This is a genomic window from Pseudomonas reactans, assembly GCF_013387025.1.
Taxonomy (GTDB): Bacteria; Pseudomonadota; Gammaproteobacteria; order Pseudomonadales; family Pseudomonadaceae; genus Aquipseudomonas; species Aquipseudomonas reactans.
In genome coordinates, this window is record NZ_JACAQP010000036.1 from 55002 (window position 1) to 110511 (window position 55510).

General features: G+C 57.8%; 56 protein-coding genes and 2 pseudogenes (2 of these 58 only partly in view). 35 read left to right on the forward strand and 23 right to left on the reverse strand.

All coding sequences use genetic code 11. The features are described 5' to 3' along the window. On the forward strand, positions 1–662 hold the 3' portion of the coding sequence (locus HX793_RS25645; protein WP_177095874.1) for a winged helix-turn-helix domain-containing protein. The gene continues 559 nt to the left of window position 1, outside the view; only the last 662 of its 1221 coding nucleotides appear in the window; its start codon lies beyond the left edge, outside the window; its stop codon occupies positions 660–662. Here HX793_RS25645 and HX793_RS25650 read toward each other — a convergent pair. Further along, positions 652–1998, reverse strand: coding sequence for a class II 3-deoxy-7-phosphoheptulonate synthase (locus HX793_RS25650; protein ID WP_016975387.1), 1347 nt, complete (start codon positions 1996–1998; stop codon positions 652–654). The genes HX793_RS25645 and HX793_RS25650 overlap by 11 nt on opposite strands. 124 nt (positions 1999–2122) lie before the next feature. Between HX793_RS25650 and HX793_RS25655 the strand changes: the two genes are divergently transcribed. Next, positions 2123–2878 (forward strand): spermidine synthase, encoded by a 756-nt coding sequence (locus HX793_RS25655; RefSeq protein WP_016975388.1) that lies wholly within the window; start codon positions 2123–2125, stop codon positions 2876–2878. Between the two features lies 1 nt (position 2879). On the opposite strand, the gene HX793_RS25660 is transcribed toward HX793_RS25655, so the two are convergent. Beyond that, positions 2880–3671 carry a crotonase/enoyl-CoA hydratase family protein gene (locus HX793_RS25660; RefSeq protein WP_177051316.1) on the reverse strand — a complete coding sequence of 264 codons (792 nt, stop codon included), beginning with the start codon at positions 3669–3671 and terminating at the stop codon, positions 2880–2882. 423 nt (positions 3672–4094) lie between these two features. Here HX793_RS25660 and HX793_RS25665 point away from each other — a divergent pair, with 423 nt between their 5' ends. Continuing rightward, positions 4095–5768: a DEAD/DEAH box helicase gene (locus HX793_RS25665; RefSeq protein ID WP_095015277.1), complete on the forward strand. Its 1674-nt coding sequence runs from the start codon at positions 4095–4097 to the stop codon at positions 5766–5768. Between the two features lie 84 nt (positions 5769–5852). On the opposite strand, the gene HX793_RS25670 is transcribed toward HX793_RS25665, so the two are convergent. Next, the gene (locus HX793_RS25670) at positions 5853–6620 is read right to left on the reverse strand and encodes a DODA-type extradiol aromatic ring-opening family dioxygenase (protein ID WP_177051318.1); all 768 of its coding nucleotides are present in this window, start codon (positions 6618–6620) and stop codon (positions 5853–5855) included. A gap of 103 nt (positions 6621–6723) precedes the next feature. Between HX793_RS25670 and HX793_RS25675 the strand changes: the two genes are divergently transcribed. After that, a complete protein-coding gene (locus HX793_RS25675; protein WP_177051320.1) occupies positions 6724–7380 on the forward strand; it encodes a thiopurine S-methyltransferase in 657 nt (218 codons plus the stop codon). A gap of 56 nt (positions 7381–7436) precedes the next feature. Here the strand turns inward: HX793_RS25675 and htpX are convergent, their stop codons facing one another. Beyond that, positions 7437–8324, reverse strand: a complete 888-nt coding sequence (htpX, locus tag HX793_RS25680) for a protease HtpX (RefSeq protein ID WP_016978461.1) — start codon at positions 8322–8324, stop codon at positions 7437–7439. Between the two features lie 303 nt (positions 8325–8627). After that, complete coding sequence (locus HX793_RS25685) at positions 8628–9839, reverse strand: pyridoxal phosphate-dependent aminotransferase (protein WP_016978462.1); 1212 nt, start codon at positions 9837–9839, stop codon at positions 8628–8630. A 203-nt stretch (positions 9840–10042) separates the two neighbouring features. On the opposite strand from HX793_RS25685, the gene msrB reads away from it, so the two are divergent. The 3 genes from msrB (at position 10043) to HX793_RS25700 (ending at position 11618) form a co-directional block, all read left to right on the forward strand. Further along, on the forward strand, positions 10043–10435 hold the full coding sequence (msrB, locus tag HX793_RS25690) for a peptide-methionine (R)-S-oxide reductase MsrB (protein WP_033901384.1): 393 nt from the start codon (positions 10043–10045) through the stop codon (positions 10433–10435). Positions 10436–10656: 221 nt separating this feature from the next. Continuing rightward, positions 10657–11142 carry a glutathione peroxidase gene (locus tag HX793_RS25695; protein ID WP_016978464.1) on the forward strand — a complete coding sequence of 162 codons (486 nt, stop codon included), beginning with the start codon at positions 10657–10659 and terminating at the stop codon, positions 11140–11142. After that, positions 11139–11618 (forward strand): MarR family winged helix-turn-helix transcriptional regulator, encoded by a 480-nt coding sequence (locus HX793_RS25700; protein ID WP_177051322.1) that lies wholly within the window; start codon positions 11139–11141, stop codon positions 11616–11618. The genes HX793_RS25695 and HX793_RS25700 overlap by 4 nt, the downstream gene beginning before the upstream one ends. Here HX793_RS25700 and HX793_RS25705 read toward each other — a convergent pair. Then, a complete protein-coding gene (locus HX793_RS25705; protein ID WP_177051324.1) occupies positions 11572–13881 on the reverse strand; it encodes a hybrid sensor histidine kinase/response regulator in 2310 nt (769 codons plus the stop codon). The two genes, HX793_RS25700 and HX793_RS25705, sit on opposite strands and share 47 nt — an antisense overlap. Positions 13882–14044: 163 nt before the next feature. Between HX793_RS25705 and HX793_RS25710 the strand changes: the two genes are divergently transcribed. Then, positions 14045–14935: an ATP-binding protein gene (locus HX793_RS25710; RefSeq protein WP_177051326.1), complete on the forward strand. Its 891-nt coding sequence runs from the start codon at positions 14045–14047 to the stop codon at positions 14933–14935. Continuing rightward, on the forward strand, positions 14932–15414 hold the full coding sequence (locus HX793_RS25715) for a free L-methionine (R)-S-oxide reductase MsrC (RefSeq protein ID WP_177095872.1): 483 nt from the start codon (positions 14932–14934) through the stop codon (positions 15412–15414). Before HX793_RS25710 ends, HX793_RS25715 begins: the two co-directional genes overlap by 4 nt. A gap of 38 nt (positions 15415–15452) precedes the next feature. On the opposite strand, the pseudogene HX793_RS25720 reads toward HX793_RS25715, so the two are convergent. Beyond that, positions 15453–16904, reverse strand: a pseudogene (locus HX793_RS25720) (Hpt domain-containing protein); the annotation flags it as partial. Between the two features lie 17 nt (positions 16905–16921). Between HX793_RS25720 and HX793_RS25725 the strand changes: the two are divergent. After that, positions 16922–18550 (forward strand): recombinase family protein, encoded by a 1629-nt coding sequence (locus HX793_RS25725; protein WP_256733932.1) that lies wholly within the window; start codon positions 16922–16924, stop codon positions 18548–18550. Between the two features lie 360 nt (positions 18551–18910). Beyond that, on the forward strand, positions 18911–20695 hold the full coding sequence (locus HX793_RS25730; protein ID WP_178905551.1) for a hypothetical protein: 1785 nt from the start codon (positions 18911–18913) through the stop codon (positions 20693–20695). Here the strand turns inward: HX793_RS25730 and HX793_RS25735 are convergent. The 11 genes and pseudogenes from HX793_RS25735 to HX793_RS25785 all read right to left on the reverse strand — a co-directional run bounded on the left by HX793_RS25735 (position 20692) and on the right by HX793_RS25785 (position 31303). Then, the gene (locus HX793_RS25735) at positions 20692–22422 is read right to left on the reverse strand and encodes a replication endonuclease (RefSeq protein WP_178905552.1); all 1731 of its coding nucleotides are present in this window, start codon (positions 22420–22422) and stop codon (positions 20692–20694) included. The genes HX793_RS25730 and HX793_RS25735 overlap by 4 nt on opposite strands. 314 nt (positions 22423–22736) lie before the next feature. Continuing rightward, complete coding sequence (locus HX793_RS25740; RefSeq protein ID WP_178905553.1) at positions 22737–23093, reverse strand: hypothetical protein; 357 nt, start codon at positions 23091–23093, stop codon at positions 22737–22739. A 94-nt stretch (positions 23094–23187) separates the two neighbouring features. Next, positions 23188–23808 (reverse strand): hypothetical protein, encoded by a 621-nt coding sequence (locus HX793_RS25745; RefSeq protein WP_178905554.1) that lies wholly within the window; start codon positions 23806–23808, stop codon positions 23188–23190. Between the two features lie 175 nt (positions 23809–23983). Continuing rightward, positions 23984–26194 (reverse strand): annotated as a pseudogene (locus HX793_RS25750) (transporter substrate-binding domain-containing protein); the annotation flags it as partial. A gap of 8 nt (positions 26195–26202) precedes the next feature. After that, positions 26203–26826 (reverse strand): response regulator transcription factor, encoded by a 624-nt coding sequence (locus tag HX793_RS25755; RefSeq protein WP_016978470.1) that lies wholly within the window; start codon positions 26824–26826, stop codon positions 26203–26205. 241 nt (positions 26827–27067) lie between these two features. Next, complete coding sequence (locus tag HX793_RS25760; RefSeq protein WP_016978471.1) at positions 27068–27457, reverse strand: response regulator; 390 nt, start codon at positions 27455–27457, stop codon at positions 27068–27070. 148 nt (positions 27458–27605) lie between these two features. Next, a complete protein-coding gene (locus HX793_RS25765; protein ID WP_016978472.1) occupies positions 27606–28937 on the reverse strand; it encodes a deoxyguanosinetriphosphate triphosphohydrolase in 1332 nt (443 codons plus the stop codon). Between the two features lie 71 nt (positions 28938–29008). Next, positions 29009–30172: an EAL domain-containing protein gene (locus HX793_RS25770; protein ID WP_016978473.1), complete on the reverse strand. Its 1164-nt coding sequence runs from the start codon at positions 30170–30172 to the stop codon at positions 29009–29011. Between the two features lie 92 nt (positions 30173–30264). After that, positions 30265–30606 carry a hypothetical protein gene (locus tag HX793_RS25775; RefSeq protein ID WP_016978474.1) on the reverse strand — a complete coding sequence of 114 codons (342 nt, stop codon included), beginning with the start codon at positions 30604–30606 and terminating at the stop codon, positions 30265–30267. Beyond that, positions 30603–30986: a phage holin family protein gene (locus HX793_RS25780; protein WP_012723020.1), complete on the reverse strand. Its 384-nt coding sequence runs from the start codon at positions 30984–30986 to the stop codon at positions 30603–30605. The genes HX793_RS25775 and HX793_RS25780 overlap by 4 nt, the downstream gene beginning before the upstream one ends. 2 nt (positions 30987–30988) lie before the next feature. Further along, the gene (locus tag HX793_RS25785) at positions 30989–31303 is read right to left on the reverse strand and encodes an ElaB/YgaM/YqjD family protein (protein WP_177095869.1); all 315 of its coding nucleotides are present in this window, start codon (positions 31301–31303) and stop codon (positions 30989–30991) included. A gap of 341 nt (positions 31304–31644) precedes the next feature. On the opposite strand from HX793_RS25785, the gene HX793_RS25790 reads away from it, so the two are divergent. Next, positions 31645–32853, forward strand: a complete 1209-nt coding sequence (locus HX793_RS25790) for an ammonium transporter (RefSeq protein ID WP_177051332.1) — start codon at positions 31645–31647, stop codon at positions 32851–32853. On the opposite strand, the gene HX793_RS25795 is transcribed toward HX793_RS25790, so the two are convergent. Further along, on the reverse strand, positions 32840–34564 hold the full coding sequence (locus HX793_RS25795) for a cation:proton antiporter (protein ID WP_177095922.1): 1725 nt from the start codon (positions 34562–34564) through the stop codon (positions 32840–32842). The genes HX793_RS25790 and HX793_RS25795 overlap by 14 nt on opposite strands. Positions 34565–34820: 256 nt before the next feature. Here HX793_RS25795 and HX793_RS25800 point away from each other — a divergent pair, with 256 nt between their 5' ends. The 3 genes from HX793_RS25800 (at position 34821) to HX793_RS25810 (ending at position 36430) form a co-directional block, all read left to right on the forward strand. Beyond that, positions 34821–35057, forward strand: coding sequence for a glutaredoxin family protein (locus HX793_RS25800; protein WP_016978477.1), 237 nt, complete (start codon positions 34821–34823; stop codon positions 35055–35057). A gap of 73 nt (positions 35058–35130) precedes the next feature. Then, positions 35131–35466: a transcriptional regulator gene (locus HX793_RS25805; protein WP_177095867.1), complete on the forward strand. Its 336-nt coding sequence runs from the start codon at positions 35131–35133 to the stop codon at positions 35464–35466. Between the two features lie 73 nt (positions 35467–35539). Then, the gene (locus tag HX793_RS25810) at positions 35540–36430 is read left to right on the forward strand and encodes a pseudouridine synthase (protein WP_025999897.1); all 891 of its coding nucleotides are present in this window, start codon (positions 35540–35542) and stop codon (positions 36428–36430) included. A gap of 55 nt (positions 36431–36485) precedes the next feature. On the opposite strand, the gene HX793_RS25815 is transcribed toward HX793_RS25810, so the two are convergent. Next, positions 36486–36707, reverse strand: a complete 222-nt coding sequence (locus HX793_RS25815) for a YgdI/YgdR family lipoprotein (protein ID WP_016978480.1) — start codon at positions 36705–36707, stop codon at positions 36486–36488. 79 nt (positions 36708–36786) lie between these two features. After that, positions 36787–37389, reverse strand: a complete 603-nt coding sequence (mobA, locus tag HX793_RS25820; protein WP_177060073.1) for a molybdenum cofactor guanylyltransferase MobA — start codon at positions 37387–37389, stop codon at positions 36787–36789. A gap of 76 nt (positions 37390–37465) precedes the next feature. On the opposite strand from mobA, the gene moaB reads away from it, so the two are divergent. Together moaB and HX793_RS25830 are read left to right on the forward strand one after the other, a co-directional pair. Next, a complete protein-coding gene (moaB, locus tag HX793_RS25825; protein ID WP_016978482.1) occupies positions 37466–38005 on the forward strand; it encodes a molybdenum cofactor biosynthesis protein B in 540 nt (179 codons plus the stop codon). After that, the gene (locus HX793_RS25830; protein ID WP_177095865.1) at positions 37989–39215 is read left to right on the forward strand and encodes a molybdopterin molybdotransferase MoeA; all 1227 of its coding nucleotides are present in this window, start codon (positions 37989–37991) and stop codon (positions 39213–39215) included. Before moaB ends, HX793_RS25830 begins: the two co-directional genes overlap by 17 nt. Before the next feature lie 127 nt (positions 39216–39342). On the opposite strand, the gene HX793_RS25835 is transcribed toward HX793_RS25830, so the two are convergent. Both HX793_RS25835 and fliK read right to left on the reverse strand, forming a co-directional pair. After that, entirely contained in the window at positions 39343–39672 is a 330-nt protein-coding gene (locus tag HX793_RS25835) for an EscU/YscU/HrcU family type III secretion system export apparatus switch protein (RefSeq protein ID WP_010211799.1), read from the reverse strand. Beyond that, positions 39669–41246, reverse strand: coding sequence for a flagellar hook-length control protein FliK (gene fliK, locus HX793_RS25840; protein WP_177051342.1), 1578 nt, complete (start codon positions 41244–41246; stop codon positions 39669–39671). The genes HX793_RS25835 and fliK overlap by 4 nt, the downstream gene beginning before the upstream one ends. Before the next feature lie 200 nt (positions 41247–41446). Here fliK and ccmA point away from each other — a divergent pair, with 200 nt between their 5' ends. From ccmA to HX793_RS25930, 18 genes are all read left to right on the forward strand, one after another. Beyond that, positions 41447–42082, forward strand: a complete 636-nt coding sequence (ccmA, locus tag HX793_RS25845; protein WP_016978485.1) for a cytochrome c biogenesis heme-transporting ATPase CcmA — start codon at positions 41447–41449, stop codon at positions 42080–42082. Next, the gene (ccmB, locus tag HX793_RS25850; protein WP_003189951.1) at positions 42079–42747 is read left to right on the forward strand and encodes a heme exporter protein CcmB; all 669 of its coding nucleotides are present in this window, start codon (positions 42079–42081) and stop codon (positions 42745–42747) included. Before ccmA ends, ccmB begins: the two co-directional genes overlap by 4 nt. 83 nt (positions 42748–42830) lie before the next feature. Next, positions 42831–43586 (forward strand): heme ABC transporter permease, encoded by a 756-nt coding sequence (locus tag HX793_RS25855; RefSeq protein ID WP_177051344.1) that lies wholly within the window; start codon positions 42831–42833, stop codon positions 43584–43586. Further along, complete coding sequence (gene ccmD, locus HX793_RS25860) at positions 43583–43759, forward strand: heme exporter protein CcmD (RefSeq protein ID WP_061435869.1); 177 nt, start codon at positions 43583–43585, stop codon at positions 43757–43759. The genes HX793_RS25855 and ccmD overlap by 4 nt, the downstream gene beginning before the upstream one ends. Continuing rightward, positions 43756–44211, forward strand: coding sequence for a cytochrome c maturation protein CcmE (gene ccmE, locus HX793_RS25865; RefSeq protein ID WP_028615684.1), 456 nt, complete (start codon positions 43756–43758; stop codon positions 44209–44211). The genes ccmD and ccmE overlap by 4 nt, the downstream gene beginning before the upstream one ends. Before the next feature lie 3 nt (positions 44212–44214). Then, the gene (locus tag HX793_RS25870; protein WP_016978489.1) at positions 44215–46203 is read left to right on the forward strand and encodes a heme lyase CcmF/NrfE family subunit; all 1989 of its coding nucleotides are present in this window, start codon (positions 44215–44217) and stop codon (positions 46201–46203) included. Further along, positions 46200–46736 carry a DsbE family thiol:disulfide interchange protein gene (locus HX793_RS25875; protein WP_178905555.1) on the forward strand — a complete coding sequence of 179 codons (537 nt, stop codon included), beginning with the start codon at positions 46200–46202 and terminating at the stop codon, positions 46734–46736. Before HX793_RS25870 ends, HX793_RS25875 begins: the two co-directional genes overlap by 4 nt. Beyond that, the gene (locus tag HX793_RS25880; RefSeq protein ID WP_017136200.1) at positions 46733–47206 is read left to right on the forward strand and encodes a cytochrome c-type biogenesis protein; all 474 of its coding nucleotides are present in this window, start codon (positions 46733–46735) and stop codon (positions 47204–47206) included. Before HX793_RS25875 ends, HX793_RS25880 begins: the two co-directional genes overlap by 4 nt. Beyond that, entirely contained in the window at positions 47199–48386 is a 1188-nt protein-coding gene (gene ccmI, locus HX793_RS25885; protein WP_177051348.1) for a c-type cytochrome biogenesis protein CcmI, read from the forward strand. The genes HX793_RS25880 and ccmI overlap by 8 nt, the downstream gene beginning before the upstream one ends. 14 nt (positions 48387–48400) lie before the next feature. Further along, positions 48401–48796, forward strand: coding sequence for a hypothetical protein (locus HX793_RS25890; protein ID WP_177051350.1), 396 nt, complete (start codon positions 48401–48403; stop codon positions 48794–48796). Between the two features lie 371 nt (positions 48797–49167). Further along, complete coding sequence (gene phnC / locus HX793_RS25895) at positions 49168–50001, forward strand: phosphonate ABC transporter ATP-binding protein (protein WP_016978494.1); 834 nt, start codon at positions 49168–49170, stop codon at positions 49999–50001. A 32-nt stretch (positions 50002–50033) separates the two neighbouring features. After that, positions 50034–51035 carry a phosphonate ABC transporter substrate-binding protein gene (gene phnD / locus HX793_RS25900; RefSeq protein WP_177051352.1) on the forward strand — a complete coding sequence of 334 codons (1002 nt, stop codon included), beginning with the start codon at positions 50034–50036 and terminating at the stop codon, positions 51033–51035. A 139-nt stretch (positions 51036–51174) separates the two neighbouring features. Further along, positions 51175–51957: a phosphonate ABC transporter, permease protein PhnE gene (gene phnE / locus HX793_RS25905; RefSeq protein ID WP_016978496.1), complete on the forward strand. Its 783-nt coding sequence runs from the start codon at positions 51175–51177 to the stop codon at positions 51955–51957. Positions 51958–51993: 36 nt separating this feature from the next. After that, the gene (gene phnF / locus HX793_RS25910; RefSeq protein ID WP_177051354.1) at positions 51994–52698 is read left to right on the forward strand and encodes a phosphonate metabolism transcriptional regulator PhnF; all 705 of its coding nucleotides are present in this window, start codon (positions 51994–51996) and stop codon (positions 52696–52698) included. Between the two features lie 11 nt (positions 52699–52709). Further along, positions 52710–53147, forward strand: coding sequence for a phosphonate C-P lyase system protein PhnG (gene phnG, locus HX793_RS25915; RefSeq protein ID WP_177060067.1), 438 nt, complete (start codon positions 52710–52712; stop codon positions 53145–53147). Then, a complete protein-coding gene (gene phnH / locus HX793_RS25920; RefSeq protein ID WP_177095862.1) occupies positions 53147–53737 on the forward strand; it encodes a phosphonate C-P lyase system protein PhnH in 591 nt (196 codons plus the stop codon). Before phnG ends, phnH begins: the two co-directional genes overlap by 1 nt. Continuing rightward, positions 53737–54813: a carbon-phosphorus lyase complex subunit gene (locus HX793_RS25925; RefSeq protein WP_016978500.1), complete on the forward strand. Its 1077-nt coding sequence runs from the start codon at positions 53737–53739 to the stop codon at positions 54811–54813. Before phnH ends, HX793_RS25925 begins: the two co-directional genes overlap by 1 nt. Further along, positions 54806–55510, forward strand: the 5' portion of a protein-coding gene (locus HX793_RS25930; RefSeq protein WP_177060062.1) for an alpha-D-ribose 1-methylphosphonate 5-phosphate C-P-lyase PhnJ. 138 nt of this gene lie beyond the right edge of the window; the window shows 705 of its 843 coding nt (coding positions 1–705); it begins with the start codon at positions 54806–54808; its stop codon lies beyond the right edge, outside the window. Before HX793_RS25925 ends, HX793_RS25930 begins: the two co-directional genes overlap by 8 nt.

The following is a 55510-nucleotide window of genomic DNA, read 5'->3' on the forward strand; positions in this document are numbered from 1 at the left end:
GCGGTTTTGAGCGGCTCTATGATTTGCCGGAGCGGGTCATCCCCGGCGATATCCTTCAAACCGCTGTGACTGAAGCCCAAGCCCAGCGTGGTTTGTTGCTGCACAGCGCCACCGCGTTGGGCGTGGGGACTGAAAAAGACTTGCGCGACTACTTCCGCCTCGATCCGGCCGACAGCCGCAACCGTCTCGCCGAACTGGTGGAAGACGGCCAACTGTGGGTTTGCCAAGTGCAAGGCTGGAAACAACCGGCGTACTGCCTGCCCGATCCGAAAGTGCCACGCAAAGTGCCGGCCAGCGCCTTGCTGTCGCCGTTCGATTCGCTGGTGTGGGAGCGCAGCCGTACCGAGCGCCTGTTCGATTTCCGTTACCGCCTGGAGATCTACACCCCGCAAGACAAACGGGTGTATGGCTATTACGTGCTGCCGTTTTTGCACAACGAACGAATTGCTGCGCGTGTGGACCTGCGCGCCGAACGCGCCAATGGGCGCCTCGCGGTGCACGCGGTGCATGAGGAGGAACCGGGCTTGGATGATGAGGGGATGGCGGCGCTGGCGTCGAACCTGTTGCAAATGGCCGGCTGGCTTGGACTGGAACAGGTCCAGCTCAATTGCCAGCGGCCAAGTGCCGACCGGTTGAGGGCGGCTATGTTGTTCAGCGCTTGACCTGTTTCAGGGTCTCGGCAATCAGAAACGCCAATTCCAGCGACTGATCGGCATTCATCCGTGGGTCGCAGTGGGTGTGATACCGATCCGACAAGCCATCCTCGGTGATCGGCCGCGCGCCGCCGATGCATTCGGTGACGTTCTGCCCAGTCATCTCGATATGGATCCCGCCGGCATAAGTGCCCTCGGCCTGATGCACCTGGAAGAAATCCTTCACTTCACCCAGGATCTGCGCAAAGTCGCGAGTCTTGTAGCCGCTGCTGGCCTTGATGGTGTTGCCGTGCATCGGGTCGGAACTCCACAGCACCTGCTTGCCTTCGCGCTGCACGGCGCGAATCAGGCCTGGCAGGTGATCGCCGACCTTGCCCGCACCCATGCGCGCGATCAGGTTGAGGCGGCCGGGGTCGTTGTCCGGGTTGAGGATGTCGATCAGGCGGATCAGGTCGTCCGGGTTCATGCTCGGGCCGACCTTGACCCCGATCGGGTTGTTCACGCCACGCAGGAACTCGACGTGGGCGCCGTCCAACTGGCGGGTGCGGTCGCCTATCCACAGCATGTGCGCGGAGCAGTCGTAGTAATCGTTGGTCAGGCTGTCGCGACGCACGAAGGCTTGTTCGTAGTTGAGCAGCAACGCTTCGTGGGCGGTGAAGAAACTGGTTTCGCGCAGTTGCGGCGAGCTGTCCATGCCGCAGGCGCGCATGAAGGCCAGGGTTTCGTCGATACGGTCGGCCAGTTGGCTGTACTTCTCGGCCAGCGCGGAGTTGGCGATGAAATCCAGGTTCCATTTGTGCACCTGGTGCAGGTCGGCAAAACCGCCTTGGGCAAAGGCGCGCAGCAGGTTCAAGGTGGCGGTGGACTGGTGGTAGGACTGCAATAGGCGGTCCGGGTCCGGCACGCGGCTTTTTTCGTCGAAACCGATGCCGTTGACGATATCGCCACGGTAGGCGGGCAGGGTGATGCCGTCGATGGTTTCATCGTTGGCCGAACGCGGTTTGGCGAACTGACCCGCCATGCGCCCGACTTTCACCACCGGGCAGCCGGCGGCAAAGGTCATCACGATGGCCATCTGCAGCAGCACCTTGAAGGTGTCGCGGATCTTCGCCGCAGAGAACTCGGCAAAGCTCTCGGCGCAATCGCCGCCTTGCAGCAGGAACGCGCGGCCCTGGGTCACTTCGGCAAACTGACGACGCAACTCGCGGGCTTCCCCGGCAAACACCAGCGGCGGGTAGCTGGCCAGGTTCTGCTCCACTTGCAACAAGTGCGCAGCGTCCGGGTACTGGGGTTGTTGCTGGATCGGCAGGGCGCGCCAGCTGTCGGGGCTCCAGGGTTGGCTCATCATGAACTCGATTGGCTGATTGACGGTGGGGCGCCAATGTTATCAGCAATTAGTGCGTGACCTGTTGCCGCCGGTTGGCCGACAATCGCGCCTTTGCCGTGCGGTAAACCCTTTAGGAGTAGTGATGACCGAGGAGCGTGTCGAGCGCCTGCTGGCTGAAGTCCATGATGACTTCGGCATGATCCGTGTGCTCGAAGTGGCCGATTACCGTTTTCTCGAGTTCGGCGATGCCATCGAGCAAAGCTGTGTGTTCACCGCTGACCCGAGCTGGCTGGAGTACGACTACACCCGCGCGATGCTGATCGGCGCGTTGTGCCATGAACAGCCGGAAAGCGCGCTGTTCCTGGGCTTGGGCGCGGGCACCTTGACTCAGGCGTGTCTCAAGTTCCTGCCGCTGGAAGACGTGGAAGCCATCGAGCTGCGCCCGGACGTGCCGCGCCTGGCCATCGAATACCTAGGGTTGGACGACGACCCGCGCCTGTACATCCGCATTGGCGATGCCTTGCAATTGCTCGACAGCGCCGAATCGGCCGACCTGATTTTCGTCGACCTCTACACCGACGTCGGTCCCGGCGTCGGGCACCTGGCCTGGACCTTCCTGGAAAACTGCCAGAAAAAACTCAACCCCGGTGGCTGGCTGGTGATCAACCAGTGGGCCACCGACGATGGCAAGCCCCTGGGCGCCGCGTTGTTGCGTGGCTTGTATCACCGGCATTACTGGGAGTTGCCGGTGAAGGAGGGCAATGTGATTTTGCTGGTGCCGTCGGAGCTGGATCAGGTGCTGGACCTGGAGGCATTGTCCGCTCGCGCTGAAGCCTTGGCACCGCGCCTTGGGTATTCGTTGCAACCGCTGATCAAGGCGATTCGGCCGGCGACCTGAGCTAGATGCCTTTGAATACGCCGGGCCGCTTCTCGATCATTGCCCGTACACCTTCCTTGGCATCTTCGCTGTTGAGCAGTTTATCCACCATCGGCGGCAACGCCGCTGCCGCCACAGTTTCGCCTTCCATCCGCGCCAATCGCGCCGACATCAACGTGGCTTGAACGCCCAGCGGCGCCTGGCGGGCGATACGGTTGGCCAGTTCGACGGCACGGGGCAGCAGGTCTTCGCTGGCCATCACTTCCTGCACCAGGCCCAGGCGCAGGGCGTCATGGGCGTCGAATTCATCGCCGGTCAGCAGCCAGCGCATCGCGTTGCCCCAGCCGGCAATCTGATGAAAGCGCAGCGTCGCGCCGCCAAACGGAAAGATCCCACGCTGTACTTCCATCTGCGCAAAGCGCGTATTGCTGGCGCAGAGGTTGATATCGGCGGCCAGCATCAGCTCTATCCCGATGGTCAGGCAGTAACCCTGGGCCGCGACGATCACCGGTTTGCTCACGCGTGGGCCGGCAAATACGCCCCAGGGATCGCAACCTCCCAGCGGCGGTTGCCAGCCACCGGCCATCACACCGCTGACATTGGCCAGGTCGAGCCCAGAGGTGAAGTGGTCGCCATGGGCAAACACTACGGCGACCCGCGCGTCGGTATTTCGATCAAATTCGCCATACGCCAGGCTCAGCTCATTGAGCAGCTCCAGGTCGAACGCGTTGCGTTTGGCCACTCGGTCCAGGCCTAAAAGCAAGACATGACCCTGGAGTTCACGGCTGACGCGGCTGCTACTGGCTTGATTCATCGGGTGTGCCCTCGGGCGCGGGGAAGGGGTTCGGACCAAAGGGGCCGAAAGGTCAGGTGAACCGTTTAAGCGTTATGACCAACAGGGCCGGGCCTTTGAAAAATAGACCTTGCCGGTGTTATCTGCAAAGACTGTGATGCAGCGCGGTTTATCGGTGGTTTCCGATAAAAAAAGCTCCCTTTTTCAGCTATTTCCGGTATAGTGCGCGCCGGCCTTTAACCGGGCCGCGTTTAGGTAGCGCAATTCCCCGAAGTCAGCTTCGGCTGCACGTCCGCACAGCGGACTCTCCCTTGACGAATCTTTTTCATTCATTCGTTTTCGCAAATCCCCGCCGACAAAGCAGCCAGGGCGACTCTTGAGTCTCAACACGGCATGCGCAGCTTTGGAGCATGGGTCTTTGCGGATGCACTTAGAGGCAGACCCATGACCCAGGAAACCGGCGGCTTCGCCGCTTTTAATCTGAACCCGAATATTCTTGCAGCCGTCGCAGCGACCGGCTACGAAGAGCCTTCGGCGATTCAGCAGCAATCGATCCCGATCATCATGGCCGGCAAGGACATGATTGGCCAGGCGCAAACCGGTACGGGCAAAACTGCCGCGTTCGCTTTGCCTATCCTGCAGTGCATCGATCCTGCCAAGCGCGAACCGCAAGCCCTGATCCTGGCGCCAACCCGTGAGTTGGCGCTGCAAGTAGCAACCGCTTTTGAAACCTACGCCAAGCAAATGCCAGGCGTAACCGTTGTGGCCGTTTACGGCGGCGCGCCTATGGGCCCACAACTGAAAGCAATCCGTAATGGCGCACAGATCGTTGTCGCCACCCCGGGCCGTCTGTGCGACCACCTGCGTCGTGACGAGAAAGTCCTGTCGACCGTGAACCACCTGGTTCTGGACGAAGCTGACGAAATGTTGAAGCTGGGCTTCATGGATGACTTGGAAGTCATCTTCAAGGCACTGCCACCAACCCGTCAAACCGTACTGTTCTCGGCCACCCTGCCACAGTCGATCCGTGCCATCGCCGAGCGTCACCTGCGCGATCCTGAGCATGTGAAGATCCAGACCAAGACTCAGACCGTTACTGCGATCGAACAGGCTCACCTGTTGGTTCACGCTGACCAGAAGACCTCGGCTGTATTGAGCCTGCTGGAAGTCGAAGACTTCGACGCCCTGATCATGTTCGTGCGCACCAAACAAGCGACCCTGGACCTGGCCAGTGCCCTGGAAGCCAAAGGCTACAAAGCCGCTGCGCTGAACGGTGACATTGCCCAGAACCAACGTGAGCGCGTGATCGACTCCCTCAAGGATGGCCGTTTGGACATCGTTGTGGCGACCGACGTTGCTGCCCGTGGCCTTGACGTTCCACGTATCACCCACGTGTTCAACGTTGACATGCCTTACGATCCAGAGTCCTACGTTCACCGTATCGGCCGTACCGGCCGTGCGGGTCGCGAAGGTCGTGCACTGCTGCTGGTGACTCCACGTGAGCGCCGCATGCTGCAAGTGATCGAGCGTGTAACCGGTCAGAAAGTGGCCGAAGTCCGCCTGCCGGATGCCCAGGCCGTTCTCGATGCGCGCATCAAGAAACTGACCAACAGCCTGTCGCCGCTGGTGGCTGACGCTGAATCGACCCACGGCGACCTGTTGGACCGCCTGACTGCCGATATCGGTTGCACCCCGCGTGCCCTGGCTGCAGCTCTGCTGCGCAAAGCCACCAACGGTCAGGCCCTGACCCTGGCAGCCATCGAGAAAGAACGTCCACTGGTTCCGAACAGCGCGCCACGCGGTGATCGTCCAGAGCGTACTGGCGACCGTCCAGACCGTGGTGATCGTGAGCGTCGTGCTCCGGTGCCATTGGCTGAAGGCCGTGCTCGTTGCCGTACCGCGCTGGGCGCGCGTGATGGTATCGCTGCCAAGAACCTGCTGGGCGCTATCCTTAACGAGGGTGGCCTGGCACGTGAGGCCATCGGTCGCATCCAGGTCCGTGACAGCTTCTCCCTGGTGGAGCTGCCGGAAGACGGTCTGGAAAAACTGCTGGCCAAGCTGAAAGACACTCGCGTTGCCGGTAAGCAGCTGAAGCTGCGTCGCTACCGCGAAGATTGATCCGCCCTTGGGCTGATTGATCGCACATAAAAAATCCCCGACTGGTTCGGGGATTTTTTTTGGCTGCGTGTTGAGGTGTCTGGGTTAGCCGAAGCGGTAGATATCCATGCCCAGCGCGCCCAGGGTGAAGCCCTGGTGCGCCACACTGAAATCGCCGCCGGCGCCACGGGCAAAGTACAGTGGCAATAGATGCTCATCACTTGGATGGCTGCGCACAGCATTCGGCGCCTGGCGGCGATAGTCGTGCAGCGCGGTTTCATCGTTGGCCGCCAGCGCGTCGACGACCCAGTCGCGAAACTCCAGGGCCCATGGCGTGATGGTCTCCGGTCCGGCGCGCCAGTCAAGCTCACCGAGGTTATGGGTGATGCTGCCCGAGCCGATCAGCAGTACGCTTTGCCCGCGCAGGCTGGAGAGGGCATGCCCGACGCGGGTCTGCAAGGCTGGGCCCATGCGACTGGGCAAGGACACCTGCACCACCGGGATATCCGCCGCTGGGTACATCAATGACAGTGGCACCCATGTGCCGTGGTCGAATGGGCGGCGGTTATCTATTCGGGCATTCAGGCCGTCGGCGTGCAGCAACTCCACAATCTCGCCGGCCAGGTGTGGGTCGCCCGGCGCCGGGTACTGCACGGCAAACAGTTCGGGGGGGAAACCGCCGAAGTCGTGCCAGGTTTCAGGCGCGGCGCTGCCGCTGACCAGGAGTTCATGACTTTCCCAGTGCGCCGACACCACCACGATTGCCTTTGGGCGTGGCAACTCGGCAGCGAGACGCTGGAGGGCCGGGCCGCTGGCACCGGGTTGCAGGGCAAGCATGGGCGAGCCGTGGGAGATAAACAGGCTGGGAAACATAAGTGGGGTCCTGAGCGTTAACATGGGCCCATCTTCAATCAGATCATTGATCTAAATCTAATATAAGTTTTAGCACCATTTGATCGAATTTTATGGAGGATCCATGGAGCCTAAGTTTTGGCAGGAGCGCTGGGCGCGCAATCAGATCGGCTTTCATTTGCCTGAGGTCAACCCTTACCTGCAACGACATTGGCCGCAACTGGCGGTTGCTGAGGGCTCCAAGGTGCTGGTGCCCTTGTGTGGCAAGAGCTTGGACGTGATGTGGCTGGCCAGTCATGGGCTGCGGGTCATGGGCGTGGAGCTGTCAGAGCAGGCCGTCGAGGCGTTTTTCAACGAGCAGAACCTTGTGCCACGTATCACTCGGCGAGGTGCCTTTACGGTGTACCAGGCTGATCTGATCGAAGTGTGGTGCGGCGACTTCTTCGCCCTGGATGCCGAAGCCTTGGTGGGTTGCGCCGCGTTGTACGACCGCGCCGCCCTGATCGCCTTGCCACCGCTGATGCGGGCGCAGTACGCCGAGCATTTGAGCTGCCTGCTGCCGTCGGGTTGCCAGGGGCTGCTGATCACCCTTGATTACGACCAGACGCAAAAAGCCGGGCCACCGTTTGCAGTGACGGATGATGAGGTGAAGGTGCTGTTCGGTCCGAACTGGACCTTGGAAACGCTGCAAGAGCAGGATGTTCTGGGGGAGAGTTGGAAGTTTGTGCAGGAGGGTGTCACGCGGCTCGATGAGCGGGTTTATCGGCTGACCAAGGCCTAAATTGTGTCCGCAAAAAAGGGGCGATCCAATCGCCCCTTTTTTTACCTTGCGGGATATCAGCCCATGCGACGCAGTGCGTCGATACGCTCTTCCAGCGGCGGGTGGCTCATGAACAGGCGAGCCATGCCCTGTTTGATGCCACCGTTGATGCCGAAGGCGGTCAGGCTGTCCGGCATGTGCACCGGCAGGCCCTGCTCGGAGCGCAGGTGTTGCAGCGCTGCAATCATTGCCCCGGTACCGGCCAGGCGGGCACCGGCTTCATCTGCACGGAACTCTCTCTTGCGAGAGAACCACATAGTGATTGCACTGGCCAGGAAGCCCAGCACCAACTCGGCGAAGATAGTCGCCACGAAGTAGGCAATGCCGCGGCCGCCCTCGTTCTTGAAGATCACTTTGTCGACAAAGTTGCCGATGATCCGCGCGAAGAACATCACGAAAGTGTTCACCACGCCTTGTACCAGCGCCAGGGTGACCATGTCACCGTTGGCCACGTGGCCGATCTCGTGGGCCAGCACGGCCTTCACTTCATCGTACGAGAAGCGTTCCAGCATGCCCTGGCTCACCGCAACGAGTGCGTCGTTCTTGTTCCAGCCGGTGGCAAAGGCGTTGGCTTCATAAGCCGGGAAGATCCCGACTTCAGGCATTTTGATACCGGCCTGGCGGGATAGCTCCTCGACGGTCTGCAGCAACCATTGCTCATGCCGGGTACGGGGTTGGGTGATCACCTGGGTGCTGGTGCTCATCTTCGCCATCCACTTGGAGATGAACAGCGAGAACAGCGAGCCGGCAAAACCAAAGACCGCACAGAAAACCAGCAGCTGATTGAGGTTCAGGTCAACCCCGTTGGCCGCCATGAACCCATTGAAGCCGAAAAGGCTCAAGGTGATGCTGGCAATCAGCACGACCGCAAGGTTAGTGGCCAAGAACAGCAGGATGCGCATCATGGTTGTAGAGTTCTCCTCATGCTTAATATGTCGCGTACTGCGGGGTATATAAGGTGCGGCATGGGGTGATTCAACCGAGCGACTATTTCAAACTGTGTCCTACAGCCTGAATGTAGAGTCTTGAAAGGCATTTCCGATAGGGAAAAGACGGCTGAATCGGTTCGCCGGTGCCGCGCAGTCCCGTGAATACGGGGGTAGCTGGCTTTTTCAGCCACGGCGAAGTGCCTGTACGGCGAAAATCCAGAGAAGTGTTGCCAGATACTCGCTGTACGACCGATTGTCGGCCGTACAGCGTCGTTTGCGTTACTGGCGATAAGACTTGAGGAAGTTGCCGATGCGACCGATGGCCATGTCCAGGTCATCCACGCGTGGCAACGTCACCACACGGAAGTGATCCGGCCACGGCCAGTTGAACGCGGTGCCTTGCACCACCAGCAGTTTTTCCGACAGCAGCAGGTCGAGTACGAACTTCTCGTCGTTGAGGATCGGGCACACTTTCGGGTCGATCCGCGGGAAGGCGTACAGCGCGCCCATGGGTTTCACGCAGCTCACGCCCGGGATGGCATTGAGCAGTTCCCAGGTGCGGTTGCGCTGTTCCAGCAAGCGGCCTTGAGGCAGGACCAGGTCATTGATGCTCTGGTAGCCGCCCAGGGCGGTCTGGATCGCGTGCTGGCTCGGCACGTTGGCACACAGGCGCATGTTGGCCAGCATGTCGATGCCTTCGATATAGCTCTGGGCGTTGTGCTTGGGACCGGAGATGGCGATCCAGCCGGAGCGGAAGCCCGCCACGCGGTAGGACTTGGACAGGCCGTTGAAGGTCAGGCACAGCAGGTCCGGCGCCAGGGAGGCGGTGCACACGTGCACGGCGTCGTCGTAGAGGATCTTGTCGTAGATCTCGTCGGAGAACACCACCAGGTTGTGCTGGCGCGCCAGTTCGAGCATGCCCAGCAGGACTTCCTTGGAATACACCGCGCCGGTCGGGTTGTTCGGGTTGATGATCACCAGGGCCTTGGTGTTCGGGGTGATCTTGGCCTTGATGTCGGCCAGGTCCGGGAACCAGTCGGCGCCTTCGTCACACAGGTAGTGCACCGGATGGCCGCCGGCCAGGGTCACGGCGGCGGTCCACAGCGGGTAGTCCGGCGCCGGTACCAGCACTTCGTCGCCGTTGTTGAGCAGGGCCTGCATGGACATCACGATCAGCTCGGACACGCCATTGCCCAGGTAGATGTCTTCGATGCCGACACCTTCGACCTGCTTTTGCTGGTAGTACTGCATCACCGCCTTGCGCGCGCTGAACAGACCCTTGGAGTCGCTGTAGCCCTGGGCGGTGGGCAGGTTGCGGATGACGTCCTGGAGGATTTCATCCGGCGCTTCGAAACCAAAGGGCGCCGGGTTGCCGATATTCAGCTTGAGGATGCGATGGCCTTCCTCTTCCAGGCGTTTGGCGTGCTTGAGCACTGGGCCGCGAATGTCGTAGCAGACGTTGGCGAGCTTGTTCGATTTGCTGACCTGCATGGCGATGTGATCCTGAAAATGAACGATCCAGACGGTGGGGACATTACCGTACTGCGAATCCTGCGGGGCCCGCACCCATAAATACGTTTGAATGCCGGTAGCGCGGGTGCCAGACTGGCGTTTTTGAAGAGGCGCAATCATACGTGCCGCCTGATCCATGGAAAAGACACAGATCAGGCTTTTTCAGTTGCCGAGGTGTATCGATGGAAAAGTTGCAGAAAACCGTTGAAGAATGGAAGGCGATGCTCGATCCGGAGCAATACAACGTGTGCCGTCTAAAGGGCACCGAGCGACCTTTCAGCGGCAAGTACAACGCCACCAAGACCGACGGTGTGTACCACTGCATTTGCTGCAATGAGCCGTTGTTCGACTCCACCACCAAGTTCGACTCCGGCTGCGGCTGGCCGAGCTTCTACGCGCCGATCGCCGACAGCGCGATGATCGAGATCCGTGACGTCAGCCACGGCATGATCCGCACCGAAGTGACCTGCGCCAAATGCGATGCCCACCTGGGGCACGTGTTCCCGGACGGCCCGCCGCCGACCGGCCTGCGTTACTGCATCAACTCGGTGTGCCTGGACCTCGTCCCGCGCTGAATTGAACGGCGTGGCACCCTGTAGGAGCGAGCTTGCTCGCGAAAATCGTCAACGATTATGCGGGCATTCCGGGGGAACGCGGTGTCATTACGTTCTTCGCGAGCAATCTCGCTCCTACAGGGATAGCGTTGATATCACGGCATCAGTTCTGTCAATTCAATTGCATACAATTGAATTGCTTACTATGTTTAGTCTTCTTTTCTTCTTATCGAGGCATTGCCATGAGCAACAACCTGCTGAGCATCCCTTGCACCACCATCAAGGGTGAGCAAAAGACCTTGGCCGATTTCGCCGGCAAGGCCATTCTGGTGGTCAACACTGCCAGCAAGTGTGGCTTCACCCCGCAATACAAGGGCCTGGAACAGCTCTGGCAGCAGTACAAGGACCAAGGATTGGTGGTGTTGGGCTTCCCCTGCAACCAGTTCGGCAAGCAGGAACCCGGTAACGAAGGCGCGATTTCCGAGTTTTGCGAGCTGAACTTCGGTGTCAGCTTCCCGCTGTTCAAGAAGATCGACGTGAATGGCAGCGACGCCCATCCGTTGTTCGTGCAACTGAAAAAACAGGCACCGGGCCTGCTCGGATCCAAGGGTATCAAGTGGAACTTCACCAAGTTCCTCATCGGTCGTGACGGCTTGGTGGTCAAGCGCTTCGCGCCAACGACCAAGCCGCAGGACCTGACCCAAGAGATCGAAGCCCTGCTCAAATGACGGTCTCCCTGGCGCTCGACCATCAACTGTGTTTCAAGCTCTACGCCGCTTCCAGGGCGGTGACCCGCGCGTACAAGCCGATGCTCGATCAACTGGGCCTGACCTACCCGCAATACCTGGTGATGCTGGTGTTGTGGGAGTGGCACGCCGCAATGCCGGCGCAACCCACGGTCAAGGCATTGGGTGAGCGCTTGATGCTGGATTCGGGCACGTTGACGCCGCTGCTCAAACGCCTTGAGCAACTCAGTCTGGTCAAGCGCCAGCGCAGCGCCAAGGATGAGCGCGAAGTGCACCTGAGCCTGAGCGAAACCGGTGTGCAGTTGCGTGACCAGACCCATGCCCTCAAGACCCGGCTGCTGTGCGACAGCGGCATCGACCTGAACCAGGCTGACGCGCTCCGTGAGGGCTTGGACCAGCTGCTTGGGCAGATCAGAGATTTGTCGTCTTCGGCACCCACAGCTCCAGCAAACCACTGAGTTCCTCACGACGGAACGGCTTGGCCAGGTAGTCATTCATGCCCGCGGCCCGGCAACGCTCGCGCTCTTCGGACAGCGCGTTGGCGGTCAAGGCAACGATCGGCAAGTCCGGCCAGCGCCCACTGCGACGGATCTGTCGGCTGGCTTCGTAGCCGTCCATCACCGGCATGTTGCAGTCCATCAACACCAGGTCGAAGCGTTGTTCCTCAAGAAACTTCAGCGCCTCGCCACCATGGGCGGCCACGACCACTTCACACCCCAGTTTGCCGAGCATACCCTTGGCCACCAGTTGATTGACCGGGTTGTCCTCCACCAGCAGGATGCGCGCGCGGTGCGCCAGGGGCGCGGCTTCCATCTGGATCGGGTCGAGGATCAGTTGCGCGTCGCTGCGCAAGGTACGTTGCAGTATCTGATACAGCGCATTGCGGCTCAGCGGGCGCGCCTGTTGTTGCAGCGGCGCGAGTGCGGCGACTTCTTCGCTGGGCATGAAGTTGCCATAGGCGGTCACCAGCAGGATCGGCGCGCTGAGCGTGGGGCGCAGGCGAAACAGGCATTCCGGGCAGTCGGTGATCAGCATGTCAGGGGTGTGCCCGCTCAAGTCATCGTCTTGCGAGTAGCAGCGGGGTGTCAGCCCCCAGTGAGGCAGCAGGGTGGTAAGCAGTTCGGTGAGGCCGCTGCCGGCATGGGTAATGGCGATGACCTCACCCTTGAGCGGCAGTGGCTGGACGGCGGGCAAATGGGTTGGCAGCGGCAGGTCGGCGCAGAACTGGCTACCAAAGCCAACTTCCGAGCTGATGCTCAGCCGGCCCTTCATGGCCTCACACAGGTTGTGCGTGAGTGCCAGACCCAGGCCCGTACCGCCGAACTGGCGAGTGATGCCAGCGCCGGCCTGGGTGAAGGGCTGGAAGATCTTCACCTGGGCTTCTTGCGCAATGCCGATGCCGGTATCACAGACCTCGATGCGTACCTGGCCCTCCCGCGCGCTGAGGCGAACATCGACCCGGCCGAAGCGCGTGAACTTCAAGGCGTTGGACAGCAGATTGCTGACGATCTGCCGTACGCGGGTCGGGTCGCCCAGTACCTGGGCGGGAAACTGCGGGTCGATCAGGCAGGTCAGTTCGACGCTCGGCGCGGCGTTCTGCGACAACAGGTTGGCGGTGTCTTCCACCAGAGAACCCAGGTCGAACGGGATGCGCTCCAACTCCAACTGGCCAGCGTCGAACTTGGACAGGTCGAGGATATCGTTGAGCAACTCCACCAACACCTTGCCCGAGTCATGGGCAATGGACAGTTGCTGACGTTGTTCGGCGTTGAGTGGGCTGTCGAGTGACAGTGCGATCATCCCTAGCAGGCCGTTGAGCGGCGTGCGGATTTCGTGGCTCATGTTGGCCAGGAACGCTGCCCGCGCCTGGGCCATGCCCAGTGCATGCATCTTCGCCGCTTCCAGCTCATCGTTGGACTTGCTCAGCCGCTGGTTGCTGGTCTTGAGCTCCAGGGTGCGTGCGGACACGATGTCTTCCAGTTGTCCCAAGTATTCGGTCAACCGATCTTCAGCGTGGCGGCGTTGCTGAATCTCTGTCTCCATGTTTTCAAACTGTTGGTTGGCAACGTTCACCAGCACGCCGATTTCATCGTGCTCGTGGCCTGGCGGGCAATCCAGGCGTGCATGCCGGCGGTTGCTCAGCTCGCGGATGATGCGCACCAGCGGCTGGGTCAGCATCACGTAGAACAAGCCCAGCAAGATGCCGGTCAGCAACAGGCTGCGGACGAAGCCGTTGAGCAGGGTGATCTCGGCACGGCGCAGGAAGCGACTGCCAAAGGCGTAGGTGTCCACGTCCAGGCGCAGCACGCCGAGGGATTCATTGGGCATGTGGCTAAGGAACAATCGGTCTTCAAACTGCCGGTTGGCGCCGAACAGGAAGTCGCTGACGGGGCGGTAAGTGCTTTCTTTACGCGGGCGGTCGACATCGGCCAGCACCACGCCATTGTTGTCGATCAACTGGGCATGAATGATGGCGGGGGAGTGCAGCAGGCCCAGGGTCAGTTCCTGGGCCAGTTCGGCGTCGATGTTGTAGGCGATGCGTGACGCGGGGTTGTGGCTGATTTCGATCAGCGAGCGAATTTCACGGTTGATGGATGCGTCTTCGCTGGCATAATCAATGCCGATTTGGATCAGGCTGAGCAAGGTTCCCAAGACGAAACCGACCAGCACAGTCAATCTGGCTTGTTTATAAGACAAGCGGTGGGCGAACTTGATATCCATCGAGTGTTGAACCACTTCACGTTTCCCTTCGCCCGGCAAGCATAGCTGAACATCCACAGGCTCTGGCTTACCCGGCATGAATCGTTTTTTACGCAGCCTCGTGCGGTCTGCCGCAGGGTTGCCAATACGCCATCTTTTGCAAGAACTTGCCAGAGGAATAATTGTGGATTCTCGATTGAATGCCTTTCTGGAACGGGCCGATGCAGTGCTCGCCCGCCTGGAGCCCTTGTTACCCGCACCCCGCCAAGCCATCGATTGGAACCAATGCCTGGCTGCTCGCTGGCAGCGTGAAGGCCGCACGGGATTCCTGTTGCCGCTGGATGTGAGCTTGGACATGCGCCTGTCCGACCTGATTGGTGTGGACAAGCAACGTGAAACGCTGGCGCGCAATACCCAGCAATTCATCGACGGCCTGCCTGCCAACCATGCACTGCTGTGGGGTTCGCGCGGCACCGGCAAATCCTCTATGGTCCGCGCCTTGCTGGCCCAGCATGCCAAAGCCGGCTTGCGGCTGATTGAAATCGAGCGAGACCATTTGGCCGACCTGCCGCGAGTGGTCGAGCAACTGGTCAAGCTGCCGCAGCGGTTTATTCTGTTCTGCGACGACCTGTCGTTCGAGGCCGGCGAAGGCGATTATCGCGTGCTTAAAAGCGTGCTGGACGGCTCCCTCGAACAGGCCCCGGAAAACGTGCTGCTGTATGCAACCTCCAACCGTCGTCACCTGGTGCCGGAAAACCAGAGCGACAACGACAACTGGAAGCGCGTGGATGGCGAGTTGCACCCAAGCGAAGCGGTGGAGGACAAGATTGCCTTGTCCGACCGGTTTGGTTTGTGGCTGTCGTTCTATCCGTTTACCCAGGAGCATTTCCTCGATGTGGTGGAGCACTGGATCGGCGAACTGGCAAGCAAAGCCGGTTTGCAATGGCAGCGCGATGAAGCCCTCGACATCCTTGCCGTACGCTGGGCCACCGGTCGTGGTAACCGCAACGGTCGCTGTGCGTACCAATTCGCCCGTTACTGGGTGGGCCTCAAATTGCTGGAGCGTCAAGCATGATCAACCTACAAAGCGCCGGTACGGGCCTGGATGGCTATGCCATGCTCTGCGCGCAGCTGGAGTCGCTGCTCGCCGATGAGCGGGACTTCATTGCCAACAGTGCGCAATTCTCTGCGTTCCTGTTCAACCAGTTGGATGACTTGAACTGGGCCGGCTTCTACCTCAACCGTAACGAAGAGCTGGTGCTGGGCCCGTTCCAGGGCCAGATCGCCTGTGTGCGCATTCCGTTTGGCCGTGGAGTGTGCGGTGCGGCGGCCGCCTCGCGGCAGACCCAGCGCGTGGAGGATGTGCATGAGTTCCCGGGGCATATCGCCTGTGACAGCGCGTCCAACAGCGAGTTGGTGGTGCCTCTGGTCAAGGACGGCAAACTGATTGGTGTCCTTGACCTCGACAGCCCGTCGCTGGCGCGTTTTACCCCTGAGGATCAGGCGGGTATTGAACAGCTGGCGGCGATTTTCCTGCGTTTGACCGACTGCTGAAGGTTCCATCAGGGGCGAGCAGGCAGGCTCGCTCCTGCCTATTGCTCTGTCTGCAAGCTGTCCAGTTGCATTCGCAGCTGCCTTTCCAGTTCAAGCATGCATTTTTCCAGAGCCTTGATGCCGGTTTCGATCAGTGGCAGTTCCTCGCCTCGGGCACAGGCCTGTTCCAGCGCCTCGCACTGAGTGGCCAGCAGGCTGGCTTGCACAATGCGCGCGGCGCCCTTGATCTTGTGTGCCTGCTCGATGATGTCCTGGAGTGGCGCCTGTCGAACCACCAGAGCAACTATTTCCTGGCGGTCATGGACGCTGCTGCTCAACAACTCCTCCAGCAGGCGCCGGCTCAGTTGCGGGTCGCCTCCCGTCAGTGCGTCCAGGCTGCTCAGGTCCAGAAGTGTACCGGTGGGTTGCGGACCGACCTGCGCCAGTTGCCGCTCCAGTACCGTAAGGCTGATGGGTTTGAACAGGCAGTCGTTCATTCCCGCTTCAGTGCAGCGCCGTTTCTCTTCCGGTTGGGCGTTGGCCGTGAAACCCAGTATGACGCAAGGGGTTAACTGCTCGCGTTGTTCATATTCACGGATTGAGCGGCTTAACTCATAGCCGTTCATGATGGGCATGTTGCAGTCGGCAATGACCAGGTCGAAGTGTTCCTGGCGCCAAGCCTGGAAGCCGGCCGCACCATGCTGGGCTGCGGTGAACTGGTGGCCGAGGTAACCTAATTGCTGGCACATCAGCAAACGGTTCGCGGGGTGATCATCCACCACCAGCACATTGAGCACCGGTGCAGGTGTAGGTGTCGCCGGCTTGAGTTCTTCTACGGCTTGCGCGGGCTGCAGGCTGTGCATCTTAAGACTTACGTGCACCTGCGTGCCCACCATGGGGACGCTGCTCAGGCTCAATTGCCCGCCCATCATTGCGCACAGGCTGCGGCAGATCACCAATCCCAGGCCCGCCCCGCTGCGGGCCAAGTGCCCTGAGTTGTCGGCCTGGGAGAAGGGTTCGAACAAGCGCAATTGGTCTTCCCGGCTGATACCTATACCCGTGTCCTCGACCACCAGCCTCATTTCGACTTGTTGCGGCAGGTCGGTAGGTTGCACGTCCACCTTGACCTTCACCTCGCCGCGTTCAGTGAATTTGATGGCATTGCTCACCAGGTTCGACAGCACTTGCTTGAAGCGCAGCGGGTCGATCAGGACGTCGGTGTCGCTAAGCCCAGGTTTGAACTCCAGCAGCAAACTGAGCGTCTTCTGGCGCGCCAGGCCGTCGAACACGCGAACCACCGACTCAATCACATCCTTCAGGTTTACCCGCTCGGGGGCCAGGCTCAGTCGGCCTGACTCGATGCGCGCGATGTCGAGGATATCGCCGATCAGCTCCAGCAGGTCCTTGGCCGAGTGGTAGGCGACCTCGATGGCCGGGCGATCCAGATGGCCCTGATCCGCTCTCTTGAGTGTCAGTTCCAGCATGCCGATGACGGCAATGACAGGAGGCTTTTGTATAAAATGCTAGAATGCACAGTCTACATGGGGTTCAGAGCATTATGCCGGTCAAAAATACACTGCCTAGGGCGTTCTCTGACGTGTTCAGAGACGATGAAACCATCAACGTATACAGCTACATACGTTTTTCATCGAAAGCCCAAGCACTGGGCTTTGGCGAGGTTCGTCAGCTTGAACAACTCAATCGTTTTTTTGAGCAATACCCACAAGCTCGACAAGTCGAGCGATACGAAGATTTGGGCGTGTCAGCTTTCAAAGGCAAAAACCTAAAAAGCGGTCAATTAGCTAGATTCGTAGAACGAATTAAGTCAAAAGAAATTTTGCCAAACGCTCTCCTGCTGGTCGAGTCATTCGACAGAATCAGTCGTATGGGCGGTTACGATGCTCTTGAATTAATAATCTCAATTATTCAATCAGATTGTTCTATTTACACATTATTCGATAATCGACTTTATTCAAAGCGAAAAAAAGACAGTAGTGTTGATATTAGTCTTATTCAAAACATTTTGGAAAGAGCAAATGACGAAAGCAAATCAAAGTCTGAACGTATCTCTGACGCAAAAGCTCGAAATTTAGAAAAAGGCGAAAATGGCGGAATTATTACAAAACGCTGCCCATTTTGGATTTCGTTTGTTGACGATAAATTCGTTCTGAATGAACACGCAAAAGCGGTTAAACGAATGACAGAGCTTTGCTTTGATTTTGGTTTTCAATCAATTGCGAAAGAACTGAACAAAGAAAATCACCCGAAAAAATACACGGATAGCACAATCGGAAAAGTTCTACACAAGCACGCAATATATGGTTCTTTTCTCGCTATGAAAAACGACGAGAACGGAAATAGAACCATCGTTAATAAAGAAATAAGAAATTATTACCCGGCAATTATCAGCGAGTCAGAATTTCATAGGATTAGCGAAAAACTAAAAGAAAGACAAGACCCTTCGCTTGCAGGAAGAAAAGCGCAAGAGTTTAGAAATATTCTACGGGGATTAGTTTTTTGCAAATGTGGCTCAACGTTCAGATTTCACGCACAAAAAAGTTTATACGTCGATTTAGTTTGTCATTCATCGACGTTGGGGCAATGTAAATATGCATTGCCTGGCAAAGGCATAAGGCACAGATATGCACGTATAGAAGAAATCTTTCTTGCCTATCAATCCCTCATTCCATTCCACAAAATTATTGTAAAAAATGAAGACATCAAAGCACTTGAAAAAGAACATCAAGAAATACTAGGACAGATAATCATAAAAGAAAAAGCATTGGCAAATAACTTTTCGATACTTGAAAAGTCTTCTGACAGTGCGCAAAAATATATTACGAATAGAATTGACGAAGTGAGTCAAGAGCTAGACAAACTCAAAGCAGACGAACACAAACTAAACCTTCAAATCAACTCGCTGCATTTAACGACAAAATCCGATTTAAAATCTATCGAAATTTTCAGGCTTCTGATAACAGAAAAAGGTCGTATCAAAATTAATAACTTTCTTCACTCGCAAAAAATAAAGCTCATCATCACACCCGTGAAAAAGAAATTTTTCTCTCTTGATATTTATCACGATGAGAAGCACATAGATACAATTGACGTTACCCCGGACGGTTACGCAGCACATCATAAACCTCACCTCAAATAGAAATCCTAAAATCATTGAGCAGTAAAAAAATCGGGATTAGAAATCCCGTTTTTTTACGTGCTTATCTATAAAAATATGAGTTCAAAAAAATAAAATTTCGTTAACAAAAGAAGTTATGTTTTTATGTGTTACTTTATAAGTGGAGTGTTTAATTCGTGATGATAGAGTACCCGCTATGTAAGTAATCACAGTTTCAAACTTCGCTACGCTCGTTTGAACCAGTGATTACTTACGCGGGTCCTGCCGGAGGCCGAAGCAAAAGCAACGTCAAAATCAAACGCATTCACTTATAAAAATTACGCTTCCGCTTGAATTTTTAACGCTCAAAAAAACAAAAAACATAAATCAACAGAGGAGAAAATGAAGAAGATAACAATACTAAAACGAGATGAAAACTATTCAAATATTACAGGGCTTTCATCAAGTCTTGAACATTCATTGCGCATAAGAACAAAAGATTTTGATAGTCTTATCTATGATGATGAACTATCAAAAGATAATAAAATTTTCTACAAAAATGAATTCAAAATCGGAAATAACAAAGACGATAATCAAGCAATCTTTGACGAAATTTTTAGCAAAATAAAATCAGAAATAAACGCAAATACAAAGACAGATTATGAAAAAGTAGAAGCAGACAAACAAAGAAAGTTTAAACATAAACTGATGAAATTTGTCAGTGACGCAGATGAAGATATTAAAGATTATGTATTAAATGCGATTGATGATTTTAACAAGTTTGACAGTGAACAATATAAAATCTTATTAGAATCTAATAATGTAAAACGCATAAATGAAAAAGTTAATTGCTTGAAAAGTCATTGTGATTTAGCTGAAAAACTACAAGCATCAAAACTCAAAAAACTAAAATCAGATACGAACGTTGTTAAAGAAGTCATTCTTGTAATTCCTAAAAAAAATGACATAGACGTTTCTGAAAAAACAAGCGACTTCTTGTTACAAACAGCAATTGAATACTACAAAGAAAATCATCCAGATAATGAAATTTTAGTCGGTTTTAGTCATTCTGACGAATCGACAAATCATTGCCATTTGTTTATCAATATGAAAAACTCAAAGACAAATGAATACGATTTTGTAAAACAAGAACAAGTCATTGCAGAAAAAAATAAAGCGTTATCAATACGTGAACAACCAACGCCCGCAGATTTTGAACATCCTAATCGCACTGAAAAGCGCAAAAGCAAGCTTTTGCTTGACGAAAAAAATCGCTGGCGTGGTGAAACATTACAGCGAGTTTTTTACAAAAAATTCAATCAACTATCACAACAAAACAATATGAAACTTGAAGCAGTGTTTAACGTAAAAAGTTCTTCGACTGATGAAGCATATAAATTTATGAATGAGCAATCGAAATTGCCAAAACATTTGCGTCAGTTGAGCTTTTTAAATCTGCAAACAGAGACAATGCAAAAAGAAATTGAAACCTTGCAAAAAGCACTAATAGAAGAAAAATCAAAAACCGAAAAAACTGTCAGCGTTAGAAATGAAAATAGCAAAGTAATAAACAATCAAAGAAATGAACACACGAAAACAAAATCAGAACTCGAAGCGTTAAAATATGAAGTTTCAGAGTATAAACAGAAGAAAAAAGCTGAAAGTGATGAGCGAGACAAAATAAGAGAAGACGTGAAAAAGCTCAAACAAGACGAAGAAACTCATAAACAGTCAATCATACAATTCGAAGAAAAACAAAAAGAGTCAATTAAGAAATTCACACAAGAATACTTTATAAAAATCTTTGACGAAATGAAAACCCTGTACCAGCAAGTCCTTGGGCTTAAACCGTTCTTCGATAGAAATTTGAAGCGTTCTATATTAGGTAAGACTTTCTTAAAGAACGATTTGCTTGACGAAGAAGAATTTGATAATCGAGTTAAACAGATTGTCAGAGATAAAAGCACTGCGTCGTTAGAACTATATAACTCAATAGATAGACATTACGACAAAAACGATAAAGAGCTTGAAGCGAGAACGAAAAAATGGACTCAAAAAGAAGTTAAACATCGAGCAGCAAATAACAGAACATCAGAAAATGAATTTACTCAATTTCTTGATAGAAGCGCGCCAGAAAGTCGAGCTACACACGAAAACTCCATAACACAAAAAAACAAACTCACTTAAAAGCCAGCCCCGCTGGTTTTTAATCGGCAGTTGAATTTTGTTTGTAGACAATCATCCGTATCTTTAACACGATAACCCCACTTCACTTTTTTAATATACTCAAATCCGCTTTGGGTTTCAGCGTCAATCTCTATGATTATTGACTTGATAAACTCATTCGCATATTCACAAAACTCCCAGAATTTATTCGCTTTTCTTAATTCTGCGAGCTTTACAAAAGCATTGTTTTTCAAGGCCAATCTTAATTCGTTGGGTTCTTTATTGAAAAATCTGTCAAATGTTCTCCATAGCACTGATTTTGTTTTTCCGAAAAAACCGTACATATGATAATTCCACAGGCGAGCAACAGCCTTGTTTTTCATCGCCTCATCAGACTTATCACGTAGACTTTTAATCACGTATTTCGTGATATAGCTCGCTGGGCTCGCTGCTTTTTTTCCTATTTTTTGAGCTTCTTCTTTTGAGATACGAACAATCCTCACAGCATTTTCACTATGAGAGTAGTGCTTATGAATAAGAGAAATTAAATCGTCCGTTTGGTCAGGACGAACAAAAAACATCGAGTGCATATGAACACATTGGTCTTTGTGAGCTTCTTTACACCACATTCCAAGCGTTTCAATCTCGTGTCTTTCTCTGTCTTTGTTCAGAGCCACAAGGCGTTTAGAAAGCCAGTCAGAGGCATCTCTCGGTGTTGAGCCATTCCAACAGTTTCGCCCGTTTGAAGGATTTGAATGAAATTCTGCTGGACAAGTAAATGTCGTAAATAAAGCCACATAGCCTTTACTTTCTGCGATTTTTTCTAAATCTTTAACTTTCATATAGATTTCAGATGCCTTGCGTTCGTCAGTCAAGGCAAATTGCGAAAGCGGTATAGAATGTTCTTCCCCCGTTTTTTCGTCCTTAAAGATTACTTCTGTATTCTCAACATAGTCTTGTTGTTCAATATCCTTTTCGTGCTGATATTTCAGTAGTTCTTCACTGCAATATACTTGGCCGTTTTCACCAATCTTTCTATTTTTCATCAAGTGAATTTCCCTTTGTTTTCTTGCTATTCTCCTTATGATGTTTCGCAATCGACGAAATGTTCTTTTGTCTTTTTTATCGAACTCTTTATCTATGAATGTCATGTCACTAGCAAAACCTAATGCTTCATTAGTAACGAAGTATTCATCAAGCTTGTCATAAATAGTCCCAGGGCAACGCAGGTCTGAAAATTTTATATTTTTATATATGGCAATGCTTTCCAGTTCCTTTTTTAGAGCGGGAATAGTGCTTGCTTGAAGTATTAGGCCTTTGAGGTAGTCGTTAGCAGAAAGGTAGCCAAATAATTTATTAATTATATTTGCGAAAGCAATTGTCTCTTTGTCGTAATTGTCTATTTTTTCACGATAATCAAATCCAACTTTTTTCTTTGCTTGTAAAATATCTATTGAAACTGGGGGCATGCCATCCCAAACATCTTTGTAGTTACCACTCGAATAGCCCTCTGAATCACTTAAAAAAGGCAATGTAGTATGAGGGGTATAGTTAAACAATAATGAAAAGGTTTTGGTAGTTGAGCTAAATTGAGAGATTGCTATCTCTATCTTACGTTTCAATTCGTAGATATTTATCTCTGATTTCAAATACAAGGAAATATCAGAATTTATTTCTGAAATATTTTCTTTGCTTATTGTTTGCTTTTTATTTAAAAAAGGTATAATTAGGTTATGGTTAGATTTCATTTGTTTTAATTTAGCTTGGTAACTTAATTATAACAAATGAAAAATAAATACAAGAGCTGAAAGGCTCTTTTTTATTGTCTATATTTTAGTGGTGTCGCTTTTCAATAACAATGTCGTAATTATGTAAGTCTCTTAACCTCAACGGTTAATATCTATAAAAATGGAATTCGCTGAAAGCCACGGATTTAGAGGTTGCGACAGTTATTTTAGAATTATCCAAGAAAGGCAAGAGCAAAAGCAGAAAATCAAAATCATTAGCCTGACGGCTCGGCTATACACTGCATCTCTAATAGCTCATTAAAAACGGATAAATCCTAGTAACAAAATCCGTTACTCTGGCTTAACTGCCAGTCCCTACCGTCCATATCTTTTACAGTACTATTAAATGTTGGCACATCGCCCATTGATGAAGCCGGCATCTCTAAAATGGTGGCCTCACCTTTATCCCAAAATATTACTGCGTAAGTGGCATATGACCGGTAGCGAGAATAGTTTCCGGTAGCTGCCATTAAGTCAGAGCCACTTAAAACTTTTGCATTCACTTCATAAGCCTGTGACCAGCCATATTCTTTTTTGTATTTAACACACACTTTTTCATTTTCTGCGGCATTAACTAAAAGAGGTACTGTAATTAACGCCAAAAGCAGGATTCGCGTATAACTATTATTCATTTAATAAAATCCTTGTACGCATTTATTACAACTATTTGGCGCGCAGCCGTTTAGCCGCTAATCGCATAATACAAATCGTTGTTACAGTTCCAAGCTATTCAGTGCTGGAAGTAATTTCATCACTCGATTTTTTTCTATAATTTGCTTCATCTACGCTTTTTTTATAAAAAGGATGTAAGTGTTTTTCTACATATTTTTCGAAATGAAGAGTTTCTGCTCTTGGCAATGAGGCACTCGCTCTGAATTCATTAGCGAGCATCCAAGCTTTATAACCATTGTAGCCCACAATCTTATGCACCTCCCACAATTCGTCCCACCCATTTTCATCATCAGTCAGATTGGCTAGCAGTGAATCTGTCATCAACTCCTCTGCATATATAGATAATGCTTTTGACGCAAGCGATGGATTTACTTCCTTCCAATTAATGTCGCTCGGAAAAGTAACCAGTCGAGGCCTATTTCCGTTTGTTAACTCATAAGAACGCTCGTCGTAACTATACCTCTGCCCATAGTACTCATTGCCACTAATAAATTCGGAGCATGAGAGAGCATAGCTTTCTAAAATTACCGCCACCCTAATCGATGAGTACTTTTTTTCTTTTTGATTGTTTAGAAATAAAAAGATTTTATCTACGAATAAAGTTAAGCCAACTGTTACCAATCCCGTACCAAAAATATACGGAACAAACTGTTTGAACACTTCTTGTGATTCCATTAGAAATTCCCTTTGTCATTTCGCCCATTTGGTAGCACTGCGTGGCTATCTGCCTTCATCATCATCACTAGGACGTGCAAAATCAAGCAATCGCCTGTCTGTATGACGCGAAAATAGCGATGAGCAATTCAAGAGACGATACGTGAGCCGTAGTTTTAAAGATTCTACAAAAAGAGCCAGTCATTGCGTTCATCGGTGTGCGTATTTCGTGGCTCATGGTCGCAAGGAAGGTACTTTTGGCGCGGTTGGCCTCGTCGGCACGCTCCTTGGCTGCGCGCAGCTCATCGAACAGTTGGCGCCGCTCGCTGATGTCGATCCAGCCTCCGATGATGCCCTGGACTTCGCCGGTCGAGTCGCGATAGGGGAGGATCCAGTGATAAATCGTCAGTTTTTTTCCGCGAATATGCAGGGATCGATCCAGGATCAGTGGGTTGCCTTGCACGACCACACGCTGGTAGTCGGCGTGGTATTGCGACGCTTCTGTTTCCAGTGCCGTATTGATCTGAAGGGCACTTTTCCCGATCACATCCTCACGCTTTACATCGAATACCTGCAGGTAGCTGTCGTTACAGGTCTGCAGCAGACCCTTGCGGTCGCGTACGTAAATCGGATGAGGCGTTTCATTGACCAGCGCGCGCATGAACTCGAACTGATCGTTGAGGGCGCGCTCGGCCATCTGGCGATGTTTTATCTGGCGGCGCATGTAGGCGTTCCAGCCCAGCGAGATCAATAGCAGCAGCCCGGTACCGATGATGATCTTGGCAATCAAGTCATGGTAATCGCGCCAGTAGCTGTCGGAGGCGGCGGTGTAGCCTCGCCAGCGGCTGTTGATCACACCGAGTTCATCCGGCGCGATACTGAGCAGCGCCTTGTCCAGTATCGAGCTCAATTCCGTGGCGTCGCGTGAGGTGGCCAGCGCGAAGAGGGCGGGCAGTGTGCCGATGCTGGTGCTGATCTGCAATCTGTCCTGGAAGATGTGTGAGGAAAGCAGGTAGTTGGCGACCACCAGTGAGTTCACCGCACCCTCGACTTGCCCTTGGGCCAGCAATTCCGAAGCTTTGAAGGTGTCACTGGTTTCCACCAGTTGGATGTGTGGGAAGTCCTTGCGAAGAACGACTTCCAGCGGGTTGCCCTCGGTGATCGCCAGGCGTTTGCCGGCCATTTGCTCCAGGTTTAAAGGGGCGTCAGGCTCTTTGCGCGTTAGCAGTACGTAGGAGTTTTCCAGGTAGGGGCGGCTGAAATTCAGCTCCGTCTCTCGCTCGTTGCTGGGCACAATGGCACCGATGATATCGGCTTTACCGGTGTCGATTTGTTCGATCATCGCGTTGATGTTACGCCCGCGTTGAATCTCGAAGCGTAGCCCTGTGCGCAGGCGTATCAGTTCCAGGAGGTCGGCGGTGATGCCACGGAAATTGCCATCGGCATCAAAGAACGTCAGCGGCGCAAAGGTTTCGTTGGCGATGACCTTGACCACGGGGTGTGCTTTGAGCCAACGCTCTTCGCGTTGGGTCAGTTGCAGTTTCTGATCGGTCAGCAGAATGTCGCTGCCGGCACTCCAGCGTTTGGCGATGTTTTCCCGTTCATGGGTGGGCAGTGCTGCCAGCACGGCGTTCACGATGTTCAATAGGATCTGCTGGTCCTGGCGCAGGGCAAAACTGAACCCGTAGGCTTCGTGTTTGCCGAAGTTGGCCATATGGATGTTTTTCAGGTAGCCCTTGTTGATCATGTAATGGGTGGAAATGGTATCGCCAAGAAACACATCAGCCTGGTCGAATGCGACAGCATTCAGCGCATTCTGATAGGAGGGGTAGGCACGAATAATGGCCTTGGGGTACAGCTTTTGTACCTCCTCCAGTGGCAGGTAGTGGTAGACCAGGCTCAAGCGAAGACCGGCCAGGCCATCGCTCAGGCTGCGGGTTTCCCCTTCGCGCGTTACCAGAACAGGCTGATCCACGGCATACGGTGCCGAAAGGGTGAGCAATGGATGTGTGGCTTCAAAGCCGTTGGAAGAACCCAACAGATCGATTTCACCTGACGCCAGCGCCTGGATGGACGCCTCCCTGGTCGGGTAGCGCTGCACCCTGACGGGCAACGCCAGTGTCTTGGCCAAGACCCCAGCGTAATCGGCAGTGATGCCTTCATAGTCGCGCCCGCTCGACGTGATATCGAAAGGCGGGTAGTCGGGGGCTGCCGTACCCAGTATCAGTTCACGTTTGTTCAGCAGCCACCGGCGTTGAGTGTGGTCCAGTGGCGTGTCAAGTTGGACGTTCCCTGCTCGGCTCAGTAAATTGTAGTGCTCCGGTTGTGTGGCAGCTGCGAGCACGGTGGTGCTCAAGCACACGCCTGCGCTCAATATAATGAAATAGTCCTTTATACACTTCGGCATCCGCTTTCTCACACCAGAGCGTTTCGTTTTGCCAGCTCGATAAGTTCTACCAAGGACTTTGCTTTCAGTTTTTGCATGAGTCTCTTTTTATAAGTGCTGACAGTTTTGTTACTTAAAAACATGCCTTTGGCAATTTCCTTGTTTGTACGGCCTTGTGCAAAAAGTTGCAAAACCATTAACTCTCGATCGTTCACTGTTTTGAACAGCTCCAGCTCTTCGTAGTTTGCTTCCGGTCCACACGTGTTCAAGGCCTGGCTGGGAAAATAGTTATAACCGGACAATACGGCGCGGATCGCACTCAGCAGCTCACTCAGATCACCTTCCTTGCACACATAGCCATCAGCCCCTGAGCGCATGCAGCGGGTAGCGAACAGGGTGGGGGTTTGCGCCGTGAGGATAAGGGTTTTCATCGAGGTGTTCATGGAATTGAAGCGGCATAACACTTCGAGCCCATCCAGTTTTGGGATGCCGATGTCCAGAATGATCAAGTCCGGGAGGCATTCGCGAACCATTTGTATCGCGTCGCAGCCGTTGTCGGTTTCGCCAACGACTTTATAACCTTCGTGTTCCAGCAGCATTCGAATGGCCAGCCTGATAACAGGGTGATCATCGATGATGAAAACTGTGTTCATAATCACATTCCACGCAAGTGCAAATAAAGCGGGCACATTAGCTCAGAAGTTGAGGGGAGAGGACGAAGCAGCGGGGGGCGGGATGCAAAACAGGAATGTTCCTACAACAAAAACGGCTAGGGCTCACGTATTGCGAAGGCTTTGTGGGCATTCATGTCGGTACTTCAGGTTGTTTGAGGGGCGATCCCCATGCCTGATACAGTCTGGTCCATTTCCGGTAAGTTATCTTAAGGCGGGATGTTTAATTTCCTACATTGATGAAGGCCATGAGTTCGTCCTGGTTCAGTGGTTTTGATAAGTAACCCAGCAGTGGCAGATTACGCCGAAGGGCCTGCTTGCTCAGATTCTCCAGTTCGATCACAGGTAAACCGCTGAGTAAAATGGCAGCCGCGATAAAACACCGGCGGCTGGCTATTTCTATCAACTCCAGTCCAGGCAGGTCGGGCAGGCATTGATCGCACAGCATGAGGTCGAAGGGGGTTGAGCACTGCGTCATCAGTTGGATCGCTTGCCCTGCGTTTTCAGCCAGCGTCAATTGGTCGAAACCAAAGTTGTTGAGCAGGCACTGGGTGGCGAGGAGCTGAAAGGGGTGATCCTCCACCACCAGGAGACGAAGGTTGGACTTGAGCATAGGTAGGGCACACGGTGAGTCAGATGGCGATTGGGCGAGACGTAAAAACGTGCGCGATTGTTCATCGGATGCTTGTACGAATTCGATCAGTCCGCTCTGTTCCCTTTGTAGGTAGCTTCCTTTCAGGGAGCAGGCGGATGATCAACCGCTATTGAGGGCTCGAGCGTCCGGTCATTTCCCGCGCCATTTCGGTGGCATAGCTGTCGGTCATGCCGGCGATGAAGTCGATCATGCGCAGAAACGATGCGTGCAGCGGCCATTCGGGGTTCGGCGCGTTGTTGCCCAGCAGATCGAGAATGCGTCGGTTCTTGAATGATGGCGTGCGTCCGCCATGCTGCTCCAGTGCCGCGCCGCAGAATGCGTTCAAGAGAATTTCCAGGGTGGTGTAGGCGCCAATCTCATGCAGGGTCTTGCGCTTGTCCTGGAAGATTTTCTTGCGCGCCATGTCTTTGGCATCCAGCACACAACGCTTGGCTGGGCCATGCATGTGTTCAACCAGATCGCCGGGCAGTGTGCCGGCGAGCAAGGCATCCTGTTGCTCGACGAAGGCGCTCGCAGCCGCGTTGGTCAAATGTTCGATGGCTTTGCCACGCAGGATCGCCAGCTTGCGCCTGCGGGAATCCTGGGCGCCGAGTTGACGATAGGTCTGGGGTAGGTCATCGCCCACCAGGTTGAGCAGCAGCGACTCGACTTCGGCGTACTCCAGCAACTCCATTTCCAGGCCATCTTCCAGGTCGATCAAGGCGTAGCAGATGTCATCTGCCGCCTCCATCAGATACACCAGCGGGTGCCGGGCCCAGCGTTGTTCTTCGAGTTGCGGCAGGCCGAGCTTGTGGGCGATCTGCTCAAGGATCGGCAGCTCACTCTGGTAGCAGCCGAACTTGTGCTTTTTGTATCCCAGGGAGTCCGCATGCCGGGCGGTCCATGGGTATTTCAGGTAAGTGCCCAGGGTCGCGTAAGTCAACCGTGTGCCACCGTCGAACTGGTGATATTCAAGCTGGGTGAGCACTCGGAAGCCTTGGGCGTTGCCTTCGAAGTTGAGGAAGTCATTGCGCTCGGCGCTGCTCATGTCATCCAGCCAGCCACGTCCCGCGGCTTGTTGAAACCAGTGGCGGATGGCGTCTTCGCCGGAGTGCCCGAACGGTGGGTTGCCGATGTCATGGGCCAGGCAGGCCGACTGCACCACCATGCCCAGGTCGCTCGGGTCGCACCAGTCGGGCAGGGCGCTGCGCAGGGTTTCGCCGACGCGCATGCCGAGGGAGCGACCCACGCAGCTCACTTCCAGGGAATGGGTCAGGCGCGTGTGAATATGGTCGTTGCTGGAGACCGGGTGCACTTGGGTCTTGCGGCCCAGGCGACGAAACGCGCCGGAGAAGATAATACGGTCATGGTCTTTGTGAAACGGGCTACGCCCCAGTTCTTCCGGGCTGTGCAGCGGTTTGCCAAGACGTTCGCGAGTCAACAGGGTGGGCCAATCCAAGGCGGGTACTCTCCGTGCGGTGAATGACCCTCCCAGCTTCCCGGTTCAGCGCGGCCTGGGCAAGCGAAAATCTACAGCCCGGCCGCGTCGATATCGATTAACAGTAAACGCTGACCGTTATCGAAGAATTGTCCGGCGGTGAGGCAATACTGGTTGGTGGTGGCGTCACGGTAGGTCGAGGACAGGGTCAGGCGCCGCTCTTCCCAGCCCTCGGCCAGCAGATGATAGAAGTACGGGCGCCATGACCAGTTGTGGCCCAGGTAACGGCTGTCGGATTGCCACGCGTCCTGGCGCCACTCGAAGTTCGGTGTGAGTTGGGTGCCATGCCGGTCGCACTGGTAGAACCGCAGCAGCCAGGGAAATGCCGGCAGTTGCGGCAGTTTGCTCAACGGTGCCTGTGCCTGGGCCCAGGTTTGCAGGATCTTCATCAGTTCGGCCAATTGCTGGCGCAGTTGCATGACGCGCCCGCGCTCTGCCAGCTTCTGCTGGACGTAGGTTGTGCGCAACTGGGCGAAACGCGGCACGAAGGCCTCGGCGGCGAACCAGTCCAACTGCGCCTGGGCAAACAGATAGCCCTGCACATAGCGCGAACCGCACTCCAGAGCGAAGCTCAATTGCGCCTCGGTTTCCACGCCTTCGGCAATGATCCAGCAGCCGGTCTTCTCGGCCATCTGCGCCAGGGCTCGCACCACTTCGCTGCTCGGCCCACCACGGGCGGCGTCCTGGAACAGGCGCATGTCCAGCTTGAGGATATCCGGCTGCAACGCCAGCACCCGGTCGAGCTGAGAGTAACCGGCGCCAAAGTCGTCGATGGCGATGCGCGCACCGGCGTCGCGATAACGCGCGACCACGTCGGCCAGGCGTCGGATGTCGCCACCCAGTTCGGTGATCTCGAACACGATGCGTTGCGGGTCGACGCCATGGTGGTGGATCTGTTTCAGGCTTGGCAGGGCTTGGCCTGGACGCAGCCGATTGATCCAACGCGGTGAGATGTTCAGGCTCAGGAACCAGTCTTCGGGCGCTTCGTGCAAGCGGCTCAGCGCGTTGTCGCGAATCTGCCGGTCGAGCCGGCGCAAGGTCACGCCCGGCGTGCGCGGGTCAGCGAACAGCGGGCCCACGGATTGCAGGCGGCCGTCAGCCTGGCGCAGACGGCCCAGGGCCTCGACGCCGGCAATGCGGCCGGTAGCGGTGTCGATAAACGGCTGGAAGCAGGCGAGCGGTTGCCCGTCGATCACGGGGCCTCCTTAAGAACGTTGGCGAAAAAAGGCCCGGCCCTCGAAAACGAGGGCCGGGCCGATTCTGTTAGCAAGAATGCAGCCAGCCAGGCTCAACTTTTACGCGAAGAGCCCTGCATGGCCAGTTTGATCAACGGGATCAAGCCGGCGCCGAGGCGCACCAGGCGCGTCAGGCTGCTGATACCGCCGCCCTTGGCGCCTTTGCCGGTAAAGAAACCCATCAGCGTCACCGCGGCCACGCCCCACAGCGGCGCGTGCTTGATGCCCAGGCTGTCCTGCCAGTTGCTGCCCATATTGCGCACCTTGTTCAGGGGCAGCATCAGTTGCTGGGACTCATGACGGATCTCCTGACGGTGCATTTCCATGCGCAGGCGGATCAACGCCTTGCGCATTTCCCGGCGGGAAGTGGTTTGCGGGATTTCAGTGATGCTCATGGCAGCAGGCGCTCCCGGTCATTGGCCAGCTCTTCGAGGGTGGCGTGGAACGGCGTGGATTCATCGAATACCGCCGCCTTCAAGCGCACCCCGCAGAACGCGGCGGCCAAGCTGTAGAACACGCAGAGGCAGATGATCCCGGTCAGGCGGTAGCCGGTGTCCCACACCAGGATCATCACCAGCGTCGACAGCCCCACCAGCAACAGCAGCGCAAACACCAGCGCCAGACCGGCAAACAGCAGCAGACTGACGGTGCGGGCCTTCTGTTCCTGCAATTCAATGCCAAACAATTCGACGTGGCTGTGCAGCAAGCCCAGCACGGCCGCGCCCAGACGTCTTGAAGTGGTGCCCGTGGACGAGCCCGTTTCGCCGATAGACATAGTTAGCGCCTTGTGGCCAGCAGGCCGATCAGAAAGCCTACGCCGGCGGCAATACCCACCGACTGCCAAGGGTTGGCTTGCACGTAATCTTCGGTTGCAGTGACCGCCGCCTGGCTGCGTTCGCGCAGGGAATCTTCGGTCAATTGCAGGGTTTCGCGGGCCTTGAGCAGGCTTTCATGAATCTTGCTGCGCAGCTCGTCAGCCTGGTCGCCGGCGAGGACCTTGGTGTCATCCAGCAACTTTTCGGTGTCGCTGACCAGGGTTTGAAAATCCGCCATCAGTATTTCTTGAGCAGTCTTTGCAGTTCTTCTGGCCATGGTTATCTCCGTGATTGGCTGATCTGTACGTTTCGAGTCACCGGCTTCGGTGAAGGTTCAGTGCAATTGTGTGGTACAGCTTTTGCTTTGCCTTGGTGCGCAGCCCCGAAGGCTTGCGCTGAATCTGGGCGGTCAGGCAGGAAGCCTTGAAAAACCTTACCCTAAATAACTGAAATTCGCGGAAAAACCCTGTCGGCAACGGCCTGTTGTGTTGATCGCTGCGCTAAAGCGGTTCACGCCCTCTGAAGAGGGGTGGGACCGGCGGTGCCAATTTAGTGCGCGCAACCTGCGCTTGAACCGCTTTGGTGCTTTTTGCCTTTATCGCAGGCCTGCCAATCTCCATGGAAAATGTGCAAAGTGCAGTGGACACCCTCGTCCATAGTTCCAATACCCTGTTTATCCTGATCGGCGCGGTCATGGTCCTGGCCATGCACGCCGGCTTCGCGTTCCTCGAAGTCGGTACGGTGCGCCAGAAGAACCAGGTCAACGCCTTGTCGAAGATCCTCAGCGACTTCGCCATCTCCACCCTGGCCTATTTCTTTATAGGCTATTGGATCTCCTACGGTGTGAGCTTCATGCAACCGGCAGCGGTACTCAGTGCCGATCACGGCTATGGCCTGGTGAAGTTTTTCTTCCTGCTGACCTTTGCGGCGGCGATCCCGGCGATCATTTCCGGGGGCATTGCCGAGCGCGCAAGGTTTGCTCCACAGCTCTGCGCGACCGCGTTGATCGTGGCGTTTATCTACCCGTTTTTCGAAGGCATGGTGTGGAACGGCAATTTCGGCCTGCAAGCCTGGTTGCTCGCGACCTTTGGTGCCAGCTTCCATGACTTCGCCGGTTCCGTGGTGGTGCACGCCATGGGCGGCTGGCTGGCGCTGGCGGCGGTGTTGCTGCTGGGCGCGCGCAATGGGCGCTACCGCGAAGGGCGCCTGGTGGCGTTTGCACCGTCGAGCATTCCTTTCCTGGCGCTGGGCTCGTGGATCCTGATCGTCGGCTGGTTCGGCTTCAACGTGATGAGCGCGCAAACCCTGAACGGTGTCAGCGGTTTGGTCGCCGTCAACTCGCTGATGGCCATGGTCGGCGGCACGGTGGCGGCCCTGATCATCGGTCGCAACGACCCAGGCTTCCTGCATAACGGCCCGCTGGCCGGGTTGGTGGCGATCTGCGCCGGCTCCGACCTGATGCACCCGGTGGGCGCGCTGGTCACAGGTGTCGTCGCCGGTGGTTTGTTTGTGTGGTTCTTTATTGCGGCCCAGGATCGCTGGAAGATCGACGATGTCCTGGGTGTGTGGCCCCTGCACGGTCTGTGCGGCGTGTGGGGCGGCATCGCCTGCGGCATCTTCGGCCAGACCGCCCTGGGTGGCCTGGGCGGCGTGAGCCTGATCAGCCAGTTGATCGGCACCGCCCTCGGTGTGCTGGTGGCGCTGGCGGGTGGCCTGTTGGTGTATGGCGTGATCAAGCGCGTCACCGGGCTGCGCTTGAGCCAGGAACAGGAGTATTACGGCGCGGACCTGTCGATCCACAAGATCGGCGCGGTCAGTCAGGATTGATCGGCTCGTCTGCCGGCCGATAAAAACCGTGTAGCAGGCGATAGCGGGTCTGTCGCACTTCATCGACCCGCGCTTGAACCTGTTGGTCCGGCAGGCCCAGCAGGATCAAGGCATGGGAGGCGAGCATCAGGCTCGACTCCAACAGCTCGGGTACCACTTCACTGGCGCCCGCGGCTTTCAGTTCTGCTAACTGGCTATCGTCGCGGGTACGCACCAGGATTGGCACGTCGGCGTTGATCCGACGCGCTTCCTTGAGTACCACCAGCGCCACATCGGTGTTGTCCACGGCAATCACCACCAATCGCGCGCGCTCCAGGCCGACAGCACTGAGCAACGCGCCACGCCGGCAATCGCCGTAATGCACGCTGCTGTCTTCAGTGGCGGCTTCCTGCACCCGTTCCGGGTCGTCATCCAGGGCGATGAAGGCTTGTTGTTCCTTGCGCAGAAAACGCCCGATGGATTGGCCGACGCGTCCATAGCCACAGATCACCGCGTGCCCGCGCAGCTCGGCGTTGAGCGCGGTGATTGCTTCCAACTGCACCTGCTGGTTGGGCTTGCGGTGCAGGCGCAGGGCGATGCCGGGGGCGGCGCGCAACAACAGCGGCGTGAGCAACATCGAGCAAAAGGTGGCCGCGAGCAGCAAACCGTTGAACTCATCCGGGATCAGCCGGCTCTGCTGCATCTGTGCCATCAACGCAAAGCAGAACTCGCCACCTTGGGCCAGGGCCAGGCCGCTGCGCCAGGCGGTTTCACTGTCGCTGCCGCGCAGTTTGACCAGCGCTGCGACCACACAGCCTTTGACCAGCATCAGCGTAAGCGTCAGCCCGAGGATCAGCAGGCTATGGCTGACAAACAATTGCAGGTCAATCAGCATGCCGATGCTGACGAAAAACAACCCCAGCAGGATGTCGCGAAACGGCCGGATATCTGCCTCGATCTGGTGGCGGTAATGGCTTTCGCCCAGCAGCATGCCAGCCAGGAAGGCCCCGAGCGCAGGGGAGAGCCCCAGCAGGTGAGTGAGCCAGGCCGTCAGCAACACAATCACCAGTGCCAGCAGCACGAACAGTTCCGCCGAGTGCGACGCAGCGACTTCATGGAACAGGCGCGGCAATAACCAGCGGCTGGCCAACAGCAGGCCGACAAACAGCACCACGGTCTTGCCCAGTGTCAGGGGCAGCGCCCAATACCAGGCTTGCTCGCCAGTGCCAGCGAACACCGGCACCAGGGTCAGCAGCAATACCGCCACCACGTCCTGGAACAGCAATACGCCAATCGCGTTCTGGCCATGGCTACTGAAGATTTCCCCGAGGCTGGTCAACTCCTTGCTGACGATGGCCGTGGACGACAACGCCAGCCCAGCCCCCAGCAACAAGGCAATACCCGGCGCCACCCCGAGGATCATCAGCAACAGCCCCAGCAGCACCCCGCAAGCCAGCACCTGCAAACTGCCCAGGCCAAACACCACACGGCGCAAGGCAAGCATCTTGGTCAGGGAAAACTCCAGGCCCAGGGAAAACAGCAGGAACACCACGCCCAGTTCGGCCAGGTCGGGCAGTTCTTCGCTGTCATTCACCCAATCCAATGCAGTGGGCCCCACGGCCAGGCCGACGCACAGGTAGCCCAGCACGGGGGGTAATTGCAGGCGACGAAACAGCGCAATCACCACCAGGGATGAGGCCAGGATAATCAGCAGGTTGGCAAACACACGCATCTCCGTTGCAGGGGGGGGCAGGCAAAAAGCCGCGAGAATCGTTGAAACAGTTATAGGCCATGGTGACCTGGGTCAGGTCTTTTCCGGTCAATGGACTGTCTTGTAGGAGCGAGCTTGCTCGCGAAGGACGTCAACGATAACGCGGACTTTCTGATTGACCACGGTGCCAGTGGATTTTTCGCGAGCAAGCTCGCTCCTACAGGTGGCTTGGTTTGGCTTAGAATGGATGCCTGTTTTCTGATCAGGTCCATTTGTCATGCTTCCTGAATGCCAGTTGTTCGGCACCCTGGGTTGTCACCTGTGTGAGATTGCCGAAGCCGAAATCATGCCGCTCGTCGAACACGGGTTGCTGGTGGAATTGGTGGACATCACCGACCCCGAGGACCTCACCGAAGCCTACGGCCTGCGGATTCCGGTACTTCGCCGAATAGACACCGGGGCGGAACTGGATTGGCCATTCGACACACAACAGGTTGTTGCCTTCCTTCGTTAGGTTTATGCGATGGCAGGTTTCCAAATATTAAGTTACTGCATGTTTGTACAGCGATTGAATTGAGGGAACGCCCGTGGTGAATGTTGAACAACTGAAAAGCAGCGTCAATCGCATGTCCGCCGACGTCGTGCGCGACGCGGTGAACGAGCTGCGCCTCTACGGCCTGGTCACGGAAGGCAAGACGCCGTTTAACAAAGTGCATTTCAATACCTGCTTTGCCGAGATCGAGGCGCTGTTCCAGCGCGCTGGCTACCACAAACAGCTGGATGTGGTGGGTTACCAGGGCTTGTTGTACGCGTTGTACGATCCGGGCCGCTGGGAGGCAGTGGACGTGCTGCGCTGGCTCAAGGAATTCACCGACGCCGCCAGTGCTTCGCCGATCCTGCGGGCGGAGTTGGCCAAGGCTTGAGATCCGCCCTAGGCTCAATCCCGCTCCATGCGGGATAATGCCCGCCGGTTTTGTCACAGGCTTCGAGCATTTCATGTCCACCTCCGGTTTTTCCGCGTCTCAGCACCAAGCCAGTACCTTGTATCTGCCGCCCGGCCCTTGGGTGACGGTGCTGGATTGTCTGTGCGAACACTTCCCGGCGATCAGCCGTGAACACTGGCTGGACCGGATCGCCCGAGGCCGGGTGCTGGATCTCAATGGCAGCCCGATCAGCCTGGACCTGGGTTACAAGGAAGGCCTGTGCATTTATTACTTCCGTGAAGTGCCAAACGAGAAAGTCATCCCGGTGCAGGAAACCATCCTGTATGCCGATGAGCATCTGGTGGTCGCCGACAAGCCGCACTTCCTGCCCGTGACTCCAGCCGGTGAATACGTCGAACAAACTCTGCTGCGCCGCCTGATTCGCCGCTTGGATAATCCCTCACTGGTGCCCTTGCACCGCATCGATCGGCACACGGCGGGGCTGGTGCTGTTTTCGGCTAATCCGGCCAGTCGTTCCGCGTATCAGCAACTGTTTCCCACACGCCAGATCGATAAATTCTACGAAGCCATCGCCCCAGCGCTGCCGGACCTGACCTTTCCCAGGGTGCATAAAAGCCGACTGGTCGATGGCGAGCCGTTCTTTCGCATGCAGGAAGCTGATGGCGTCCCCAATACCGAAACGGCGATGGAGGTGCGCGAGAAAAACGGCGATCTGTGGCGCTACGGCCTGTTCCCGGTGACCGGTAAGAAGCACCAACTGCGTGTGCACATGACTGCCCTCGGCGCGAGTATCTGCAACGACCCGTTCTACCCGGACGTGATCAAGGACGCCGTAGACGACTACGCCAACCCCCTAAAACTGCTCGCCCAGGGGGTGCGGTTCATCGACCCTGTTACGGGTGAAGAACGCCGTTTGCGCAGCCAGATCACCCTCGACTGGTAACCCCCGGAAACGACAAGGCCCGCGCGAGGCGGGCCTTGATGGCAAACGCTAAGACTTACAGGTCTTTGACGGTGCGAACCTGGTCTTTGTTGATGCGGGTCTGCTTGCCGTCCAACTGTTCGAACTCGTAGAAGCCCGAGTCCTTGTCGAATTTAGGGGTGTCGACGGCCTGGATTTCGCGACCGTCATTCAGGGTGATCACTGTCGGCGAGGCGCAACCGGCGAGGGTGGCGAGGCCCAGTGCAAGCATGAGAGCGGCGATGGTCCGTTGAGTCATGAGTCTGTCTCCGAGAAAATACTTTTTAATAGCTGACCTTGTGACGCGTGCGGCGCCGACAAAGTTCCTTGTGCGAGGTTCATTCTGACACGCCCGACGGCGTCTGTAACAGCTCCGGCGTATTAAGGTTGGCCAGGCGCGGGTCATCTGCCGGGCACTCCAGGCCCACGCCGCCCAGTTGCAGGAAGAGCTTGCGCGGGCTGCGTTCACCGGCGTGCCAGGCGCTGTCCACCGCGTCGCGCAGGCCTGTCGGGACGATGCAGATCAACGGTTCCCAGAACTCACCATGACGCACCATCACCGGCAGCAGCGGGTTGCGTTGCGCGGTCTCGCGCAGCGCCTGGATCAGCCCAGCGTCGATATGCGGTACGTCGCACGGCACTATCAGCAGGTGCGGATGACGGGCGGCGGCGAGTCCCGCACGGATACCGGCGAGCGGGCCGGGGAAGTCCGGGCTGTCGTCGGCTACCAACTGGTCGGCATAGGCGGCATAGCGCTGCGGGTTGCGGTTGCACGAGATGATCAGGTCATCCGTGAGCGGTCGCACAAGACGCTGCAAATGCGCGATCAAGGGCTGGCCGCGCCATTCCACCAGGCCTTTGTCCTGGCCGCCCATTCGCTGGCCGCGCCCACCGGACAGCAGCAAAACCGAACAGGGCAGTGGGGGCGAATCGATAGACATGGCAGTTCCGCAGCGGCAGCAAAAGGGGGGCCTGTGATATAACATCGGGCTGTTCCTTCGACAACCGGACCGTGCCATGAAAGCCAAGGCAGATGCGCCCTTCGTACCCCTGAATATTGCGGTATTGACCGTCAGCGACACCCGTACCCTTGAAACCGATACCTCCGGCCAGGTCTTCGTCGACCGCCTGGCGGCTGCCGGCCACAACCTGGCCGAGCGTGTGCTGCTCAAGGATGACCTCTACAAAATTCGCGCCCAGGTCGCCCACTGGATTGCCGAAGACGTGGTGCAAGTCGTGCTGATCACCGGCGGCACCGGCTTCACTGGCCGCGACAGTACCCCTGAGGCGGTAAGCTGCCTGCTGGACAAACAGGTCGATGGCTTTGGCGAACTGTTCCGCCAGATCTCCGTGGCCGACATCGGCACCTCGACTGTGCAGTCCCGCGCCCTGGCCGGTTTAGCCAATGGCACCCTGGTGTGCTGCCTGCCGGGCTCCACCAATGCGGTGCGCACCGGTTGGGATGGCATCCTTGCCGAGCAACTCGACAACCGTCACCGTCCGTGCAACTTCGTTCCGCACCTGAAACAGGCTGAGCCTTGTGAATCCCGTGGGTAAGCCCGGCAAGACCGGCGCGCTGTTGCCGGTGGAGGACGCCTTGGCCCAACTGCTGGCCATGGCCGAAGCCGCGCCGATCCGTGAGCAGGAAATCCTGCTGCTGGCGGATTGCGATGGTCGTGTACTGGCGCAAGACCTGATCTCCACCCTCGACCTGCCGCCGTGGCCGAACAGCGCCATGGACGGTTATGCCGTGCGCCTGGCGGATTGGACCGGCGAACCCCTGGTGGTCAGCCAACGCATTTTCGCAGGCCAGGCGCCACACCCCCTGGCCGCCGGTACCTGCGCCCGCATCTTCACCGGCGCCCCAGTACCGGAAGGGGCTGACTGCGTGGAGATGCAGGAAAACGCCGTGGTCCACGCCGATGAGCGTGTGAGCTTCACCGAACCCCTACACCTCGACCAGAACATCCGCCCCCAGGGCCAGGAAACCACCGTAGGCGAGCTTGTTTTAACGGCTGGCACGCGCCTGGGCCCGATTGAACTCGGCCTGGCCGCGTCTCTCGGCCATGATCGCCTGGCGGTGATCCGTCGCCCACGCGTGGCGGTTCTGTCCACCGGCGATGAGTTGATCGAGCCGGGCTTGCCGCTCGGGCCGGGGCAGATCTACAACAGTAACCGGCGCGTGCTGTGCTCATGGCTTACGCGCATGGGCTGTGAAGTGATTGACGCCGGTATTCTGCCCGACGATCTGGAGCAAACCCGCGCGCGCCTGGGCGGTTTGGGCCGTGTCGACTTGATCCTGTCCACGGGCGGTGTGTCGGTGGGCGAGGCGGATTTCCTTGGGATCGCCCTGCGTGAAGAGGGTGAGTTGGCGTTGTGGAAACTGGCAATCAAACCCGGCAAGCCGCTGACCTTCGGCCACTTCCGTGGCGTGCCGGTGATCGGTCTGCCTGGCAACCCGGCGTCGACGCTGGTGACGTTCGCGCTGCTTGCTCGGCCTTATCTGCTGCGCCGCCAAGGTGTGCAGGAGGTCGAGCCACTGCGCTTCGAAGTGCCCGTGGGGTTCACGTGGCCCAAACCGGGCAACCGTCGCGAATACCTGCGCGGTCGCATCGAGCAAGGCCAAGCGATCATCTACCGCAACCAGAGCTCCGGCGTGCTGCGCAGTGCGGCGTGGGCGGAGGGCTTTGTGGAGGTGTTGGAAGGCACGACCTTGGAGATCGGCGATACCGTCAATTTCATCCCGCTCAGTGAAGTCCTGAACTGAACACAGATCAAAAATGTGGGAGCGGGCTTGCTCGCGAATGCGGTGTTTCAGCCACTAAATGTGCTGACTGACCCACCGCTTTCGCGAGCAAGCCCGCTCCCACAGTTAGTTTTGTGTTGTCGGTGAATCAGTAGTCATCCCCACGCTCCGTCACGTCCCTCTCCACCGGCCCTGCATCCGGGTCATACCCCACCGGAAACTTGCCCTTCAGCGTCCATGCAAACGCAATGATTTCGGCAATCGTGCGGTACAACTCCTCTGGAATACTGTCACCCAGTTCCATCCGCGCCAGAAGCTTCACCAGCTCGGCGTTTTCATAGATCGGCACTTCGTTTTCCCGCGCCAGCTTCAGGATGGCTTCGGCCAGGGCATCGTCGCCCTTGGCGGTCAAGGTGGGTGCCTGTTGGCCGTCGTACTTGAGGGCAATCGCCTGACGCGGTGGCGTAGGGTTCTTCATGCGGTTTCATCCACCCAGCGTTGTTCCAGCCCGGTTTTCGGCCCGCGTGGCGGAGTACCGAGGTGGCAATCGAGGTCGCCGACATTGATGCCAGACGTCACCAGGCGTTCGCGCAAGCTGCCCAAGTGACTTTCGATCAAACTGGCGGTGAATGGCCGCGAGGCCCACAACTGGCTGGACAGTTTGCCCTGGCTCAATTGCGCCTGGACCTGCAACGGCCCCAGCGGCTCCATGTCGAAAGCCAGTTCGACGCGCCAGAGCATCTGCTTGGCGTCCTTTTTCTCTTTGCGTTCGGGCTGGTCCTTGTCCGGCGCCGGTTCTTCGCGCTGGAACTTGACCTGCAATGGCACGATGTCTTGCAACGTGCGCATGGGGATTTCCAGCTGCCAGGTGGTTTGCAGACGGCCGTCGGCGGTGGTGCCGGTCTGTTCCAGGCTCGACAACTGATGACTCTGCAAGCGCGAGATCGCTCCAGCGGCCAGGCGCAGCAGGTTTTCCAAGTCACCTTCGCCTTCCAGTTTCGCCATCAGCCGTTCGGGCAAGGGAAAGCCGGCAGGTATCTGGCGCGCGCTGACTTGGCCTAGGGTGTTCAAAGGGCTGCGCACGAAGTTGGGCAGCACCTGGGCCAGGGTATTGGCAGCGAGGATGGCAGTCATATTGGTGCTGGCGGGCAGGGCCGGCAGCAAGTCGGCGACCAGGCGCAGCAAGGCGCCTTTCATGTCCAGCGGTGGGACCTGCGGGTTTTGCCCGGCGAGCAGCCTGGCTTCCAGAAATGCACCGCTGTTCTGGATGACCTGCGCCAATACCTTGGGGTTACTGACCTGGGCCAGGTCGGGCAGGGCAGCGAGTAAACGCTCAGCGGCGCCGCGCAGTTCGGCCGAGGTGCTGTCGCCGCGTGGCAAATTTTGCAATGCAGTGAAGACTGCATCCAGCGAGCCCTGGCGGCTTTGCTGGGTCGACAGTTGCTGCGTGACCGCCAACTGATCCTTGAGCCCGCTCAGCGGCACAAAGCTCAAGGTCTGAGCGTTCTGTACCACGGCGCTGAGCAGGCTGCCGACGCGCAACGGCTGCGGGCTTTCCACGGTCAGGCTAGCGCCAGTCAGTGCGCTGTTGAGCACGGTGACCAACGAGCGATAGATCGCCGGTTGCGCCGTGCCCTGAGGCAACATCTGGGTGGTCAGCACTTTGGCCTGCAACAGCGTGCCCACCGGCATCTGGTTCGTGTCGATGCGGGTGAGGGCCGCGACATTGGCGCTCAAGGCCTGTTGCAGGCTGAGGGTCAGGTTGCCGGTGGGCGTCTGGCTTACCGCCACATTGCTACCCAACGGCAGCGGCTGCGGGCTGCTCGCCTGCACCAACGTCTGGCGACCGCCTTCAAGGGTCAACTTGAGCAGCAACTGAAATGCTTCACCGCCCTGTTTCAGGGCGATGACTTCGGCGTTCGCGGTTTTCCCAGGGTCGATCAGGCCGATCTGCGGCTCCAGCAGTTTCAGCAACTCGCCGGCCGCAGGCGCAGGGCCGGGCCCGGCCGCCGGGGCGGGTGGAAGCGTAGGAAGGTTGATCTCACCGGTCATCGCGCGCGTCGTCTCTGGGGAAATTGCCCTCTTTAGAGTAGGGCATCACATGTATAATGCCGCCCGTCTGCAAAGAGAGCGGTAAAAACCTCACAACTATTTGATCCAGCTCTCTAAAATCGGTCGCCAAAGCCGTTATTGTGCATTTCTCTTTAACGGCCGCTGCACCGCCGACTTGAACCGTAAAGGCCCGCGATCTTTTGACCAGCCCTCTTCTTGAAGCCGTAGCGCTCTCCTGTGAACGCGACCTGCGCCTGCTGTTCGAGCACCTCGAACTGCGGCTGGCGGGCGGCGACATGGTGCAGGTCAGCGGCCCCAACGGCAGCGGCAAGACCAGTTTGCTGCGCCTGTTGGCCGGGCTGATGCAGCCGACGGCTGGGGAAGTTCGGCTCAACGGCAAGGCGCTCCACGAACAACGCACCGAACTTGCGCGCAACCTGATCTGGATCGGCCACGCTGCCGGCATCAAGGACGTGCTCACTGCCGAAGAAAACCTCAGCTGGCTCAGTGCCCTGCATCACCCCGCGTCCCGCGATGCCATTTGGCAGGCCCTGGCCGCCGTCGGCCTCAAGGGTTTCGAGGATGTTCCCTGCCACACCCTGTCCGCCGGCCAACAGCGCCGCGTGGCCCTGGCGCGTTTGTATCTGCCGGGCCCGCCGCTGTGGATTCTCGACGAGCCCTTCACCGCCCTCGACAAACAAGGCGTGGCCCAGTTGGAAGAACACCTGGCCCAACATTGCGAGCAGGGCGGTTTGGTCATCCTCACGACCCACCACACCCTGACGCGCATGCCTGCTGGCTATCGCGATCTTGATCTAGGGCGGTGGTCGGCATGAGCGTATTCGCCCTGTTGGTCGCCCGTGAAGCACGCTTGCTCTGCCGTCGCCCGGCTGAGCTGGCCAACCCGCTGGTATTCTTCGCGATTGTCATCGCGCTGTTCCCGTTGGCCGTCGGCCCCGAGACTAAACTGTTGCAAACCTTGTCCCCAGGACTGGTGTGGGTGGCCGCGCTTTTATCGGTCCTGCTCTCGCTGGACGGGCTGTTTCGCAGTGATTTCGAAGACGGTTCCCTGGAACAGTGGGTCCTTTCGTCGCACCCCCTGCCACTTCTGGTACTGGCCAAGGTACTGGCACACTGGGCTTTTTCCGGCTTGGCGCTAGTCTTGCTCTCGCCGCTGCTGGCGATGATGCTGGGCTTGCCCGTCGAATGCCTGCCGGTGTTGCTCCTGTCCTTGTTGCTCGGTACGCCGGTGCTCAGCCTGTTGGGGGCGGTGGGCGCAGCGTTGACCGTGGGTTTGAAGCGGGGCGGCCTGTTGCTGGCCCTGTTGATTCTGCCTTTGTACATCCCGGTGTTGATCCTGGGCAGCGGTGCTTTGCAGGCCGCGCTCATGGGCATGCCGGCGACCGGTTACCTCTTGTGGCTTGGTAGCCTGACCGCCCTGGCGGTAACCCTGACACCCTTTGCTATAGCGGCCGGCCTGAAGATCAGCGTCGGCGAATAATGAGGTCTGGTTAAGCGTTGTCTTAACCAGTAAAGACCCTAAGCTTTTCGCAACGACGAAAAGCTACCGTGATGGAAACAGCAATGAACTGGACCTGGTTTCACAAGCTCGGCTCGCCCAAATGGTTCTATGGCATCAGCGGCAAGCTGCTGCCGTGGTTGAGCATCGCTGCCGTATTGCTGATCGGCATCGGCCTGGTCTGGGGCCTGGCCTTCGCGCCGCCGGACTACCAGCAAGGCAACAGCTTTCGCATCATCTATATCCACGTTCCCGCCGCGATGCTGGCCCAGTCCTGCTACGTGATGCTGGCGGTGTGCGGCATCGTCGGCCTGGTGTGGAAAATGAAGCTCGCGGACGTGGCCCTGCAATGCGCCGCGCCCATCGGTGCGTGGATGACTGCCGTGGCGCTGGTCACCGGCGCGATCTGGGGCAAACCCACCTGGGGCTCGTGGTGGGTGTGGGATGCGCGTCTGACGTCCATGTTGATCCTGCTGTTCCTGTACTTCGGCCTGATCGCCCTGGGCAACGCGATCAGCAATCGCGACAGCGCCGCCAAGGCCTGCGCGGTGCTGGCGATTGTCGGCGTGATCAACATTCCGATCATCAAATACTCGGTGGAGTGGTGGAACACCCTGCACCAGGGCGCCACCTTTACCCTCACCGAAAAACCGGCAATGCCCGTGGAAATGTGGGCGCCGCTGCTGCTGATGGTGCTGGGGTTCTACTGCTTCTTCGGCGCTGTGCTGCTGATGCGCATGCGCCTTGAAGTGCTCAAGCGTGAATCGCGCGCCAGCTGGGTCAAGGCCGAAGTGCAAAGCAGCCTGGGAGCGCGCGCATGAGTTTTGCTTCTTTCAGCGAGTTTCTCGCCATGGGCCATCACGGCCTGTACGTCTGGACGGCCTATGGCATCTGCCTGGCGGTGCTGGCCCTCAACGTCGCCGCGCCGATCCTGGCCCGCAAGCGTTACCTGCAACAAGAGGCGCGTCGTCTGCGCCGGGAGACCGAAAAGTGAATCCGCTGCGTAGAAAGCGTCTGTTGATCATCCTTGCCATCCTGGCCGGCGTCGGCATTGCCGTGGCCCTGGCCTTGAGTGCCCTGCAGCAGAACATCAACCTGTTCTACACCCCGACCCAGATCGCCAATGGCGAAGCCCCTGTGGATACGCGGATTCGCGCCGGCGGCATGGTAGAGCAGGGCTCGCTGAAGCGTTCCGGTGATTCCCTCGACGTGACCTTCGTGGTCACCGACTTCAACAAAGCCGTGACCATCACCTATCGCGGCATCCTCCCGGACTTGTTCCGCGAAGGCCAAGGTATCGTCGCCCTGGGCAAGCTCAATGCCGACGGCGTGGTGGTGGCCGATGAAGTGCTGGCCAAGCACGATGAAAAATACATGCCGCCGGAAGTCACCAAGGCCCTCAAAGACAGCGGCCAATCCGCGCCAACGCCTGCCAAGGAGGGCTAAGCCATGACGTCCGCACTGTTTATTCCGGAGTTGGGCCAGTTGGCGATGATCCTCGCCCTGTGCTTTGCCGTCGTCCAGGCCGTGGTGCCGTTGCTCGGTGCATGGCGTGGCGATCGCCTGTGGATGAGCCTGGCGCAGCCGGCGGCCTGGGGGCAATTCGCGTTCCTGCTGTTTGCCTTTGGTTGCCTGACCTACGCCTTCATGACCGACGACTTTTCCGTCGCCTACGTCGCCAATAACTCCAATACCGCTTTGCCCTGGTACTACAAGTTCAGCGCCGTGTGGGGCGCCCACGAAGGGTCGTTGCTGTTGTGGGCATTGATCCTTGGCGGCTGGACCTTCGCCGTGTCGGTGTTCTCGCGCCAACTGCCGCAAGTGATGCTGGCCCGGGTGCTGGCGGTGATGGGCATGATCAGTATCGGCTTCCTGCTGTTCCTGATTATGACCTCCAACCCGTTCAGCCGCATCCTGCCGCAGATTCCTACAAACGGGCATGACCTCAACCCATTGCTGCAAGACATCGGCCTGATCGTGCACCCGCCGATGCTCTACATGGGTTACGTCGGTTTCTCGGTCGCCTTCGCCTTCGCCATCGCCGCCTTGCTCGGCGGGCGTCTCGATGCGGCCTGGGCGCGCTGGTCGCGGCCGTGGACCATCGTCGCCTGGGCTTTCCTCGGGATTGGTATCACCTTGGGCTCTTGGTGGGCATATTACGAACTCGGCTGGGGCGGCTGGTGGTTCTGGGACCCGGTGGAAAACGCCTCCTTCATGCCCTGGCTGGTCGGCACGGCGCTGATCCACTCGCTGGCCGTCACTGAAAAACGCGGCGTGTTCAAAAGCTGGACCGTGTTGCTGGCCATCGCGGCGTTTTCCCTCAGCCTGCTCGGCACTTTCCTCGTGCGTTCGGGCGTGCTGACGTCGGTGCATGCATTTGCGTCCGACCCGGAACGCGGAGTGTTCATCCTGATCTTCCTGCTGTTTGTGGTCGGCGGCTCCCTGACGCTGTTTGCGTTGCGCGCGCCAGTGGTCAAGAGCCAGGTCGGCTTCAACCTGTGGTCGCGGGAAACCCTGTTGCTGGGTAATAACCTGGTGTTGGTGGTGGCGGCGTCGATGATCCTGCTTGGCACGCTGTACCCGTTGGTGCTGGATGCCCTGAGCGGCGCCAAACTGTCCGTCGGCCCGCCGTATTTCAACGCGTTGTTTATCCCGTTGATGGGCTTGTTGATGGTGGTGATGGCCGTTGGCGTGCTGGTGCGCTGGAAAGACACCCCGGTGAAATGGCTGGTGGGCATGCTGATGCCGGTGCTGCTCGGCAGCGTGGCCTTGGCGGTGATCGCCGGGTTTGCCTATGGCGACTTCAACTGGGCCGTACTCGCGACCTTCCTGCTCGCCGCCTGGGTATTGCTGGCCGGCGTGCGTGACATCGTCGACAAGACCCGCCACAAAGGCCTGATCAAAGGCCTGCCAAGCCTGACCCGCAGCTATTGGGGCATGCAGATCGCCCACATCGGCATCGCCGTGTGTGCCCTGGGCGTGGTGTTGTCCAGCCAGAACAGCGCCGAGCGCGACTTGCGCCTGGCGCCGGGCGAATCGATGGACCTGGCTGGTTACCACTTCATCTTCGAGGGTGCCAAGCACTTCGAAGGGCCGAATTTCACGTCGGACAAAGGCACCGTTCGTGTAGTGCGTAACGGCAAGGAAATCGCCGTGCTGCACCCGGAAAAACGCCTGTACACCGTGCAGAGTTCGATGATGACCGAAGCCGGCATCGACGCCGGTTTCACCCGCGACTTGTATGTGGCGTTGGGCGAACCCTTGGGCGACGGCGCCTGGGCCGTGCGTGTGCACGTCAAACCGTTCGTGCGTTGGATCTGGTTTGGCGGCTTGCTCACCGGTTTCGGTGGTTTGCTGGCCGCGCTGGACCGGCGTTATCGGGTCAAGGTCAAGAGCCGGGTGCGTGAAGCCCTCGGCCTGCAAGGAGCGGCGGTATGAAGCGTTGGTTGATGGTTGTGCCGCTGGCGATGTTTCTGGTGGTCGCGGTGTTCTTGTATCGCGGGTTGTATCTGGACCCGGCCGAGCTGCCGTCGGCGATGATCGGCAAGCCGTTCCCGGCGTTTTCGCTGCCGACCGTGCAGGGCGACAAAACCCTGACCCAGGCCGACCTGCTGGGCAAACCGGCACTGGTCAACGTGTGGGGCACCTGGTGCATCTCCTGTCGCGTCGAACACCCGGTGCTGAACAAGCTGGCCGAGAAGGGTGTGGTGATCTATAGCATCAACTACAAGGACGACAATGCGGCGGCCTTGAAGTGGCTGGCCGAGTTCCACAACCCGTACCAGCTGGATATCCGCGATGAAGACGGCAACCTCGGCCTGAACCTCGGCGTCTATGGCGCTCCGGAAACCTTCTTCATCGATGCCAAAGGCGTGATCCGCGACAAGTACGTCGGCGTGATCGACGAAGTGGTCTGGCGCGAACAACTCGCTGCCAAGTACCAGGCGCTGGTCGATGAGGCCAAGCCATGAAACGTCTGTTAGCCGCTGCGGTGCTGGCGCTTGGACTGGTCGGCGTGGCCCATGCCGCCATCGACACTTACGAATTCGCCAAGGACGGTGACCGCGAGCGTTTCCGCGAACTCACCAAGGAACTGCGCTGCCCCAAGTGCCAGAACCAGGACATTGCCGATTCCAACGCCCCCATCGCCGCCGACCTGCGCAAGGAAATCTTCCGCATGCTGGGGGAGGGCAAGGACAACCAGCAGATCATCGACTTCATGGTCGACCGCTACGGTGATTTCGTGCGCTACAAACCGGCCCTCACCGGCAAGACCGCGCTGCTCTGGTTCGGCCCCGCCGGGCTGTTGCTGGCCGGCGTCGTGGTCATGGCCGTGATTGTGCGCCGCCGTCGCGCCGCGCCGACTGACGGCTCCGACGCGCTGTCCCCTGATGAGCGTAAACGCCTCGACCAATTGCTGGACACCAAGACTGATGATTGATTTCTGGCTCGCAGCCGGCTTGCTGCTTCTGATTGCCCTGAGTTTCCTGTTGATCCCTGTACTGCGCGGTCGTCGTGCCCAACGCGAAGAGGATCGCACCGCGCTGAACGTGGCGCTCTACCAAGAACGTGTGGCCGAGCTGCAAGTGCAGCAGGACGAAGGCGTGCTCAACGCCGCGCAACTCGACACCGGCCGCGCCGAAGCCGCCCGTGAATTGCTGGCCGACACCGAAGGCGTGGAAAAACCACGCGAATCGCGCCTGGGCAAGCCATTGCCGTTTTTGGCGGCGTTTCTGGTGCCTGTCCTCGGTGTTGCGCTGTACCTGCATTACGGGGCCAGCGACAAGGTTGAACTGACCCGCGAGTTTTCCCAGCCGCCGGTGTCCATGGAAGACATGACCCAACGCCTGGAACGCGCCGCCGCCGCCCAGCCAGACTCGGCGGAAGGCCTGTATTTCCTCGGCCGTGCCTACATGGCCCAGGACCGTTCCGCCGATGCGGCCAAGGTTTTCGAACGCACCGTGGCCCTGGCCGGGCGCCAGCCGGAACTGCTCGGCCAGTGGGCCCAGGCGCAGTACTTTGCCGACAACAAACAGTGGTCGCCCAAGGTTCAGGCGCTGACCGATGAAGCCTTGAAGCTGGATCCGAAGGAAGTCACCAGCCTCGGCCTGCTCGGTATCGCGGCGTTTGAAGGCCAGCGTTATCAGGAGGCGATTGACTACTGGAACCGTCTGCTGGCCCAACTGCCACCGGAAGACAACTCCCGCGCAGCGCTGCAAGGTGGCATTGATCGCGCTGCTGAGAAGCTGAAAGACAGCGGCGGCACCGTCGCCCCTCAAAAAGCCGCGATGAAGGTTCGGGTAGATCTGAGCGCCGACGTGAAGGCCAAAGCCCTGCCCACTGACAGCGTATTCATCTTTGCCCGTGCGGTCTCCGGCCCACCGGCGCCATTGGCGGCCAAACGCGTCACGGTCGCCGAACTGCCGATCACCGTCGAACTGGGCGATGCCGATGCAATGATGCCGCAGTTGAAACTGTCGAACTTCCCCGAAGTCCAACTGGTTGCGCGCATATCCCGGGCCGGTCAGCCGACCACTGGCGAGTGGATCGGCCGCAGCCAACCCCTGGCCAGCAACACGACTGCCTTGCAGCAGCTGACCATCGACAGTCCGGACAAGTAATCGAGGAAACGCCTATGACCGCATTTGCACGCATCACCCTGCTTAGCCTGGTATTGGGCCTGAGCGCTTGTGCGGTCCACCGCCCACCTCCCGCGCCGACCGGCCCGACCATCCCACCGTCGGGCCCGTCGACCCAGCCAAGTACCAAACCATCCGGCCCAGTGATCCCAGCGCCAAAGCCAGTGCCCACCAAATCCGCGACCTTCGCCCCACCCCCGGGCGCCGTGAGCCACTGGGACGGCAAGATGCAGGTGTATGTGCTGGACGAACAGCCCGACACCTTCTACCGTCAGCGCACCTACTACCGCTGGAGCAACGGCTGGAGCCGATCCATCAGCCCGAACGGGCCGTGGGAAGAGACCGACGTGCAAGGCGTGCCGCCGGGGTTGAGCAAGCAATACGCACAATGACAAAAGGCGACCTTCGGGTCGCCTTTTTCATGCCTATTTATAGCATCCCCCCTGTAGGAGCTGGCTTGCCAGCGAAAAACGCCCAGGCGCCACGCCCATCCTGAATGCCCACGTCATCGTTAACGACCATCGCTGGCAAGCCAGCTCCTACAGGGGATCGCGTAGGCTGTCAGTCCACCGGACACGCCTGATTCAGCGCTTCATCCACCGTGGGAACGATCATTCGACCACTTCCAACCTTTCACAAAACCTTCATCCAACCGACCCCCTCCAGTCATGTGCAAGTAATAGCACTGACACCTCCCGCGCCTACTGTCGTTTGAACTCAACCGCAGCCATCCCCTGGCTGTTCAAACAAGACAGAGAAGCCCATGAATCACGCTATCCATGTCGATCACTTGAACAAGACCTTTGCGAAGAAATCCGCGTTGGTCGACCTCGAACTCACCATTGCCCCGGGTGAGATGGTCGCGCTGATTGGCGCTTCCGGTTCCGGCAAGTCCACCTTGTTGCGCCATTTGGCCGGCCTGGCCTGTTGCGACAAGAGCAATGGCGGCAGCGTCAAGGTGCTGGGCCGGGAAGTGCAGGCCAGCGGGCGCTTGAATGGCAAGGTGCGGCGGCTGCGCGCGGACATCGGCTACATCTTCCAGCAGTTCAACCTGGTCAACCGCTTGAGCGTGCTCGACAACGTGCTGCTCGGTTGCCTGGGCCGCATGCCGCGCTGGCGTGGCAACCTGGGGTTGTTCAATGCCGAAGAGAAGGCCTTTGCCCTCGAATCCCTGGCACGCGTTGGCCTGGCCGACCTGGCCGCGCAAAGGGCCTCGACCTTGTCCGGCGGCCAGCAGCAGCGCGTGGCGATTGCCCGTGCGTTGACCCAGCGCGCCGAGGTGATCCTGGCCGACGAACCTATCGCTTCGCTGGACCCGGAGTCGGCACGCAAGGTCATGGAAATCCTCGCTGACATCAATCGCCGTGACGGCAAGACCGTGGTGGTAACCCTGCATCAAGTCGATTACGCCATGCGTTATTGCCCGCGTGCCGTGGCCCTTAAAGGCGGGCGCATTCATTTCGACGGCCAGGGCAGCGAGATGAGCAGCCAGTTCCTCAATGATTTGTACGGTGCCGACATCGACACCAGCCTGATGTTTTCCGACCAGACCCGTCAAACCACCGTCACCCCTCGGCTGGCCCTGGCGCGCGCTTGAAACCCTACTCACGACCCACAGGAATCCTTTCCATGTTGAACCGTATCGGTCACGTCTTTCTGTCTGCGGTGTTGCTGGCCAGTGTGGCCCTGGGCAATGCCCATGCTGCCGACAAGGCGATCAACTTCGGCATCATGTCCACCGAATCCTCGCAGAACCTCAAGAGCATCTGGCAGCCGTTCCTGGATGACATGCACAAGAAGACCGGCCTGACCATCAACGCCACTTTCGCCTCCGACTACGCCGGGCTGATCCAGGGCATGCGCTTCAACAAGGTCGATGTTGCCTGGCTGGGCAACAAAGCCGCGATGGAAGCCGTGGACCGTTCCAACGGCGAGATTTTTGCCCAGACCGCCGCCGCCAATGGTGCCGCCGGTTACTGGAGCGTGCTGATCGTGCGCAAGGACAGCCCGATCAACAACGTCGAAGACATGCTCAAGAATGCCAAGAACCTGACCTTTGGCAACGGTGACCCGAACTCCACCTCGGGCTACCTGGTGCCGGGTTACTACGTGTTTGCCAAGAACAATGTGGATGCCGCCACCGCGTTCAAGCGCACCCTCAATTCCAGCCATGAAGTGAATGCCTTGAGCGTCGCCAAAGGGCAGTTAGACGTCGCCACCTTCAACACCGAAAGCTGGGAACGCCTGGAAGTCACCCAGCCGGACAAGGCCGCCATGCTCAAGGTGATCTGGAAATCGCCGCTGATCCCGGCCGACCCGATGGTGTGGAGCAAGGCCCTGAGCGACAGCGAGAAAACCAAGATCCGCGACTTCTTCGCTCACTACGGTGACACCGATGAAGAGAAGGCGGTGCTGAAGAACATGCAACTGGGCAAGTTCCTCGCCTCCAGCGACGACCAACTGCTGCCGATCCGCCAGTTGGAGCTGTTCAAGCAGCGCACCACCATCAGCGCGGACGACAAGCTGGAAGCGGCGGACAAGGCCAAGAAGCTCGCCGATATCGATGCTGATTTGGCGAAGTTGCAACAGCGCATCTCCGAACTCGACAAAAAAACTGCAGCAAACGGCTAACCGGCCTCCACCTACCACTGTAGGAGCGAGCTTGCTCGCGAAAAACTCGAGGACGCCACGGTTCTCCAGGCGCCCCGCGTCATCGTTGGCGATCTTCGCGAGCAAGCTCGCTCCTACAGAAAGCGACTGAGAGTGACCCATGACAACCTTGCACGCTGAAGCCGTCGGCAAACGCACCTGGCCGCAATACCTCGGCTGGGGCCTGTTCCTGGTCCTGCTGGCCTGGGCCTGGCACGGCGCTGAGATGAACCCGCTGGCGCTGTACCGCGACTCCGGAAACATGGCGACCTTCGCCGCCGACTTCTTCCCACCGGACTTCCACGAATGGCGCTCCTACCTCAAGGAGATGATCGTCACCGTGCAAATCGCCCTCTGGGGCACGGTGTTGGCGATTGTCTGCTCGGTGCCGCTGGGCATCCTGTGTGCCGACAACATCACCCCCTGGTGGATCCACCAGCCGCTGCGCCGCGTGATGGACGCCTTCCGCTCCATCAATGAAATGGTGTTCGCCATGCTGTTCGTGGTCGCTGTCGGCCTGGGTCCTTTCGCCGGCGTATTGGCCCTGTGGATCAGCACCACCGGCGTCCTCGCCAAGCTGTTTGCCGAAGCCGTCGAAGCCATCGACCCAGGCCCGGTGGAAGGCGTGCGTGCCACTGGCGCCAGTGCCTTGCAGGAAGTGATCTACGGCGTGATCCCCCAGGTGATGCCGCTGTGGGTGAGCTACGCGCTGTACCGCTTCGAAGCCAACGTGCGCTCGGCCACGGTAGTCGGCATGGTCGGCGCGGGCGGGATCGGCGTGATCCTTTGGGAAAACATCCGCGCCTTTCAGTTCGTCCAAACCTGCGCGGTGCTGCTGGTGATCATCGTGGTGGTGAGTTTGATCGACGTGTTGTCCCAACGCCTGCGCAAGCAGTTCATCTGACGTCGGAGGGGTGCCCGCGCGGCGCTTTTTTTAAGCATGCAGTTGTCTAGACAAGATGAGCCGGTGTACCGCGAACTCGCGGATATCCTGCGCCGTGAATTGAGCAGCTACAGCGCCGGCGACTTCCTGCCCGGCGAGGTGCACATGGCCGAGCGTTTTGGCGTCAACCGCCACACCCTGCGCCGTGCCATCGACGAGCTGGTATTCGAAGGCAGCCTGTTGCGCCGCCAGGGCAAGGGCACCCAGGTACTTGATCGCCCCTTGATCTACCCGATGGGCGCCGAGACCTCCTACAGCCAGTCACTGTCGGCCCAGGGCGTGGGCGTCGAGGCGGTGCTGCTCAAGCGCCGCTACTGCTACGCCAGTCGAGATGAAGCGCAGCACTTGGGCATTGCCGAAATGGCGCCGATGATCGAGCTGCAGACCCTGCGCAAGCTCGACCACCAGCCCGTCAGCCTGATCCGCCATCGCTACTGCGCCAGCCGTGCGCCGTTGCTGGCCGACTATAACGGCGGTTCGCTGCGCCAGTACCTGCGCGAACGCGACCTGCCGCTGACGCGCACCCAAAGCCTGATCGGTGCGCGCTTGCCCAACCGTGATGAAGCCGCGCTGCTGATGATGCCTCGGCACTTGCCGGCCCTCACCGTATTCACCCTTTCCCGCGATCGCGACGGCCGCCCGGTGGAGCTGGCGCAGTCCACCAGCCGTTCGGATCGCTTCCAGTACCAAGTGGTGACCTGATGGAGACCCTGATGAATCTGTCCCCGCGTCAGCATTGGATTGGTGTGCTCGCCCGCGCCCAACTCAGTGAACTGCAACCTCACGAAGCCGCGTTGAAAGACGCGGAATACCAGATGATCCGCGCCCCGGAAATCGGCATGACGCTGGTGCGCGGCCGCATGGGCGGTAATGGCGCGCCGTTCAACGTCGGCGAAATGAGCGTGACCCGCTGCGTGGTGCGCCTGGCCGATGGTCGCACCGGCTACAGCTACCTGGCCGGGCGCGACAAGGCCCACGCCGAATTGGCGGCCCTGGCCGATGCCCATTTGCAAGGCACGCAGCCAAGTCTTTGGCTCAGCGATTTGATCACCGCGCTGGCCAATACACAGGCCGCTCGACGCGCGCAAAAAGAAGCCGACACCGCCGCGACCAAGGTCGAGTTCTTCACGTTGGTTCGAGGAGAAAACTGATGAATGCGCAACTGTTGCAACCGGCCTTTGTCGACCCGGTCTTGGATGCCCAGCGCGGTTTTCGTGCGGCCCTCAAAGCCTTGGCCGAACCCGGTTTGATCCAGCACCTGCCGTCCGCGCCGCGCCTCAATGGCCTGGCGCCCGCCACCTATGCCCTGTGCCTGGCGATGCTGGATGGGGACACGCCGCTGTGGCTGGCACCGAGCTTCGACACGCCGCTGATCCGCGCCAACCTGGCATTCCACTGTGGTTGCCCGTTGACGACGAACCGTGAAGACGCCGTGTTCGCCTTGCTGGGCGAGCAAGACTTGCTCGACCTCAGCGGTTTCAACCACGGCAATGATCGCTACCCCGACCAGTCCTGCACCTTGCTTGTGCAGCTCACCGACCTGGAGTCCGGTCGCGGCCTGCTCTGGCGCGGCCCGGGTATTAAGACTCAGCGCCAGGTGCACTTGCCCGTGCCGCAAGCCTTCTGGCTGGAGCGCCAGCGTCGCGAAGCCTTCCCCCGTGGCCTGGACGTGCTGTTTGCCGCCGGCCATCACCTGATCGGCCTGCCACGCAGCAGCCGCATCGCAGAGGAGCGTGCCTGATGTACGTAGCCGTCAAAGGTGGCGAACAGGCCATCGACAATGCCCACCGCCTGCTGGCGAAAAAACGCCGGGGCGACACCGCGATTCCGGAACTGAGCGTCACCCAAATCCGCGAGCAACTGCCCCTGGCCGTGGCGCGGGTGATGACCGAAGGTTCGCTGTTCGACGAAGAACTCGCCGCGCTGGCGATCAAGCAAGCGGCGGGGGACCTGGTGGAAGCGATCTTCCTGCTGCGCGCCTACCGCACCACGCTGCCGCGCTTCAGCCCGAGCCTGCCGATCGACACTGCGCAAATGTCGCTGAGTCGGCGCCTCTCCGCCACGTTCAAGGACGTGCCCGGCGGCCAGTTGCTCGGCCCGACGTTCGATTACACCCACCGCCTGCTGGATTTCTCGTTGCTGGCCGAAGGTGAATACCCCGGCCCGCAAACCACGCCCGATGCGCGCATCGAAGCCTGCCCACGGGTGCTCGGCCTGCTCGCCAAAGAAGGCCTGATCAAGACCGAAACCGACGACAACGCCAGCGTCGCCGACATCACCCGCGACCCGCTGGAATACCCGGCCAGCCGCGCCGAACGCCTGCAAGCCCTGGCGCGTGGAGATGAAGGCTTTCTGTTGGCGCTGGGCTACTCGACCCAGCGTGGCTATGGCCGCAATCACCCGTTTGCTGGCGAGATCCGCATCGGCGATGTGGAGGTGTGGATCGACCCGGAAGAGCTGGGCTTTCCCATCTGCCTGGGCAGCATTGAAGTCACCGAGTGCGAGATGGTCAACCAGTTCGTCGGCTCCGCTACGGAGCTGGCGCAGTTCACTCGCGGCTACGGGTTGGCCTTCGGGCATGCCGAGCGCAAGGCCATGGGTATGGCGCTGGTCGACCGCTCGCTGCGCGCGGGGGAGTACAACGAAGAGATCGTCTCGCCGGCCCAGCGTGAAGAATTTGTGCTGGCCCACTGCGACAACGTCGAGGCGGCCGGTTTTGTGTCGCACCTCAAATTACCGCACTACGTGGACTTCCAGTCCGAACTGGAGCTGATCCGCAAACTGCGCCAACCGGCCGAGGGCCCGAGCCATGAATGACGCCGCCTACAACTTTGCTTACCTCGACGAGCAGACCAAACGCATGATCCGCCGGGCCTTGCTCAAGGCCGTGGCGATCCCCGGTTACCAAGTGCCGTTCGGTGGCCGCGAAATGCCATTGCCTTACGGTTGGGGCACCGGCGGCATGCAACTGACCGCCGCAATCCTCGGTGCGGACGATGTGCTCAAAGTCATCGACCAAGGCGCGGATGACACTACCAACGCCGTGTCTATCCGCCGCTTTTTTGCGCGCACCGCCGGCGTCGCCACCACCGAAGCCACGCCGGACGCCACGGTGATCCAGACCCGCCACCGCATCCCGGAAACCCCGCTGCAGGCCGATCAGATCATGGTCTATCAGGTGCCGATCCCCGAGCCGCTGCGCTTCATCGAGCCGTCGGAAACCGAGACTCGCACCATGCACGCCCTCAACGATTACGGGGTGATGCACGTGAAGCTCTACGAAGACATCGCCACCTTCGGCCATATCGCCACCAGCTACGCCTACCCGGTGATGGTCGACGAGCGCTATGTGATGGACCCGTCGCCAATCCCCAAATTCGACAACCCGAAACTCGACATGAGCCCGGCGCTGATGCTGTTCGGCGCCGGTCGCGAAAAGCGCTTGTACGCGGTGCCGCCCTACACCCAGGTCACCAGCCTCGACTTTGAAGACCACCCCTTCGAAGTGCAGAAG

Excerpts from the sequence above, each read along its gene's own strand:
- HX793_RS25730 (WP_178905551.1), top strand. The coding sequence starts at position 18,911 with ATGAAGAAGATAACAATACTAAAACGAGATGAAAACTATTCAAATATT.
- fliK (WP_177051342.1), bottom strand. The coding sequence starts at position 41,246 with ATGACCGGTGAGATCAACCTTCCTACGCTTCCACCCGCCCCGGCGGCC.
- HX793_RS25760 (WP_016978471.1), bottom strand. The coding sequence starts at position 27,457 with ATGCTCAAGTCCAACCTTCGTCTCCTGGTGGTGGAGGATCACCCCTTT.
- HX793_RS25665 (WP_095015277.1), top strand. The coding sequence starts at position 4,095 with ATGACCCAGGAAACCGGCGGCTTCGCCGCTTTTAATCTGAACCCGAAT.
- HX793_RS25880 (WP_017136200.1), top strand. The coding sequence starts at position 46,733 with ATGAAACGTCTGTTAGCCGCTGCGGTGCTGGCGCTTGGACTGGTCGGC.
- msrB (WP_033901384.1), top strand. The coding sequence starts at position 10,043 with ATGGAAAAGTTGCAGAAAACCGTTGAAGAATGGAAGGCGATGCTCGAT.
- HX793_RS25700 (WP_177051322.1), top strand. The coding sequence starts at position 11,139 with ATGACGGTCTCCCTGGCGCTCGACCATCAACTGTGTTTCAAGCTCTAC.
- HX793_RS25715 (WP_177095872.1), top strand. The coding sequence starts at position 14,932 with ATGATCAACCTACAAAGCGCCGGTACGGGCCTGGATGGCTATGCCATG.
- HX793_RS25785 (WP_177095869.1), bottom strand. The coding sequence starts at position 31,303 with ATGGCCAGAAGAACTGCAAAGACTGCTCAAGAAATACTGATGGCGGAT.
- phnC (WP_016978494.1), top strand. The coding sequence starts at position 49,168 with ATGAATCACGCTATCCATGTCGATCACTTGAACAAGACCTTTGCGAAG.
- HX793_RS25855 (WP_177051344.1), top strand. The coding sequence starts at position 42,831 with ATGAACTGGACCTGGTTTCACAAGCTCGGCTCGCCCAAATGGTTCTAT.
- HX793_RS25925 (WP_016978500.1), top strand. The coding sequence starts at position 53,737 with ATGTACGTAGCCGTCAAAGGTGGCGAACAGGCCATCGACAATGCCCAC.
- HX793_RS25675 (WP_177051320.1), top strand. The coding sequence starts at position 6,724 with ATGGAGCCTAAGTTTTGGCAGGAGCGCTGGGCGCGCAATCAGATCGGC.
- HX793_RS25890 (WP_177051350.1), top strand. The coding sequence starts at position 48,401 with ATGACCGCATTTGCACGCATCACCCTGCTTAGCCTGGTATTGGGCCTG.
- phnD (WP_177051352.1), top strand. The coding sequence starts at position 50,034 with ATGTTGAACCGTATCGGTCACGTCTTTCTGTCTGCGGTGTTGCTGGCC.
- HX793_RS25695 (WP_016978464.1), top strand. The coding sequence starts at position 10,657 with ATGAGCAACAACCTGCTGAGCATCCCTTGCACCACCATCAAGGGTGAG.
- HX793_RS25725 (WP_256733932.1), top strand. The coding sequence starts at position 16,922 with ATGCACAGTCTACATGGGGTTCAGAGCATTATGCCGGTCAAAAATACA.
- HX793_RS25740 (WP_178905553.1), bottom strand. The coding sequence starts at position 23,093 with ATGAATAATAGTTATACGCGAATCCTGCTTTTGGCGTTAATTACAGTA.
- HX793_RS25745 (WP_178905554.1), bottom strand. The coding sequence starts at position 23,808 with ATGGAATCACAAGAAGTGTTCAAACAGTTTGTTCCGTATATTTTTGGT.
- HX793_RS25810 (WP_025999897.1), top strand. The coding sequence starts at position 35,540 with ATGTCCACCTCCGGTTTTTCCGCGTCTCAGCACCAAGCCAGTACCTTG.
- HX793_RS25780 (WP_012723020.1), bottom strand. The coding sequence starts at position 30,986 with ATGTCTATCGGCGAAACGGGCTCGTCCACGGGCACCACTTCAAGACGT.
- HX793_RS25790 (WP_177051332.1), top strand. The coding sequence starts at position 31,645 with ATGGAAAATGTGCAAAGTGCAGTGGACACCCTCGTCCATAGTTCCAAT.
- phnH (WP_177095862.1), top strand. The coding sequence starts at position 53,147 with ATGAATGCGCAACTGTTGCAACCGGCCTTTGTCGACCCGGTCTTGGAT.
- ccmD (WP_061435869.1), top strand. The coding sequence starts at position 43,583 with ATGAGTTTTGCTTCTTTCAGCGAGTTTCTCGCCATGGGCCATCACGGC.
- HX793_RS25800 (WP_016978477.1), top strand. The coding sequence starts at position 34,821 with ATGCTTCCTGAATGCCAGTTGTTCGGCACCCTGGGTTGTCACCTGTGT.
- HX793_RS25660 (WP_177051316.1), bottom strand. The coding sequence starts at position 3,671 with ATGAATCAAGCCAGTAGCAGCCGCGTCAGCCGTGAACTCCAGGGTCAT.
- HX793_RS25705 (WP_177051324.1), bottom strand. The coding sequence starts at position 13,881 with ATGGATATCAAGTTCGCCCACCGCTTGTCTTATAAACAAGCCAGATTG.
- phnF (WP_177051354.1), top strand. The coding sequence starts at position 51,994 with ATGCAGTTGTCTAGACAAGATGAGCCGGTGTACCGCGAACTCGCGGAT.
- HX793_RS25870 (WP_016978489.1), top strand. The coding sequence starts at position 44,215 with ATGACGTCCGCACTGTTTATTCCGGAGTTGGGCCAGTTGGCGATGATC.
- HX793_RS25670 (WP_177051318.1), bottom strand. The coding sequence starts at position 6,620 with ATGTTTCCCAGCCTGTTTATCTCCCACGGCTCGCCCATGCTTGCCCTG.
- HX793_RS25655 (WP_016975388.1), top strand. The coding sequence starts at position 2,123 with ATGACCGAGGAGCGTGTCGAGCGCCTGCTGGCTGAAGTCCATGATGAC.
- phnG (WP_177060067.1), top strand. The coding sequence starts at position 52,710 with ATGAATCTGTCCCCGCGTCAGCATTGGATTGGTGTGCTCGCCCGCGCC.
- HX793_RS25650 (WP_016975387.1), bottom strand. The coding sequence starts at position 1,998 with ATGAGCCAACCCTGGAGCCCCGACAGCTGGCGCGCCCTGCCGATCCAG.
- moaB (WP_016978482.1), top strand. The coding sequence starts at position 37,466 with ATGAAAGCCAAGGCAGATGCGCCCTTCGTACCCCTGAATATTGCGGTA.
- phnE (WP_016978496.1), top strand. The coding sequence starts at position 51,175 with ATGACAACCTTGCACGCTGAAGCCGTCGGCAAACGCACCTGGCCGCAA.
- HX793_RS25795 (WP_177095922.1), bottom strand. The coding sequence starts at position 34,564 with ATGCGTGTGTTTGCCAACCTGCTGATTATCCTGGCCTCATCCCTGGTG.
- HX793_RS25815 (WP_016978480.1), bottom strand. The coding sequence starts at position 36,707 with ATGACTCAACGGACCATCGCCGCTCTCATGCTTGCACTGGGCCTCGCC.
- HX793_RS25755 (WP_016978470.1), bottom strand. The coding sequence starts at position 26,826 with ATGAACACAGTTTTCATCATCGATGATCACCCTGTTATCAGGCTGGCC.
- mobA (WP_177060073.1), bottom strand. The coding sequence starts at position 37,389 with ATGTCTATCGATTCGCCCCCACTGCCCTGTTCGGTTTTGCTGCTGTCC.
- HX793_RS25835 (WP_010211799.1), bottom strand. The coding sequence starts at position 39,672 with ATGAAGAACCCTACGCCACCGCGTCAGGCGATTGCCCTCAAGTACGAC.
- HX793_RS25875 (WP_178905555.1), top strand. The coding sequence starts at position 46,200 with ATGAAGCGTTGGTTGATGGTTGTGCCGCTGGCGATGTTTCTGGTGGTC.
- ccmB (WP_003189951.1), top strand. The coding sequence starts at position 42,079 with ATGAGCGTATTCGCCCTGTTGGTCGCCCGTGAAGCACGCTTGCTCTGC.
- HX793_RS25685 (WP_016978462.1), bottom strand. The coding sequence starts at position 9,839 with ATGCAGGTCAGCAAATCGAACAAGCTCGCCAACGTCTGCTACGACATT.
- HX793_RS25775 (WP_016978474.1), bottom strand. The coding sequence starts at position 30,606 with ATGAGCATCACTGAAATCCCGCAAACCACTTCCCGCCGGGAAATGCGC.
- ccmI (WP_177051348.1), top strand. The coding sequence starts at position 47,199 with ATGATTGATTTCTGGCTCGCAGCCGGCTTGCTGCTTCTGATTGCCCTG.
- HX793_RS25735 (WP_178905552.1), bottom strand. The coding sequence starts at position 22,422 with ATGAAATCTAACCATAACCTAATTATACCTTTTTTAAATAAAAAGCAA.
- htpX (WP_016978461.1), bottom strand. The coding sequence starts at position 8,324 with ATGATGCGCATCCTGCTGTTCTTGGCCACTAACCTTGCGGTCGTGCTG.